This is a genomic window from Acinetobacter wanghuae (assembly GCF_009557235.1).
Taxonomy (GTDB): domain Bacteria; phylum Pseudomonadota; class Gammaproteobacteria; order Pseudomonadales; family Moraxellaceae; genus Acinetobacter; species Acinetobacter wanghuae.
In genome coordinates this window covers 2706912-2764582 of sequence record NZ_CP045650.1, presented here as the reverse complement: position 1 = coordinate 2764582, position 57671 = coordinate 2706912, and the positions used below count along the sequence as shown (strand labels likewise).

At 41.5% G+C, this 57671-nt stretch carries 45 protein-coding genes, 2 tRNA genes and 3 rRNA genes (2 of these 50 cut by a window edge); 32 read left to right on the top strand and 18 right to left on the bottom strand.

Annotation, left to right across the window (positions count from 1 at the left end):
• Together yidC and mnmE are read left to right on the top strand one after the other, a co-directional pair.
• Positions 1–2 carry a 2-nt sliver of a membrane protein insertase YidC gene (gene yidC / locus GFH30_RS13240; RefSeq protein WP_153373305.1) on the top strand. 1765 nt of this gene lie to the left of the window's left edge, so only 2 of the gene's 1767 nt are visible here; its start codon lies beyond the left edge, outside the window; the stop codon is cut by the window's left edge — 2 of its three bases fall inside, at positions 1–2.
• A gap of 94 nt (positions 3–96) precedes the next feature.
• Complete coding sequence (gene mnmE / locus GFH30_RS13235; protein WP_153373303.1) at positions 97–1452, top strand: tRNA uridine-5-carboxymethylaminomethyl(34) synthesis GTPase MnmE; 1356 nt, start codon at positions 97–99, stop codon at positions 1450–1452.
• A 26-nt stretch (positions 1453–1478) separates the two neighbouring features.
• Here the strand turns inward: mnmE and GFH30_RS13230 are convergent, their stop codons facing one another.
• Positions 1479–2675 carry an MFS transporter gene (locus GFH30_RS13230; protein ID WP_435370165.1) on the bottom strand — a complete coding sequence of 399 codons (1197 nt, stop codon included), beginning with the start codon at positions 2673–2675 and terminating at the stop codon, positions 1479–1481.
• Between the two features lie 370 nt (positions 2676–3045).
• On the opposite strand from GFH30_RS13230, the gene GFH30_RS13225 reads away from it, so the two are divergent.
• Positions 3046–3747 (top strand): DsbC family protein, encoded by a 702-nt coding sequence (locus tag GFH30_RS13225; RefSeq protein WP_153373301.1) that lies wholly within the window; start codon positions 3046–3048, stop codon positions 3745–3747.
• 82 nt (positions 3748–3829) lie between these two features.
• Here GFH30_RS13225 and GFH30_RS13220 read toward each other — a convergent pair whose 3' ends face one another.
• From GFH30_RS13220 to GFH30_RS13200, 5 genes are all read right to left on the bottom strand, one after another.
• On the bottom strand, positions 3830–4087 hold the full coding sequence (locus GFH30_RS13220; RefSeq protein WP_153373299.1) for a GlsB/YeaQ/YmgE family stress response membrane protein: 258 nt from the start codon (positions 4085–4087) through the stop codon (positions 3830–3832).
• Between the two features lie 171 nt (positions 4088–4258).
• Complete coding sequence (hpt, locus tag GFH30_RS13215) at positions 4259–4786, bottom strand: hypoxanthine phosphoribosyltransferase (protein ID WP_153373297.1); 528 nt, start codon at positions 4784–4786, stop codon at positions 4259–4261.
• Positions 4787–4998: 212 nt separating this feature from the next.
• Entirely contained in the window at positions 4999–6324 is a 1326-nt protein-coding gene (guaD, locus tag GFH30_RS13210) for a guanine deaminase (protein ID WP_153373295.1), read from the bottom strand.
• A 185-nt stretch (positions 6325–6509) separates the two neighbouring features.
• Positions 6510–7472 carry a TerC family protein gene (locus tag GFH30_RS13205; protein WP_153373293.1) on the bottom strand — a complete coding sequence of 321 codons (963 nt, stop codon included), beginning with the start codon at positions 7470–7472 and terminating at the stop codon, positions 6510–6512.
• A gap of 683 nt (positions 7473–8155) precedes the next feature.
• Positions 8156–9349: a sugar transporter gene (locus GFH30_RS13200; protein WP_153373291.1), complete on the bottom strand. Its 1194-nt coding sequence runs from the start codon at positions 9347–9349 to the stop codon at positions 8156–8158.
• A 166-nt stretch (positions 9350–9515) separates the two neighbouring features.
• On the opposite strand from GFH30_RS13200, the gene GFH30_RS13195 reads away from it, so the two are divergent.
• Both GFH30_RS13195 and GFH30_RS13190 read left to right on the top strand, forming a co-directional pair.
• Positions 9516–9797 carry a GNAT family N-acetyltransferase gene (locus GFH30_RS13195; RefSeq protein WP_153373486.1) on the top strand — a complete coding sequence of 94 codons (282 nt, stop codon included), beginning with the start codon at positions 9516–9518 and terminating at the stop codon, positions 9795–9797.
• Between the two features lie 246 nt (positions 9798–10043).
• Positions 10044–10334 (top strand): GNAT family N-acetyltransferase, encoded by a 291-nt coding sequence (locus GFH30_RS13190; RefSeq protein WP_153373289.1) that lies wholly within the window; start codon positions 10044–10046, stop codon positions 10332–10334.
• Positions 10335–10974: 640 nt separating this feature from the next.
• Here the strand turns inward: GFH30_RS13190 and mpl are convergent.
• Entirely contained in the window at positions 10975–12339 is a 1365-nt protein-coding gene (gene mpl, locus GFH30_RS13185; RefSeq protein ID WP_153373287.1) for a UDP-N-acetylmuramate:L-alanyl-gamma-D-glutamyl-meso-diaminopimelate ligase, read from the bottom strand.
• 230 nt (positions 12340–12569) lie between these two features.
• On the opposite strand from mpl, the gene GFH30_RS13180 reads away from it, so the two are divergent.
• The 4 genes from GFH30_RS13180 to GFH30_RS13165 all read left to right on the top strand — a co-directional run bounded on the left by GFH30_RS13180 (position 12570) and on the right by GFH30_RS13165 (position 16710).
• Positions 12570–12911, top strand: coding sequence for a DMT family protein (locus tag GFH30_RS13180; protein WP_153373285.1), 342 nt, complete (start codon positions 12570–12572; stop codon positions 12909–12911).
• 194 nt (positions 12912–13105) lie between these two features.
• Positions 13106–13618 carry a 5-(carboxyamino)imidazole ribonucleotide mutase gene (purE, locus tag GFH30_RS13175; protein WP_153373283.1) on the top strand — a complete coding sequence of 171 codons (513 nt, stop codon included), beginning with the start codon at positions 13106–13108 and terminating at the stop codon, positions 13616–13618.
• A 28-nt stretch (positions 13619–13646) separates the two neighbouring features.
• The gene (locus GFH30_RS13170) at positions 13647–14768 is read left to right on the top strand and encodes a 5-(carboxyamino)imidazole ribonucleotide synthase (RefSeq protein ID WP_153373282.1); all 1122 of its coding nucleotides are present in this window, start codon (positions 13647–13649) and stop codon (positions 14766–14768) included.
• Between the two features lie 652 nt (positions 14769–15420).
• Entirely contained in the window at positions 15421–16710 is a 1290-nt protein-coding gene (locus GFH30_RS13165; RefSeq protein ID WP_153373280.1) for a lytic murein transglycosylase, read from the top strand.
• A 67-nt stretch (positions 16711–16777) separates the two neighbouring features.
• On the opposite strand, the gene GFH30_RS13160 is transcribed toward GFH30_RS13165, so the two are convergent.
• Positions 16778–17905, bottom strand: coding sequence for an anhydro-N-acetylmuramic acid kinase (locus tag GFH30_RS13160; RefSeq protein ID WP_153373278.1), 1128 nt, complete (start codon positions 17903–17905; stop codon positions 16778–16780).
• Positions 17906–17968: 63 nt separating this feature from the next.
• On the opposite strand from GFH30_RS13160, the gene tyrS reads away from it, so the two are divergent.
• Positions 17969–19201, top strand: a complete 1233-nt coding sequence (tyrS, locus tag GFH30_RS13155; RefSeq protein WP_171501064.1) for a tyrosine--tRNA ligase — start codon at positions 17969–17971, stop codon at positions 19199–19201.
• A gap of 428 nt (positions 19202–19629) precedes the next feature.
• Here tyrS and GFH30_RS13150 read toward each other — a convergent pair whose 3' ends face one another.
• Positions 19630–20259 (bottom strand): YczE/YyaS/YitT family protein, encoded by a 630-nt coding sequence (locus tag GFH30_RS13150; RefSeq protein WP_227551521.1) that lies wholly within the window; start codon positions 20257–20259, stop codon positions 19630–19632.
• A gap of 717 nt (positions 20260–20976) precedes the next feature.
• Between GFH30_RS13150 and GFH30_RS13145 the strand changes: the two genes are divergently transcribed.
• From GFH30_RS13145 to GFH30_RS13105, 9 genes are all read left to right on the top strand, one after another.
• Positions 20977–22505 (top strand): 16S ribosomal RNA (locus tag GFH30_RS13145).
• Positions 22506–22565: 60 nt separating this feature from the next.
• Positions 22566–22642: transfer RNA gene (locus tag GFH30_RS13140), tRNA-Ile, on the top strand.
• A gap of 43 nt (positions 22643–22685) precedes the next feature.
• Positions 22686–22761 (top strand) — tRNA-Ala (locus GFH30_RS13135).
• Positions 22762–23220: 459 nt separating this feature from the next.
• Positions 23221–26115 (top strand): 23S ribosomal RNA (locus GFH30_RS13130).
• 180 nt (positions 26116–26295) lie between these two features.
• Positions 26296–26410: ribosomal RNA gene (gene rrf / locus GFH30_RS13125) — 5S ribosomal RNA — on the top strand.
• Together the 16S, 23S and 5S rRNA genes with 2 tRNA genes alongside form the textbook arrangement of a ribosomal RNA operon.
• 423 nt (positions 26411–26833) lie before the next feature.
• Entirely contained in the window at positions 26834–28183 is a 1350-nt protein-coding gene (locus GFH30_RS13120) for an aromatic acid/H+ symport family MFS transporter (protein WP_153373272.1), read from the top strand.
• Between the two features lie 324 nt (positions 28184–28507).
• Positions 28508–29857: an aromatic acid/H+ symport family MFS transporter gene (locus GFH30_RS13115; RefSeq protein WP_196779984.1), complete on the top strand. Its 1350-nt coding sequence runs from the start codon at positions 28508–28510 to the stop codon at positions 29855–29857.
• An 80-nt stretch (positions 29858–29937) separates the two neighbouring features.
• Positions 29938–30753: a hypothetical protein gene (locus GFH30_RS13110; RefSeq protein ID WP_153373269.1), complete on the top strand. Its 816-nt coding sequence runs from the start codon at positions 29938–29940 to the stop codon at positions 30751–30753.
• Between the two features lie 73 nt (positions 30754–30826).
• Positions 30827–31138 carry an ankyrin repeat domain-containing protein gene (locus tag GFH30_RS13105; RefSeq protein ID WP_153373267.1) on the top strand — a complete coding sequence of 104 codons (312 nt, stop codon included), beginning with the start codon at positions 30827–30829 and terminating at the stop codon, positions 31136–31138.
• A gap of 34 nt (positions 31139–31172) precedes the next feature.
• Here the strand turns inward: GFH30_RS13105 and GFH30_RS13100 are convergent, their stop codons facing one another.
• Positions 31173–31730, bottom strand: coding sequence for a type 1 glutamine amidotransferase domain-containing protein (locus GFH30_RS13100; RefSeq protein ID WP_153373265.1), 558 nt, complete (start codon positions 31728–31730; stop codon positions 31173–31175).
• Between the two features lie 938 nt (positions 31731–32668).
• Between GFH30_RS13100 and GFH30_RS13095 the strand changes: the two genes are divergently transcribed.
• Entirely contained in the window at positions 32669–34159 is a 1491-nt protein-coding gene (locus GFH30_RS13095; protein WP_153373263.1) for a sodium-dependent transporter, read from the top strand.
• Position 34160: 1 nt separating this feature from the next.
• The gene (locus GFH30_RS13090; RefSeq protein ID WP_153373261.1) at positions 34161–34271 is read left to right on the top strand and encodes a methionine/alanine import family NSS transporter small subunit; all 111 of its coding nucleotides are present in this window, start codon (positions 34161–34163) and stop codon (positions 34269–34271) included.
• Between the two features lie 59 nt (positions 34272–34330).
• On the opposite strand, the gene rsmB is transcribed toward GFH30_RS13090, so the two are convergent.
• Positions 34331–35638 (bottom strand): 16S rRNA (cytosine(967)-C(5))-methyltransferase RsmB, encoded by a 1308-nt coding sequence (rsmB, locus tag GFH30_RS13085; RefSeq protein ID WP_153373259.1) that lies wholly within the window; start codon positions 35636–35638, stop codon positions 34331–34333.
• The gene (gene fmt, locus GFH30_RS13080) at positions 35638–36597 is read right to left on the bottom strand and encodes a methionyl-tRNA formyltransferase (RefSeq protein ID WP_153373257.1); all 960 of its coding nucleotides are present in this window, start codon (positions 36595–36597) and stop codon (positions 35638–35640) included. The genes rsmB and fmt overlap by 1 nt, the downstream gene beginning before the upstream one ends.
• Before the next feature lie 662 nt (positions 36598–37259).
• Between fmt and ilvD the strand changes: the two genes are divergently transcribed.
• The 4 genes from ilvD (at position 37260) to GFH30_RS13060 (ending at position 41858) form a co-directional block, all read left to right on the top strand.
• Entirely contained in the window at positions 37260–39089 is a 1830-nt protein-coding gene (ilvD, locus tag GFH30_RS13075; RefSeq protein WP_153373255.1) for a dihydroxy-acid dehydratase, read from the top strand.
• 284 nt (positions 39090–39373) lie between these two features.
• Positions 39374–40660: a hypothetical protein gene (locus GFH30_RS13070; protein WP_153373484.1), complete on the top strand. Its 1287-nt coding sequence runs from the start codon at positions 39374–39376 to the stop codon at positions 40658–40660.
• Positions 40661–40677: 17 nt separating this feature from the next.
• Positions 40678–40965: a chorismate mutase gene (locus GFH30_RS13065; RefSeq protein ID WP_153373253.1), complete on the top strand. Its 288-nt coding sequence runs from the start codon at positions 40678–40680 to the stop codon at positions 40963–40965.
• A gap of 155 nt (positions 40966–41120) precedes the next feature.
• Entirely contained in the window at positions 41121–41858 is a 738-nt protein-coding gene (locus tag GFH30_RS13060; protein ID WP_153373251.1) for a sulfite exporter TauE/SafE family protein, read from the top strand.
• On the opposite strand, the gene GFH30_RS13055 is transcribed toward GFH30_RS13060, so the two are convergent.
• The 4 genes from GFH30_RS13055 to GFH30_RS13040 form a co-directional block, all read right to left on the bottom strand.
• Positions 41855–42760 carry a LysR family transcriptional regulator gene (locus GFH30_RS13055; protein WP_153373249.1) on the bottom strand — a complete coding sequence of 302 codons (906 nt, stop codon included), beginning with the start codon at positions 42758–42760 and terminating at the stop codon, positions 41855–41857. The two genes, GFH30_RS13060 and GFH30_RS13055, sit on opposite strands and share 4 nt — an antisense overlap.
• 93 nt (positions 42761–42853) lie before the next feature.
• Complete coding sequence (locus tag GFH30_RS13050) at positions 42854–44152, bottom strand: solute carrier family 23 protein (RefSeq protein ID WP_153373247.1); 1299 nt, start codon at positions 44150–44152, stop codon at positions 42854–42856.
• A gap of 297 nt (positions 44153–44449) precedes the next feature.
• A complete protein-coding gene (gene ppc, locus GFH30_RS13045) occupies positions 44450–47134 on the bottom strand; it encodes a phosphoenolpyruvate carboxylase (RefSeq protein WP_153373246.1) in 2685 nt (894 codons plus the stop codon).
• Between the two features lie 147 nt (positions 47135–47281).
• On the bottom strand, positions 47282–47905 hold the full coding sequence (locus GFH30_RS13040) for a TetR/AcrR family transcriptional regulator (RefSeq protein WP_153373244.1): 624 nt from the start codon (positions 47903–47905) through the stop codon (positions 47282–47284).
• A 147-nt stretch (positions 47906–48052) separates the two neighbouring features.
• Here GFH30_RS13040 and GFH30_RS13035 point away from each other — a divergent pair, with 147 nt between their 5' ends.
• The 4 genes from GFH30_RS13035 to dnaJ all read left to right on the top strand — a co-directional run bounded on the left by GFH30_RS13035 (position 48053) and on the right by dnaJ (position 54034).
• The gene (locus tag GFH30_RS13035; protein ID WP_153373242.1) at positions 48053–49156 is read left to right on the top strand and encodes an efflux RND transporter periplasmic adaptor subunit; all 1104 of its coding nucleotides are present in this window, start codon (positions 48053–48055) and stop codon (positions 49154–49156) included.
• Between the two features lie 2 nt (positions 49157–49158).
• Positions 49159–52293, top strand: coding sequence for an efflux RND transporter permease subunit (locus tag GFH30_RS13030; RefSeq protein WP_153373240.1), 3135 nt, complete (start codon positions 49159–49161; stop codon positions 52291–52293).
• 134 nt (positions 52294–52427) lie between these two features.
• Positions 52428–52805 carry a hypothetical protein gene (locus GFH30_RS13025; RefSeq protein ID WP_153373238.1) on the top strand — a complete coding sequence of 126 codons (378 nt, stop codon included), beginning with the start codon at positions 52428–52430 and terminating at the stop codon, positions 52803–52805.
• Positions 52806–52909: 104 nt separating this feature from the next.
• Positions 52910–54034, top strand: a complete 1125-nt coding sequence (dnaJ, locus tag GFH30_RS13020) for a molecular chaperone DnaJ (protein WP_153373236.1) — start codon at positions 52910–52912, stop codon at positions 54032–54034.
• 65 nt (positions 54035–54099) lie between these two features.
• On the opposite strand, the gene GFH30_RS13015 is transcribed toward dnaJ, so the two are convergent.
• A complete protein-coding gene (locus GFH30_RS13015; RefSeq protein WP_153373234.1) occupies positions 54100–54567 on the bottom strand; it encodes a DMT family transporter in 468 nt (155 codons plus the stop codon).
• A gap of 12 nt (positions 54568–54579) precedes the next feature.
• A complete protein-coding gene (locus tag GFH30_RS13010) occupies positions 54580–55008 on the bottom strand; it encodes a DMT family transporter (protein WP_153373232.1) in 429 nt (142 codons plus the stop codon).
• 137 nt (positions 55009–55145) lie between these two features.
• Between GFH30_RS13010 and GFH30_RS13005 the strand changes: the two genes are divergently transcribed.
• From GFH30_RS13005 to GFH30_RS12995, 3 genes are all read left to right on the top strand, one after another.
• Positions 55146–56072 (top strand): LysR family transcriptional regulator, encoded by a 927-nt coding sequence (locus tag GFH30_RS13005; protein WP_153373230.1) that lies wholly within the window; start codon positions 55146–55148, stop codon positions 56070–56072.
• A gap of 203 nt (positions 56073–56275) precedes the next feature.
• Positions 56276–57097, top strand: a complete 822-nt coding sequence (gene dapB, locus GFH30_RS13000) for a 4-hydroxy-tetrahydrodipicolinate reductase (protein ID WP_153373228.1) — start codon at positions 56276–56278, stop codon at positions 57095–57097.
• Positions 57098–57153: 56 nt separating this feature from the next.
• Positions 57154–57671, top strand: the 5' portion of a protein-coding gene (locus GFH30_RS12995) for an START domain-containing protein (RefSeq protein ID WP_153373227.1). The gene runs 127 nt beyond the window's last position; the window shows 518 of its 645 coding nt (coding positions 1–518); the start codon lies at positions 57154–57156; its stop codon lies beyond the right edge, outside the window.

Sequence of the window (57671 nt, the reverse complement as noted above, 5' to 3'; positions counted from 1 at the left end):
AAGTCTTGCTGATGAGCTGAATAAATCCGCTTAAGATGGTAATCTTAGGCGGATTTTTCTTTGTCTGTATTTTCTGTTTTTTTCTAGGTGAATTTTATGCAAAACCGAACCACGATTGCTGCAATTGCCACACCACCCGGTCGTGGTGGCGTCGGTGTGATTCGCCTATCCGGTCCAAAATCTTATGCCATTGCGCAAGCACTGACACAACAAGAATTGCCTAAAGCACGCTTCGCGGGTTTCCGTAAGTTTTACTATGCCTCAGGCGAAATTATGGATGAAGGTTTGGTGCTGTGCTTCCCTAATCCGCATTCATTTACGGGCGAAGATGTGGTGGAACTCCAAGGTCATGGTGGACCTGTTATTCAGAATACCTTGCTCGCACGCGTGCTTGAACTCGGTGCGATGGCAGCCAAAGCCGGTGAATTTTCCATGCGTGCATTTGAAAATGGCAAAATGGATTTGGTTCAAGCAGAAGCCATTGCTGATTTGATTGATGCTAGTTCTCAGGCAGCTGCACGTTCTGCCGTGCGTTCATTGCAAGGCGCATTTTCAAGCAAAGTGAATACGGTGCTTGAGCAACTCATCCATTTGCGTTTACATGTGGAAGCCGCGATTGATTTCCCAGAAGAAGAAATCGACTTTTTAGCGGATGGTAAAATCTTAAAATTATTGGATGGTGTGACCACAGCGGTCAGCCAAGTCCAACAATCGGCACGTCAGGGGCAATTGCTACGTGAAGGTTTACAAGTGGTCATTGCAGGTAAACCTAATGCCGGAAAGTCATCTTTACTGAATGCTTTAGCAGGCGTTGAACGCGCTATTGTGACTGATATTGCTGGGACAACGCGTGATGTACTGCATGAAAAAATCAGTTTAAATGGCTTGCCAATGACCCTCACCGATACAGCGGGTTTACGTGAAACCGGTGATGTTGTGGAAAAAGAAGGGATTCGCCGCGCAATCAAGGAAATTGAACAGGCCGATTTGCTGCTCTTGGTGTATGACTTAAGCCAAGGTGATGATCCGCTGCAATTGGCTCAAGAATATTTCGCTGAACACATTGAACCAAAACGCTTAATGTTAATTGGTAATAAATGTGATCTAACGGGAATCGATGCTGCAATAGGTGATTTAAAAGGTTTCCGTCACATTACTGTCTCAGCGAAGCTCGAAACAGGTGTTCAATCGCTCATAGATGCGATTACAGCGCATGCAGGCTTCCAACCTGAAGAAGATACCTTTATTGCGCGCACACGCCATTTGGACGCAATGAAGCGCACACAAATCTATTTGGCGGAAGCACGTGAACAATTAGTCGTCTATAACGCAGGTGAACTGGTCGCTGAGTCATTGCGTCTTGCTCAAAATGCTTTAGGCGAAATTACCGGTGATTTCAGTGCAGATGATTTGCTCGGCAAAATCTTCGGCTCATTCTGTATTGGAAAGTAATTTTTAAACCAGATTAAAAAAAGCCCTTAATCGAGGGCTTTTTTTAATGCATTTGATTTCAGTATGGTTTTAAAGGTTAACCATAAAGCAAAACAGATTGTGGCAATAATCACACAATACAGGATGACACTCAGACTTAAACCATAATGGTCTGCACACCAACCTGCCAATAAAATCGGAATAATTGCACCTAGATAGCCACAAAATAAATAGGTCGAGGTCACAGCAGCACGGTTGGCACTATCTGTCATCACTTGAATTAAACCAAAAGCCCCCATGAGTGCAATACCATGTCCGATCCCAAAAAGTATTGCGCTGATAAAGAATAAGAGACTGATTTTTAAGTACATACACAATGCAAGAACAATGAGACTCATCGACATGCCAAATAATCCCAGACTCAAGCAATGAACAGCTTTGAGATGTCTGGCACACCATTGCGATAGACCTGAAACGATCAAAATAACCGTAATGGATGAGCCTGTAATGAGTGGGCCATGCCAAGGCAAAACTTCACGTGCAAAAGACGGCGATAATGAGGCAAATAAACTAAACGCAGCAAAGGTACAAAAGGCAGTCATGACTACAATGGCAAATGTGGAATTAAATTCTACTTTGGGTCGTTCAAGTTTTGGTGCCATGCTAAAAGGCTGTGCTTTAAATACAGGCGCTTGCATGCGACAGAGTCCGATAAAACACAATACGGCACCGATAGTGACTGGAATATAAGGCATCACTAAAGGATATTTGGAGAATTGACCAATCAATCCTCCGACAAAAGGTCCTAAACCGAAACCAATGACGGTAATAATAGAAATAATTTGTGATGAAGCCGCTTGAAATTTTGTGGGCATGGTGTGCATCAAACCGACCAAAGCAGAAGTCGTAATCAGACCTGATGCAATCCCAATCACAAATCGACCGAGGGATAAACTAATAGCACCTTGTGCGAATATTGATAAAATTAAGCCAAAACAAACAAGTAACATGCCAATTTTTAAGGTTTTCAGAAAACCAATACTGTTACTGGTTCGACCAAAAAACAGTAAAGTGGATAAACAGCCAAACATATAGGCAACAAAGATATAGGTAATCTGACTTGGTGCGAGTTGCCATACTTCTTGATAAATTGGATAGAGTGGACTTGCAAGAGCAGTACCGATCATTCCCATAATGAGCGTGAGGCTGACCATGAGAAAAGGCTGCCATGATTGTTGATTCATATTTTTAACTTATCGCTTTGGATTCAATAAAACTTGAATCATCATTTTTATCTTGAAAATCAAGGTTAAGTGTTAATCATTTTGAGATCAATGTATAATCCATGGAATTGGTTTTTATTTATGTAATGAATTGAATAATAAGATAAAAATAATTTTGAGATTATGTTGGTATCTTTGTCTCGGATATTTATTCCTATCATGCAAATTTGAGGAAAAAAACTGTCTAAAGAAAATATTAAAGTACGATGCATGTTCCACGTGGAACCTAAGTATTCATTTTTATCGTCGCTGAAACATAAAACACGCTTAACTTTGTTGATTTCAAGATTAGAATCAACAGCATCATCCTCTGTATCATGAGTAATCATTAATGTATAAGAAAACCATGCTGTTGGCATGTGCCGCCCTGATGTCATCTTTTGCTTCTGCTAATGTGGAAACTGTAAAAGCCAATCTAATAAAAAATAGTCCAAATTTAAAAATTGAAAATATTCAAACCACCGAGATGCAAGGTATTTACAGCGGCTCTATACAAGGACAAGTGGTTTACTTAAATCAAGATGCTAAACATATCATCGCGGGCTCAATGCTCCGCATTCAAGATCAGCATAATCTAACCCGTGATTTGGTCTTAAAGCAAAATAGTGTGGATTGGAAAAAACTACCGTTCAGTGATGCTTTAAAAACGGTTAAAGGAAACGGAAAACGTCAAATTGCGATCTTTTCTGATCCAAATTGCCCATATTGTAAACAACTTGAGTTAGAGCTAGCGAAGTTAAATGATGTGACCATTTATACCTTTGTATTGCCGTTAAAATCTCAATCTATTGCGCCATCAAAACAATTGTTCTGTGAAAAAAATCCGGCTCAAGCATGGCATGATTTAATTGTGAGCGGTTTGCAACCGAAAACCAGTAAAACATGTGCTAACCCGATTCAACGCAATATCGATTTAGCTAAATCTCTCAATCTAAACGGAACCCCTGCCATTATTTTCTCAAATGGCTTTAAAGTAATGGGTGCCTACCCTGCTGAAGAAATTGAAAAAATGTTTAAAGAATTAGGTCTATAAAAGATGTATTTTTCTTAAATACCTGATATTAAAAAAAGCACCACTTTAGGTGCTTTTTTTAATGAAAAATAAAGTTTTATATTTAAACTGTTTTCTTCTTGGTGACCATGTTATAGATAAACAGAATAATAATGGCACCAATCACAGATGCGATAAATCCAGCTGCTGAACCTTCAGAATATAAACCAAGTGCGCGTCCTGCAAAGGTCGCAACCAATGAACCTGCAATCCCGAGAACGGTCGTCATAATAAAGCCTGCTTTATCATTCCCCGGATGGATTGCACGTGCGATTAAACCTGCAATAAAACCGATAACAATGGCAACAATAATTGACCACATAAACAGACTCCTTATTATCATGAAAATATATTTGGATAATTTCATCTTGAAGGGAAATAGGCTCTTGAAACAGAGGATTACTGCAACGTCGTGTTGTTTTTTTGTTCATTCTGATAGTGAATTTTAGGCATAAAAAAAGTGACATAAAGCCACTTTTTTTATCACATGATCTTAAAGACCAATTTCACCAATAAATGGGATATGACGATATTTTTGATCGTAGTCTAAACCGTAGCCCACGATAAATTTATCTTCTACTTCAAAACCAAGGAATTTCACATCAAGCTCAATTTCACGGCGTGAAGGTTTGCTGACCAACGTACATAATTGAATTGAGTTAGGTTGGCGTGTTTCTAAAATTTCTAATACTTTGCTCAAGGTATTGCCTGAGTCGATAATATCTTCAACCACCAATACATCTTTACCACGGATTTCACCGTCCAAATCTTTTAAGATTCTTACATCACGTGAAGATACTGTACTACCGCCGTAGCTTGAGACAGTCATGAAGTCGAGTTCATGAGGCTTTGTAATGGCACGACATAAGTCAGCCATGAAAATCACTGAACCGCGTAATAAACCGATGAGCACAAGTTCTTTGTCACTATTGGCATAGTGTGCATCGATTTGAGCACCAAGCTCTTTGACTTTAGCATGAATTTCTTCAGCGGAAATCATTACGCTCATTTGAACGGTCATGGGTAGATACCTAAAAAGTAAAAATAGCAAAATAAAAAAGGCGTTGACTTGCAACACCTGTTATATCTGCAATTTTAATACATCCATGGGGTAGATGCACCTATTTTGCTTGCTGTAAATGTAATCATTTTTTAGGTTTTTGCGAATCGCGCTTCAAGCCAAACGTGGCGATCGCCACAATAGCCAATAAAAGCAGTTGTCGACCCTGCCCTTTAGTCACTTGATTTTTTGACATATGCTTTGTGTCCATAAATATAAGTCGCAGCAATATTGCGATCATCACCTAGGGTCATTAAGGCAAAGAATGCATCTTCTATATTTTTAGTTTTGGACTGACGCAGTTGCTGTAACGCGGTTGCATTCAAATCTAAAACAACAAAATCTGCTTCTTTTCCGACATTAAAGTTACCGAGTTTATCATCCAAGCTTAAGGCTTTTGCACCACCGATGGTTGCATGATAAAGCGATTCAAATGCCGAAAGCTTATCACCTTGAAGTTGTTGCACTTTGTAGGCTTCATTCAAAGTTTGTAATTGGTTAAATGACGTCCCTGCCCCGATATCTGTGCCTAAGCCGACTTTTACGCCTGCTTGCCATGCTTTTTTCAATGGGAATAAACCACTGCCCAAGAACAAGTTTGAGGTTGGGCAAAATGCGATGGCAGAATCAGTTTTATGCATACATTGCCATTCGTCTTCTTCTAAATGTACGCAATGTGCAAAGACCGATTTTGAACCTGTTAATCCATAATGGTCATAAACATCGAGGTAGCCTTGACGTTCAGGGAAGAGTTCTTTCACCCATGCAACTTCATTTTTATTTTCACTTAAATGGGTATGCACATAAACATCTGGATATTCAGCTTTCAGCTGCCCTGCTTTTTCGAGTTGTTCAGAAGTTGATGTCGGAGCAAAACGAGGCGTGATGGCATACAGATTACGCCCATTGCCGTGCCATTTTTCAATTAACGTTTTAGATTCACTGTAAGCTGTGTCTGCGGTATCCATTAGCGCTTCAGGTGCATGACGGTCCATCAAGACTTTACCGGCAATCAGACGCATATTTTGCGCGGTGGCTGCTTCAAATAACGCATTCACCGATTCAGGATGCACCGTACAAAACACGAGTGCAGTTGTAGTACCATTTTTTAGTAATTCTTGGATAAAGAACTGTGCGATTTTCGCTGAATAGTCTGGGTCTTTAAATTGGATTTCGGTGGGGAATGTATAGGTGTTGAGCCATTCTAAAAGCTGTTCACCATAAGCGCCGACCATTTCGGTTTGTGGGAAATGAATGTGTGTATCGATGAAACCGGGAATAATGAGTTGTTCTGGATAATGCTCAACCTGGGTGTTTGGAGAAAGTTGATATTGCCCTTCTTGCCATGTCCCAAACCACTGAATTTTACCATTTTGTGTGATGAGTAAACCATCTTCTACATAGCGCACTTGGGCGTGAATATCACGCGCTTGGGCAACCGTATTTTGAATATCGAGGAAGCGACCGCGGACTGCCGTCGTTGCAACTAAAGAAGACATTTTTAACCCTTTACTTTGTCATTTTTTCAATTGATTGTACCTGAAGTTCTGTGATGAAAACCTGCTGTATTGATTTTAAATAGAGCCTTTTTTATCAAAATTTGCTGCCATGCATTTATATAGTATGGTTATTCCAAAGCTAAAAAAGCCCTCCGAACGGAAGGCTTTTGATTGAATAAGAATGTTTATAGTGTTGTTTCGTGATGCTTTTTACTATGTCGAATTGATAAAAATGCGGTGATGGCAAGCACAAGCACAATAAAGCTTAAGGAAATCCAAATTGGCATATGGAACACATCGAGCATCAACATTTTGAAGCCAATGAACAATAAAATAATACCGAGACCATAAGGTAAATAATGCATTTTCGATGCAGCACCAGAAAGCAAGAAGAACATTGCGCGCAAACCTAAAATTGCCATCAAATTTGCGGTTAACACAATGAAGGGATCGGTGGTGACCGCGAAAATGGCAGGAATGGAATCGACCGCAAAAATCACATCCGATGCTTCAACCAAAATCAGAACCAAGAACAACGGCGTGACCCAAAGTAAGCCATCTTTACGAACGAAGAATTTGTCATCTTCCATGGTAGGTGTAATGCGCATACGCTTACGTAGCCATTTTAAAATTGCCATATCTTCGATATTGGGATCGTCTTCTTGTCCTTTGAGGAATTTGAAACCGGTATAGACCAAGAATGCTCCAAAGATATACAGCACCCAAGAAAACTCTTGAACGAACCACGCACCAATAAAAATAAAAATGGTACGTAAAACAATGGCGCCCAGTACACCGTAGAGCAGCAATTTACGTTGTAAAGCGGGTGGAATCGCAAATGCAGCAAAGATCATCAGCCAAACAAAGACGTTATCAATCGCTAAGGATTTTTCTAAGAGATAACCTGCAAAGTATTCCATGACTTTTGCATTGGCAATCGTGACACCTGCAGTTTGTTGCAAGTAAAGCCATAAACCACCACCAAATAAAGTTGCAACGCTCACCCAAGCGATGCTCCAATACGCTGCGGTTTTAAGTTTGATTTCCTGACCTTGTTTTTGTTTAAAGCCTAAAAAGTCGATCACAAGCATCACAAGTACGATGCCAAAAAATGCCAGATACAGCCAAAGCGTACCAATTGTTTCCATGTGAATCCTCCACATCTAACAATTGGCCATAAAAAAACCTCGACCAGTTGCTAGATGAAAAAACATCTATAACAACATGATCAAGGTCTTGCCTACATTTGTCAGTTATATGTGATAACACTGCAAATGCTCAGATACCGACTTCAAAAGAAGTGTAATGACGATATTCTGACACGTTTAGAACAATGTTCTTAAACGTTTGGAGGAGGCTACTCCCCTTGTTCAAATTCATTTGATTTGGATTAAATCCAAAATTCGATGCTAAGAGTCGCATAGAATTGAAGAAAATTCAATCACCGATTGCTTTTTCTAAACGGGTCATTAAATCTATCCTTCATTAGAGAAACAATGAGAAGGACACTAATAATGAGTAAAATGCATATTAAAATAATTGTAAAGTCCATTCAAAAAACTCAAAATACTATTATGTTATTAATTGTATCTTATAGTATTATTTTTGTAACTAATGTTTTTGGTTTTAAAGTAATCAATTTCACATAAAATATGGCTATTTATTGCTCTATAATATGAACTGTTCAGCTAGGCCAAGAGATATTAAGTTTGAAAGGCCAAAGTCAAACTTAATATCTATCAAAGACTAACGTGAAGTTTTAATGCCCTTATATTTTTAAAGTTTTTATGAGTAGGTCTAATTCTTTGAGTATGGTCTGATACATACTCACTTACCTTATCGCTTGTGATAAAAAGTCATGACGATTGACTAAATATAAAGTCAAGATAAATCCAACGCATGCGATGCTTGCGCCGACCCAACCAATCCCATTTAGACCGATATTTGCTGCAACGACACCTCCTAAAAGCGCACCTCCGCCAATGCCGACATTGTATAAGCCTGAGAAAATTGCCATTGCTACATCGGTTGCATCGGCAGCTAAATTTAAACATTTGGCTTGTAAGGCTAAACTAAAGCCAATAATGCTTACACCCCATAGAATACTTAAGCCATTTAAACCAAGCACATGATGAGAAAGTGGCAATAACAGCGCCATTGAAATGGCTAGTCCGCAAGTAAATAATGGAATGGTTAAACGTGGGAATTGCGGAGCAAATTTACCGAATAAATACGAGCCGATAAAACCTGCGCCACCATAAATCAGTAATAGTGTCGTGGTTTGTGAAGAACTAAATTCAGCGACAGTTAAGGTAAAGGGTTCAATATAACTATAAGCGGTAAATTGCGCACTGATCACAATCACTGTTAATGCAAAAATGAGCATTAGGCTCGGACGTTTAATTAAGCTTTTTAAGCTGCTGATCGAACCAGAATTTACGCTTGGCAGTAAAGGTAATGTTTTGGCCAAAATTAAGCAGACCACTGTAGCAACTACAGCAATGAGGGCGAAGCTATTACGCCAACCATATGCCTCACCAATCATACGACCAAATGGGATACCCAAGACCATTGCCATAGCGGTACCCGTAGAGAGCAATCCGAGTGCTTGGAACTCTTTGCCTTTAGGTGCAACACGAATCGCTAAAGATGCGGTAATGGACCAAAATAAAGCATGCGCGATCGCAATGCCGATACGACTGACAACCAAGACACTAAAGCTCCAAGCGAAATAAGACAGCACATGGCTCACAATAAACACGCCAAATAAAACCGTCAGTAAAAAACGCCGTTCAATGTTCTTGGTGAGCAGCATCATTGGTAACGATAATAGCGCGACCACCCACGCATAAATCGTCAGCATGAGTCCGACTTGGGTGGGTGACATGGTAAAACTACGACCAATATCACTCAGTAAGGCAACAGGAATAAATTCAGTGGTATTAAAAATAAAAGCAGCACAGGCCAAGGCAATGACACAAATCCATTGACGGGTTGTGTTGGGCTTGGTGTTAGATTGGGGCATAACAAATCAATACAGAAAAACGTGGCGGTATTTTATACGCCATTCTGCTAGATTCACATCTTTAAGCTCGGAAGATGGTTTATTTGTTTATACAAAACCAACAGTGTAAAAAATCAAAATATGCAAATCTTCAGAGATGACTGACAACATGACAGCAGATACAACTATGCAGATTTCACATCAGGAAAATGGTAGCAAAGGCGAATGGTATGTAGAACCGAATGAGCAGCGTTTGGCTGAAATGAGTTATTCATGGGCAGGAGATGATAAGTTTATTATTGATCATACCTGGGTGGATGATAGTTTACGTGGTCAACACGTGGGACGTTATTTACTAGATGAAGCAGTCAAATTTGCACGTGAAAAAGGTGTCAAAATTATTCCACTCTGCCCTTTTGCAAAATCTGTCTTTGATAAAGATCCTGAGATTCGAGATGTGTTGCATTAATCTTTAAATGCTTGACGCTTACGGTTTTTAAATAAGGTAATTCCCCAAAGGATAGCCAATAAAATTAACAAGCTTATCAGTGCAATATAAATATCCATGCGCTTTCTTTTATTCAGAACTCGATCTTAATATACGAATAAAGCGATATGGCAGCCTATCCCTAAGAATGGGTATTTTGAATATAAAAGTGTAAACAGTAGCGATGAGGTTTTAACTTTTTGCTTCAATGAATAAGGAATAAGATATATGCAGATTGAACATCAAAATACCAAACATGGTGGTGTGTTTTATATTGAGCGCGATCAGGCGCGTATTGCTGAAATCACCTATCAACAACGTGATGCACAGACCATGATTGCTGATCATACTTGGGTTGATCCGCTGTTGCGTGGGAAAGGTTTGGCGCGGCAGTTACTTGATGCCTTGGTTAGCTTTGCTCGAGAAAAACATCTTAAAATTATTCCACAGTGTTCATATGTCGATGTGATATTTAGACGTGATCCGAGCTTAGCAGATGTAGATGCATCAATTCTTTAAGCGTTTTCTTTGAGTATATTTACTATAAATTTTGAAAAAATTGCATTTGATCTGTTGCAAGATATTGGCTTGGAAAAATTTATATATACAACGCCCTATGATCAGTCCAAGCAAGGTCCAAATCATATCTTCATAAGGTTTTAAGAAAGTAATAACGGCTAAAATCAGTAAGCTACTTGTTTGATAAAATGCGCGATGTTGCACAAATGTTGAAAGTGACCAACTCACAAATAATGAGCTAAGTAACAAATTGATGCCGATACACAGGGCGGACAAATTCAAGCTAATGAGTAGTAGGAAAAAGCTGCATAGAACCACCAACGTTATGATCAGATCTTTGAGCAAATGTTCACCCCTTGATTTATTACTTTTATAAAGCTTTATTGTGACAAAACACTCATCGCTTTTAGCAAGATTCGCTGAGGTTTGCCCTTATTTTTAGACAGCTGAATTTAATATCTTATTTGTATTTTTTACTATTCAACAAAAGTTGCATACGTTTTGATCTTTCATCTATAACAACATAGTCCTTACCCAATGACATTGGCAAAAAAACTTAAAATACATCGCTTTCTTTTTTAAATATGATATTTCAAAAATAAAAAAAGCCCGCTTCGCGGGCTCTTTTCTTATATATAAATTAGGCTTTTAACGCTGTAATCAGCTTTTGATGTAAACCACCAAAACCGCCATTCGACATAATCACGACAGCATCGCCCTCGCCTGCTTCATCAACAACTGTTTGAATGATCTCATCCAAGGTACGCGCAACGACGGCTTTATTTGGAGATGCATCAATCACGGGTTGTAAGTCCCAATCTAGACCTTCAGGTTGATACCAAATCACTTCATCGGCTAAACGTGCTGAATGTGCTAAGCCATCTTTGTGGCTGCCCATACGCATGGTGTTTGAGCGTGGCTCAATAATCGCCCACAGTTTGCGCTCACCTAAACGCTTACGTGCGCCTTCAAGCGTGGTATCAATCGCAGTTGGGTGGTGAGCAAAGTCATCGTAAACTTCGATGCCACGTACAGTATCAAGCAATTCCATACGGCGTTTCACACCACCAAAGTTTGACAAGGCTTGGCATGCTGTTTCAATGGAAACCCCTACATGTTCTGCGGCTGCAATCGTCGCTAAGGCATTGGCAACACTGTGCTGCCCTGTCATATTCCAACGAACTTCACCTTTAACCACGCCATGTTGCAGCACTTTAAAATGTGAACCATCTTCAGAGAGCTGCTCGGCATACAGTTCAGATTTTTCATTGGCATCTAAAGATGTACGAACCACAGGTGTCCAACAACCCTGTTCTAAGACTTCATCAATATTGGTTTCAGTAATTGGGGCAATAATGCGACCTTCGGATGGAATCGTACGCACCAAATGATGGAACTGTTTTTGAATCGCAGCCAAGTCATCAAAAATATCGGCATGGTCAAATTCAAGGTTATTTAAAATCGCGGTTTTGGGGTGGTAATGCACAAACTTCGAGCGTTTGTCGAAGAACGCAGAATCATATTCATCAGCTTCAACGCAGAAAAATTTCCCACCACCTAGACGTGCACTTTCACTAAAACCAAGCGGTACACCACCAATCAAGAAGCCCGGTTCAAGCCCTGCTTGATCCAATACCCAAGCCAGCATCGTAGTCGTTGTGGTTTTACCGTGTGTACCGGCAACGCCTAACACGTGTTTGCCTTGCAATACATGGTCAGCAAGGAACTGTGGTCCTGAAATATACGGCAGACCTTCGTTCAGCATGTATTCTACCGCATCAATCCCACGTTTCATGGCATTACCGACAATCACTAAATCGGGATGCGGCTGTAAATGACTACGGTCATAGCCTTGCATTAGTGTGATACCTGCACTTTCCAATTGGGTCGACATCGGTGGATAAACGTTCTGATCAGAACCTGTCACCTTATGTCCGAGGTCGCGTGCCAATAATGCCAACGAGCCCATAAAGGTGCCACAAATGCCCAAGATATGCAGATGCATCGACTTCACTCCATTTTGCTGACACATCACTTTGTTTTTGTGCTGTTGTCATGATTTATTCGATTTACAGGCAACGATAGCAAGGCTTAAAGCGAAAAGATAGCATCAGCGTGATGGAAAATTCTCAGTATTGTTTGGCATTGATCTGTTTAAAAAATTGATGGGGTATTCACTGTTTAAGTTAAAAGCAACGTAAAATAGATTTTCATTTTAAAAGATAGATGATTTTCATGGCGTGGCCGCTTTTATTATTAATCTGTGCCAATTGTTTTATGACGTTGGCTTGGTACGGACATTTAAAGTTTTTACCGCATGATGCCCCGATTTGGCAGGCAGTTTTATTCAGTTGGTTTATTGCACTATTTGAATATAGTCTGATGATTCCTGCGACACGTTTACTGGCTCAAAATGGGTGGGCAGTCGGAGAAATGAAGATCACCCAAGAAGTGGTGACGCTGCTCGTCTTCGTTCCATTTATGATTTTCCTGTTTAAACAACCGTTTAAATTAGACTATGTATGGGCGGCACTGTGCCTATGTGGATGTGTGTATTTTGTCTTCCGAAGTCAGTAATAGCAGTGTTCAGACATTAGTCGGCTATTTTTCAGCAATATTTTAAAAAACGTAGAAAAAAACAATAAAAATCGAGCCTTGCTTTGACCGTTAAATTTTAAGAAGTTGAATTTTCAGTCTATAATATCGGCTCTTATTAAAGCTTGGCGCTAGTCGGGATTTATCTCTCTTAACTAATCTCTGGAAACATTGCAATGAATGCGGCCGCTTCACAAGACACTCCTCTCGTTGGAATTATCATGGGTTCTCAGTCAGACTGGGCAACGCTCGAACACACTGCCAATATGCTTAAGCAACTTGGTGTCCCATTTGAAGCGGAAGTGGTTTCTGCACATCGTACTCCAGATCGTTTATTTGAATATGCCGAAACAGCACGTGAGCGTGGGATTCAAGTGATTATTGCCGGTGCTGGTGGTGCTGCGCATTTACCGGGCATGTGTGCCGCGAAGACTGATCTTCCTGTTTTGGGTGTGCCTGTGAAATCATCGATTTTAAACGGTGTTGATTCATTGCTTTCAATCGTACAAATGCCTGCTGGTATTGCAGTCGGTACACTCGCAATCGGTCCTGCAGGTGCGACTAATGCTGCAATTATGGCAGCACAAATTTTAGGTTTGACACGCCCTAGCATCGCCAAAAATGTCGCAGATTTCCGTGCAGCACAAACTGAGAAAGTGGCAAGCAAAAACATTCCGGGTCAAGCCTAAGTCAACGCTTAAATAAGGAAAGATTCTCATGGATAAAACCATTGGTATTTTTGGTGGTGGTCAGCTTGGTCGTATGATGGCGCAAGCTGCATTGCCTTTAAACATTCAATGTACCTTTTTTGAAGCAAGTACTGACTGCCCTTCAGCTGCCTTAGGTCAAGTCATTTCGACCAAAGCTGAAAATGGTCTGCAAGATTTTATCAATAGCGCAGAAGTATTTTCACTTGAGTTTGAAAATACCCCACTTGCTGATGTTGATGTATTAACCAAAAACAAAGACCTGCATCCACCACGTCAGGCACTCGCGATTGCCCAACATCGCTTGTCTGAAAAAGCCTTATTTGATGAACTTGATATTCCAGTTGCGCCGTATAAAGCCGTGACTTCAATTGAAAGCTTACAAAGCGTCGTCGCTGAACTCGGTCTACCGATCGTGTTAAAAACCTCACGTGGTGGTTACGATGGTAAAGGTCAGTTTGTACTGCGTACAGCCGATCAAATTGGGCAAGCATGGGCGGAACTTGGTCCTGCCGGTGAACTGATTGCAGAAAGTTTTGTGACTTTCTCGCGTGAAGTGTCGATTATTGCGGTGCGTGGTCAAAATGGTGATGTGAAAACTTGGCCATTGGCTGAAAACCATCATCATAATGGCATCTTGTCGCACTCGATTGTACCTGCACCGAACAGTGCAGATTTACAGCCTGTGGCGCAAGATTACATCACTCGCCTGCTCAATCATTTGAACTATGTCGGTGTGTTAACGCTTGAGCTGTTTGTGACAGACAAAGGCTTATATGCCAATGAGATGGCGCCACGCGTACATAACTCAGGACATTGGTCGATTGAAGGCGCAGTATGCTCGCAGTTTGAAAATCATATTCGTGCCGTTGCAGGTTTACCCCTAGGTTCGACTGACATCATTCGTCCAACGGTTCTGGTGAATATTATTGGTCAGCATCCAAAGACTGAAGATGTATTGGCTTTAGAAGGCGCACATCTGCATCTTTATAATAAGTCAGAGCGTGAAGGTCGTAAAATTGGTCATATCACTTTAATGCCGAATGACAGTGCAGAACTCACCACTTTATGTCGTCAATTGGCGAAAATTTTACCGAATCCATTGGCATTGAGCGAAGATATGAGCATCTAAGCGTTAACTTGCTGATAAAAAAAGCGATCACTCCAGTGGTCGCTTTTTTATTTGCTTTGATTCAGGCATGATTGCGCCTCTTGAAAATATGACATCCATTTATCGGATCACGATATATTTCAATAGTCTAAAAAATATACAATCAATAATAAATAAAAAATGCCCAGTCAGACCTTTTTTGTTCCAAGAGAAATACTTTGAATTTAAAAGAATGTGACGGTTTTGAATTCAAAATAATAAATTTAAAAAATACGTTTTGAATTTAAAGTCTGAGACATGCAAGTTATGAATTTAAATTCAAATCACTACTATGAATTCAAAGTTTTAAATTTAAAATAATTGGATCGCGCTTTATTTTTTATACACAGCTTAAGATTTTGATAAATATCCAATTAAAAAAATAGTATCAAAGTTACTCACAGGTAGTATTTTGAATTCATAACTATTAGCGCCAATTTTTAATTTTAAATTCAAAAGATATCGCGGTTTTTAAATTTAAAAAATACTGTGGATAAGGTTTTGAATTCAAAACAACAAAATGAATTTAAAAATACAGGAATTATGAATTTAAAGTTACGTTTGCATGCTTTCATTTTTAATTTGAGCTGTTAAGGTAAATCTATAATTCGAAATCTAAGTATGAAAGGGTCTTATGCAACGGCTTGCACTTTTTGTTGGTTGTGTGGTTTTGGCAGCTTCACAGGCACATGCTGAATTAATTATGAATGGGCAGCGAGTAGCACCTGCTGACTTATCAACTCGTGGTGTCTCTTATTCACCAACTTCTAATACGTTTCAAAATTGCTTGGCGAACTTAAAATCTCAAGCCATCTCGAAAGGTGTGAGTGCTGCAACGTATGATCGTTATACGCAAAATTTAACGCCTGATTATTCAGTTATAGAGAAACTCAACTATCAACCTGAGTTTTCGACACCTATTTGGGACTATTTATCTGGTCTCGTTGACGAAGAGCGTGTGCAATTGGGGCGCCAAAAATTACAACAGCATCGAAGCGTCTTAGATCGTGTTGCAGCGCGTTATGGCGTACCTGCAGAAACAGTCGTTGCAGTTTGGGGAGTAGAAAGTAATTTTGGAGATATCGCAGGAAAATATCCTTTATTGCAGTCACTCGGGACGTTGAGTTGTGAAGGGCGTCGACAAGGCTATTTCGGTGGTGAATTTTTCACGACGTTAAAATTATTACAACGTGGCGATGTCAGTGAAGATCAATTAAAAGGTTCATGGGCAGGCGCTTTCGGTCATACGCAGTTTATGCCTTCGACTTATGATGAGCTCGCAGTTGACTTTGATGGTGACGGTCGACGTGATTTAGTGAGCAGTATTCCAGATGCATTGGCTTCGACCGCCAATTTTTTGAATAAGCGCGGTTGGCAAAATGGTCAGCCATGGGGATTTGAAGTCAAAATTCCTGAAAATATGTCAATTTCAGGAGAAAGTCGTAAAAATAAAAAGGCTTTAAATACTTGGATGAGTCGTGGAGTGGTGCGGGCTGATGGTTCGCCACTTATTCAAGGTAGTTTGTCTGAATATTCACAAGCGGGACTTATGGCACCTGCCGGTGCAAGCGGTCCTGTCTTCCTCGTGTTTAAAAACTTCGATGCGATTTATAGTTATAACGCTGCTGAAAGTTATGCTTTAGCGATTGCACATTTATCCGATCGTTTACAAGGACAGGGTGGCTTCAAACAAACTTGGCCAACAGCTGATGCCGGTACTTCGCGTGCAGAGCGTCGTGAAATTCAACAGTTTTTATTAAACCGCGGCTATGATATTGGTGAGGTCGATGGTCTGATTGGTGATAAATCTCGTCAAGCTATTCGTCAAGAGCAAAGTCGTTTGGGCTTAAGTCTAACAGGGCGTGCAGGACAGCAAATTTTAAAAGCTTTTCGGGATGAAAATGCCAAGAAAATTTTAAGATAACGGCTTATTTAAAAAGGTCTGCGTTTGCAGACCTTTTTTATGACTATATATAGGTACTTTTTGAAACTTAAACTGAAGTAATGGTACCCAATACCCGATAACCTGAAGCACCGGTTACAGCAGGTAAATTACCACTCAGTTGATTCATAAAGCGCATAGCCAACCAAGCAAAAGCAGTACCTTCAACCCATGTCGGACTTAAACCTAAATCTGCTGTGGTTTGTACGCTCCAATTGTGTTTGCGTAAACGCCAGCGTAATTGTTCAAGTAGGTTTGAATTATAGGCACCACCTCCACAAACGTAGACTTCACCTGTTTCCATACCTGAACGATAAATTGCTTTTTTAATCGCACGCGTGGTGAGTTTCATTAAAGTGGCCTGCACATTTTCAGGCGTGTCTTCTAATTCATCATATTGTAGATCATTACGCCAATCTAAAATTTGTTCATCAAGCCATTCAAGATTGAAATCTTCACGTCCTGTGCTTTTTGGGGGTTCTTTCGAGAAAAATTCATGTTCTTGTAAACGGTCAAGTAAGCTGCGAATTGGGGTTCCATAAGCTGCCCAATTGCCATTTTCATCATAAGGCTGGCCGGTATAACGTTCGCACCATGCATCCATCAAAATGTTGGCAGGTCCAGTATCAAAGCCATAGACATCTTCAGGCTTTCCGGCAGGCAACAAACTTACATTGGCGATACCGCCTAAATTTAAAATGACGCGGTGAATTGATTCGTGTTGGAAAATATCTTGGTGAAAAGCAGGCACTAAAGGCGCACCTTGTCCGCCAGCGGCTAAATCACGACGACGGAAATCTGAAATCACTGGAATGTTCGTAATTTCTGTAATGATATTTGGATCGCCAATTTGTAAGGTAAACGCATGTTCTGGACGGTGGCGAATGGTTTGTCCATGTGAACCAATGGCTTTAATTTGATTGCGATCAAGATTATTTTTTTCAATCAGCGCATTAATACCATGCCCAATCATTTTAGCTAAAGCAACATCGGCTTTGCCCATGCGATCAATTTCGTTGTCATCTGGCAAAGTCAGCGCCATGAGTTCATCACGAAGGTCAGGATCGAATGGAAGAGTAAGGGTGGCATGAAGTTGTAGAGGATCAAAAGAAGCAGCAACGATGTCGACACCATCCATGCTTGTGCCGGTCATTACCCCAATATAGATCGCTGTCATGGTTATTCTTAAGCCTGCAATGTGCTGAAAAAGTGTTAGTATATCGCACAAATTGTATAACTGATCTATTTGGATTTTGTGATGTCAAATTTCCTGCCGGCTGAAGAACAACTTGCCCTCATTCAACGAGGCACCCACGAAATTATTTCTGAAGAAGATCTTCTGAAAAAATTAAAGCTGAATCGTCCATTAAAAATTAAAGCGGGTTTTGATCCTACAGCCCCTGATTTGCACTTAGGTCATACAGTTTTAATTAATAAATTAAAAGTTTTCCAAGATTTAGGTCATGAAGTTTACTTCTTGATTGGCGACTATACTGCCATGATTGGTGACCCAACAGGTAAAAGTGCGACACGTCCACCATTGTCACGTGAACAAGTGTTAGCGAATGCAAAAACATATCAAGAACAAGTGTTTAAAATTCTTGACCCAAATAAAACCAAGGTTGTCTTCAACTCTGAATGGTTTGCAGAGAAATCTGCTGCTGATTTAATTCAATTGGCATCGCAACAAACAGTTGCACGTATGCTTGAACGTGATGATTTTACCAAGCGTTATAACAATCAACAGCCGATCGCAATTCACGAATTCTTGTATCCATTGGTTCAGGGTTATGACTCTGTTGCGCTTGAAGCCGATGTTGAAATGGGCGGTACAGACCAAACTTTCAACTTGTTGATGGGGCGTACACTGCAAGGTCGTTATGATCAAGAGCCGCAAGTGTGTATTACAGTGCCAATTCTTGAAGGTTTGGATGGCGTCAATAAGATGTCTAAATCTTTGGGTAACTATATTGGTGTGTTTGATGCACCAGGTGCAATGTATCAAAAAGTACTTTCAATGCCAGATTCATTGATTGAACGTTACTTCGAGCTTTTAAGCTTTAAGTCACTTGAAGACATTGAAGTCTTATTAAAAGAAATTGAAGATGGTCGTAACCCACAAGAAGTGAAAAAGATTCTTGCACTTGAATTGGTTGAGCGTTTCCACGGGGCGGAAGCTGCGGCTCATGCGCATAAAGGTGCAGGTAATATCATTACAGAAGGTGAACTTCCTGAAGGTACGCCTGAAGTGACGATTTCATTGTCTGAGTTTGGTGGTGAGATTTTCATTACGTCAATTCTACGTGAAGCAGGTTTGACTAAGAATTCAGCGCAAGCAAAAGATGCTTTGGGTCGTGGTGCTGTAAAAGTAGACTGGAATGCGGTTGATACCAGTTTTTCTGTGAAAGATAAAGTGACTTTGATTGTTCAGGCAAGTAAAAAAGCCATCGCAAAAGTGACCTTTGTTGACTAAGTGTTGTTATAAGTTATTGAATTAAAAGCAGGCTTCGGTCTGCTTTTTTTTATGAAAAGCTATATTACTATTTTGAATAAGCAAATTCAAAAAAACCTTATAAAAACAACGATTAATTTTTCCCAAATGCCTTGCGTTTATAAAATATTGTGTATAAGATTTATTCATCTAGAGAATTCGCGTTAAGCACATCTAGAGGGTAAACGTGGTACATAATAATGAACTCCACAATTTAAAAGTCTCTTCCCCAAGAGACTCTTTTTAAAGATTTAAATCGAATAACTATAATAATGATATGTTGGATCGGGTAAAGATTCATTCTAAGGAGGAGATTTTGGGAGAGATCTCTTCCTTTTTTATTTCCTAAATTTCTAGCTTGTTTTTCTCGAACAATATCTTTCTTTTACATATCATTTGAATGATCACCATTAAAAATGAAAACGTTTGAATTTTTCTAATAGAAATTTCACCATTGTGCCGACCAATAATGCACTGATGATCGTGCCCTCACGAACACCCACGATTTCGCTGAGCATCCAGGCACTTATAATTACAGCAATGAAGACCAAGATCAGATCGCCATATGTTTTACATTTGCCAAAACTGATCTTGAAGCGTTGTGACACAGCTGCATATAGTCCCTCGCCAGCTAAAAATACTAAATTGGCTTGAATCACAAAACACACGCCAAATGCGGTGAATAAGCAGCTCAGTAAGCACATTGCAATTTGCAGTGAGTAGATTTGAATCTGCCACGCTTGTGTCAGCCACATGAGCGCATCAATCATCAATCCAAAAATAAGCCCAACAGGAAGTTGTAACCACTGATGCCATTGAAAGTTTTTTTGTAATAAAAGCATTTGTAGAAGAATCATCACAATATGCATGAGGATCGTCAGCATCCCGACACTCATATTAAAGATAAAGCTTAAGGTATAGGGTAAAGATGAAATGGGAGATGTGCCCAAAGCAGAGTGAATGGAGAGCACCACCCCAAAAGCCATAAGAAATAACCCAATCACTAAAATAATGACTCTTGCTATATATGATGTTGGCATTTTGCTGACATTAGGTATAAAGCGGATAGTCTAAGTAAATACGAGCAATGTGGATATACACAAAAAAGCCATCTAAATATAAAAAGCTTGTGAGATTGTCGAGATTCACGAGATCTATCCATTAATTGCGCATAACAAAGCTAAGTTATATGTATAGAAAGAAATTCGAGTGAGTTAAAAATGGTTTATTAGCCAAAAAAGTGGGCGAGAAGGGTGGAATAGAAGATATAAGTTAAAAAATCCTATAGATTAAGACTTAAAACCTTTAAATGAAGCTCATTGTTGATCAATAAGAAAATGGTTTTTCATCAGTGAATACGATATTTTTTAATAAAAATGTGCAAAAAATAGGTAAAAAAGCAGTTTTTTTATGGTTTTTGTAGAAAAAAGATACATACGTGAAAAATATAGTGAATTAGGGGTTGCAATGATTCTGAAATCCTCTAGAATGCACCCATACCGACGAGATAGACGGAAACGAACGAAGCACGAAGTGCTGAGTTGTTAAGTTTATCGAAGTCCAGCTCTTAATACTGACGAAGTATTAAGAAGATCATTAAGAGATTATGAAGAACAACTTGTGTGGATTTTTACTGATTGATTGATCGAAATTATTTTCATTGATTGATGGTAGAAATTACTCGAAGTTTATTTGAGAAATATTTGTCAGAAAATTGATGAGCCAAGATTGGTAGCCTTTAAGCTACTACTGATTTTAAACTGAAGAGTTTGATCATGGCTCAGATTGAACGCTGGCGGCAGGCTTAACACATGCAAGTCGAGCGGATGAAAGTAGCTTGCTACTGGATTCAGCGGCGGACGGGTGAGTAATACTTAGGAATCTGCCCATTAATGGGGGACAACAGTTGGAAACGACTGCTAATACCGCATACGCCCTACGGGGGAAAGCAGGGATCTTCGGACCTTGCGTTAATGGATGAGCCTAAGTCAGATTAGCTAGTTGGTGGGGTAAAGGCCTACCAAGGCGACGATCTGTAGCGGGTCTGAGAGTGATCCCCACACTGGGACTGAGACACGGCCCAGACTCCTACGGAGGCAGCAGTGGGGAATATTGGACAATGGGGGGAACCCTGATCCAGCCATGCCGCGTGTGTGAAGAAGGCCTTTTGGTTGTAAAGCACTTTAAGCGAGGAGGAGGCGCCCTAGACTAATACTCTAGGTGCGTGGTTACTCGCAGAATAAGCACCGGCTAACTCTGTGCCGCAGCCGCGGTAATACAGAGGGTGCGAGCGTTAATCGGATTTACTGGGCGTAAAGCGTGCGTAGGTGGCCAATTAAGTCAAATGTGAAATCCCTGAGCTTAACTTAGGAATTGCATTCGATACTGGTTGGCTAGAGTATGGGAGAGGATGGTAGAATTCCAGGTGTAGCGGTGAAATGCGTAGAGATCTGGAGGAATACCGATGGCGAAGGCAGCCATCTGGCCTAATACTGACACTGAGGCACGAAAGCATGGGGAGCAAACAGGATTAGATACCCTGGTAGTCCATGCCGTAAACGATGTCTACTAGCCGTTGGGGTCTTTGAGACTTTAGTGGCGCAGCTAACGCGATAAGTAGACCGCCTGGGGAGTACGGTCGCAAGACTAAAACTCAAATGAATTGACGGGGGCCCGCACAAGCGGTGGAGCATGTGGTTTAATTCGATGCAACGCGAAGAACCTTACCTGGTCTTGACATAGTAAGAACTTTCCAGAGATGGATTGGTGCCTTCGGGAGCTTACATACAGGTGCTGCATGGCTGTCGTCAGCTCGTGTCGTGAGATGTTGGGTTAAGTCCCGCAACGAGCGCAACCCTTTTCCTTATTTGCCAGCGGGTTAAGCCGGGAACTTTAAGGATACTGCCAGTGACAAACTGGAGGAAGGCGGGGACGACGTCAAGTCATCATGGCCCTTACGACCAGGGCTACACACGTGCTACAATGGTCGGTACAAAGGGTTGCTACCTAGCGATAGGATGCTAATCTCAAAAAGCCGATCGTAGTCCGGATTGGAGTCTGCAACTCGACTCCATGAAGTCGGAATCGCTAGTAATCGCGGATCAGAATGCCGCGGTGAATACGTTCCCGGGCCTTGTACACACCGCCCGTCACACCATGGGAGTTTGTTGCACCAGAAGTAGCTAGCCTAACTTAATTGAGGGCGGTTACCACGGTGTGGCCGACGACTGGGGTGAAGTCGTAACAAGGTAGCCGTAGGGGAACCTGCGGCTGGATCACCTCCTTAACGAAAGATTGACGATTGGTAAGAATCCACAACAAGTTGTTCTTCATACGATGTACCTGAGGGTCTGTAGCTCAGTTGGTTAGAGCACACGCTTGATAAGCGTGGGGTCACAAGTTCAAGTCTTGTCAGACCCACCATCTGCAAAACAGAAATCAGATACATTGATCTAAATGATAAGCTGGGGACTTAGCTTAGTTGGTAGAGCGCCTGCTTTGCACGCAGGAGGTCAACGGTTCGACTCCGTTAGTCTCCACCAAATTTCAAGACAAGAAAAGCATGCTTTTCCTTGAAATTTAGGCAAGAAGCTACGCTTCGCGCAGTATGTGATCATACGGTGCTGAGGTTGATTAGTCCTTGAGCTGTCAAGTGTTTAGATTCTAGAGATTAACAAGTATAAGCGTTATGATACGCGCACTTGGTAATCTCTGTGATTTATCACAGTTGCTACGATCCGATGAGGACGTAGACAATCATTAACAGAATATATTTGAGTTGAAATAAATTGTTTAAGGCTCAGAGCTAATTAAACAACAACTTACAAAGCGTAAGCTAAGTGAGTGGTTGAATAAGAAGTGATGAGAAACTAGCGATTAACTGAATCAAGCGTTTTGGTATATGATTTTGATTGAAGCTGTACAGTGATTAGATTCACAGTACTTCGAACTGTATGTTGAAGGTGCTCCTTGTAGGTACCGTCGACTGTTTGGGGTTGTATAGTCAAGTAATTAAGTGCATGTGGTGGATGCCTTGGCAGTCAGAGGCGATGAAAGACGTAATAGCCTGCGAAAAGCTCCGGGGAGGCGGCAAATATCCTGTGATCCGGAGATGTCTGAATGGGGAAACCCACTTACCATAAGGTAGGTATTGCATGATGAATACATAGTCATGCAAGGCGAACGAGGGGAAGTGAAACATCTCAGTACCCTTAGGAAAAGAAATCAATTGAGATTCCCTTAGTAGCGGCGAGCGAACGGGGATCAGCCCATTAAGTTACATAAGCTTTAGTGGAACGCTCTGGGAAGTGCGAACGTAGAGGGTGATATTCCCGTACACGAAAGGGCTTATGTAATGATGACGAGTAGGGCGAGGCACGTGAAACCTTGTCTGAATATGGGGGGACCATCCTCCAAGGCTAAATACTCCTGACTGACCGATAGTGAACCAGTACCGTGAGGGAAAGGCGAAAAGAACCCCTGTGAGGGGAGTGAAATAGATCCTGAAACCGCATGCATACAAGCAGTGGGAGCCGGCATTGTGTCCGGTGACTGCGTACCTTTTGTATAATGGGTCAGCGACTTACATTCAGTAGCAAGGTTAACCGAATAGGGGAGCCGTAGAGAAATCGAGTCTTAATAGGGCGTTTAGTTGCTGGGTGTAGACCCGAAACCGGGTGATCTATCCATGAGCAGGTTGAAGGTTGGGTAACACTAACTGGAGGACCGAACCCACTGTCGTTGAAAAGCCAGGGGATGACTTGTGGATAGGGGTGAAAGGCTAATCAAACTCGGTGATAGCTGGTTCTCCCCGAAAGCTATTTAGGTAGCGCCTCGGACGAATACCATTGGGGGTAGAGCACTGTTTCGGCTAGGGGGTCATCCCGACTTACCAAACCGATGCAAACTCCGAATACCAATGAGTACTATCCGGGAGACAGACTGCGGGTGCTAACGTCCGTAGTCAAGAGGAAAACAATCCAGACCGCCAGCTAAGGCCCCAAAATTATAGTTAAGTGGGAAACGATGTGGGAAGGCATAGACAGCTAGGAGGTTGGCTTAGAAGCAGCCACCCTTTAAAGAAAGCGTAATAGCTCACTAGTCGAGTCGGCCTGCGCGGAAGATGTAACGGGGCTAAAACTATATGCCGAAGCTGCGGATTTGCAATTTATTGCAAGTGGTAGGGGAGCGTTCTGTAAGCCGATGAAGGTGGATTGAGAAGTCTGCTGGAGGTATCAGAAGTGCGAATGCTGACGTGAGTAACGACAAAACGAGTGAAAAACTCGTTCGCTGAAAGACCAAGGGTTCCAGTCCAACGTTAATCGGGGCTGGGTGAGTCGACCCCTAAGGCGAGGCCGAGAGGCGTAGTCGATGGGAAATTGGTTAATATTCCAATACTTCTGTGTAATGCGATGAGAGGACGGAGAAGGTTAAGTCAGCCTGGCGTTGGTTGTCCAGGTGAAAGACAGTAGGCATGCATCTTAGGCAAATCCGGGGTGCTCTATGCTGAGAGTTGATAGCAAGCTGTACTTGTACAGCGAAGTGGCTGATACCATACTTCCAGGAAAAGTCTCTAAGCTTCAGTTACACAGGAATCGTACCCGAAACCGACACAGGTGGTCAGGTCGAGTAGACCAAAGCGCTTGAGAGAACTCTGCTGAAGGAACTAGGCAAAATGGTACCGTAACTTCGGGAGAAGGTACGCTGTCGACGGTGACGGAATTTACTTCCTGAGCGGTTGACAGCCACAGAAACCAGGCCCCTGCAACTGTTTATTAAAAACATAGCACTCTGCAAACACGAAAGTGGACGTATAGGGTGTGATGCCTGCCCGGTGCTGGAAGGTTAATTGATGTGGTTAGCGCAAGCGAAGCTATTGATCGAAGCCCCAGTAAACGGCGGCCGTAACTATAACGGTCCTAAGGTAGCGAAATTCCTTGTCGGGTAAGTTCCGACCTGCACGAATGGCATAATGATGGGGGCGCTGTCTCCAGCAGAGACTCAGTGAAATCGAATTCGCCGTGAAGATGCGGTGTACCCGCGGCTAGACGGAAAGACCCCGTGAACCTTTACTGCAGCTTGACATTGAACTTTGATCTTACTTGTGTAGGATAGGTGGGAGGCTTTGAAGTCGTGACGCTAGTTGCGATGGAGCCAATCTTGAAATACCACCCTGGTAATATTGAGGTTCTAACTCTGCTCCATAATCTGGAGCGAGGACCATGTCTGGTGGGTAGTTTGACTGGGGCGGTCTCCTCCTAAAGAGTAACGGAGGAGTACGAAGGTGCGCTCAGCGTGGTCGGAAATCACGCGTAGAGTATAAAGGCAAAAGCGCGCTTAACTGCGAGACCCACAAGTCGAGCAGGTACGAAAGTAGGTCTTAGTGATCCGGTGGTTCTGTATGGAAGGGCCATCGCTCAACGGATAAAAGGTACTGGGGATAACAGGCTGATACCGCCCAAGAGTTCATATCGACGGCGGTGTTTGGCACCTCGATGTCGGCTCATCTCATCCTGGGGCTGAAGCAGGTCCCAAGGGTATGGCTGTTCGCCATTTAAAGAGGTACGCGAGCTGGGTTTAGAACGTCGTGAGACAGTTCGGTCCCTATCTACCGTGGGCGTTGGAAATTTGAGAGGATCTGCTCCTAGTACGAGAGGACCAGAGTGGACGAACCTCTGGTGTACCGGTTGTGACGCCAGTCGCATCGCCGGGTAGCTATGTTCGGAAGGGATAACCGCTGAAAGCATCTAAGCGGGAAGCCTACCTCAAGATAAGATTTCCCAAGGACTTTATGTCCTCTAAAGAGCCGTTGAAGACTACGACGTTGATAGGTTGGATGTGGAAGTGCAGTGATGTATGAAGCTGACCAATACTAATTGCTCGTGAGGCTTGACTATACAACACCCAAACAGTTGGTGTTGTAGTCGAAATCACTACAAAACAACTTGATTTAGTTTGAAAGCTAAGTAAAATTAAGCAACACATCGATACTCAAATATCTCTGTTAATAACTCTTTTGACCAAAGCTAGGCATGCGAAAGCAACTAAGACCATAGCGAGTAATCATAAACAGTTGTGCTGGCGACAATAGCAAGAGTGAACCACCTGATCCCTTCCCGAACTCAGAAGTGAAACCTCTTAGCGCTGATGGTAGTGTGGGATTACCCATGTGAGAGTAAGTCATCGCCAGCTCATTAATTCAAAAACCCCCTCAATCAAATGATTGAGGGGGTTTTTCTATGCAGGAAAGAAAGTTTTTTATAATCAGCAAAGTAATAAACAAAAAATTATGAGCGTCATTTAAAGGGTTTTTTCGATTTTATCTCAATTTATAAAAAGATATTCTGTAAAAATAGTAAATAAATTGCTTTAAATCGAATATTAAATAAACGTATTTTTTGCTTTATATCATCTTCAAAAATATAGAGATTATTTTCATTTAGTATTTAAATATATCTTTCAAATACAATTACCTATAAAGCATATATTTCCTACTTTTTTATTCTTTGGTCTTATTGAGTGCTTATTTGTATCACATTATATTGTTTAGCAATTTAAAAAATAGCTTAACAATGAGTGTTAAGTGTGGACAAGTACTCATGGGAGATGAGAACGATGAAAACGGAACATATGGATGTAAATTCTATCGTAGACCATGCGAAATTGACCCCATTTCACATGAATGTTGTCGCTTGGTGTTTACTGATTATTTTATTCGATGGTTATGATTTAGCCATTAATGGTGTCACTTTACCACTATTGATGAATGACTGGGGCTTATCGGCAGTTCAAGCCGGTATGCTCGCGAGCACTGCACTTGCAGGTATGATGTTTGGTGCAATGATTTTTGGCTCTCTTGCGGACAAAATTGGTCGTAAGAAAGTGATTATGATCTGTATTGTACTGTTTAGTGGACTCACATTTGCGGGTGGTTTTGCTTCAAATCCGACTGAATTTGGTATTTTACGCTTCTTGGCTGGTTTAGGGATTGGCGGTGTTATGCCAAACCTTGTGGCTTTAACTTCTGAATATGCACCTAAAAAATTGCGCAGTACATTGGTAACGACTATGTTTAGTGGTTATGCGGTGGGTGGCGTAATGGCTGCACTGCTAGGTTCATGGTTTACGCCGAATTTTGGATGGCAGATCATGTTCTTTATTGCTGGCATTCCATTATTTTTATTGCCTTTGATTTGGAAATTTTTACCTGAATCACTGTCTTTTATGGTGAAACAAAACAAACAAGCTGAAGCACGTAAAATTGTGAAACGTTTAGCGCCCAATGTAAAAGTAACGGATGCAACGACGTTCACGCTGCCTGAGGAAAATGTGCCTGAAGCTGCCAATGTGGTCAGTCTATTCCGTCGTGGTCGTGCAATGAATACGATTTTATTTTGGATCGCGTTCTTTAGCTGTCTATTGACGATGTATGCGCTGAGCAGTTGGTTGCCGAAATTGATGATGGCGGCAGGTTATTCAATGGATAACAGTTTAATGTTTATGATGGTCATGAACATTGGTGCAGTGATCGGCATTGTTGGTGGTGGTATTTTAGCGGATCGTTTCCACTTAAAGCCTGTTTTGATGTTCCTTGGAATTATGGGGGCGATTGTGATGAGCTTAATGGGCTTCCAATCTAACCAATTCCTACTCTATGTTTTAGTGTTCTTGGCAGGCGCGGCTTCGATCGGTTCGCAAATGCTTTTATATAGTTATGTGGCTCAGTTCTACCCACTTGCGGTACGTTCGACAGGCATTGGTTGGTCGTCTGCAATTGGTCGTATGGGCGCGATTGTCGGTCCAATCTTAATTGGTGGCTTGCTTGGTATGAACCTTCCTGCGCACTTTAACTTTATGGCGGTCGGTTTACCTGTACTGATTACGGCTATTGCGGTCGCTTTAATTATGCATGATAACGAATCTGATCAAGTTAGCTCATCGGATGTTGTCTCTGCTAAAGCATAAAGTGATGTTAATTTAGAAAAAGCCTCCGAAAAGGGGGCTTTTTTTTTGGCTATTATTTGCTGGATTTAGCTTTTAAAAACAAGGCAAATATAACTATTTTGAAAATAATAACACTTTAAAAATGACAAATATTTTGATTAAAAACTGAACGCATCGGTCTAGTTATTTGGGTGTTTTTTCGACTTTCGTCGCGTGTTTACTCAGTTTTCACTATGGTCAACTGTGATTTCGATGCGTCATGACGATCTCCATCATTCAAATAATAACATCCTGATTGTCATCGATCGCAATTCAAATAATCACAATACTCACAGGAGGTGGGACGTGGTCATAAATAGAATTAATGTGAATGATGTTATTGATACAGCGAAATTCACGCCATTTCATTTTAAAGTTGTTTTTTGGTGTTTGATCATTATTTTATTTGATGGTTATGATCTTGCGATTAATGGGGTAGCTTTACCCTTACTGATGCAGCAATGGTCTTTAAGCGCAGTTCAAGCAGGTATGTTGGCAAGTACAGCACTTGCGGGCATGATGTTTGGCGCGATGTTATTCGGTACGCTTGCCGATAAAATTGGGCGCAAAAATGTTATTTTGATCTGTGTTTTTATTTTCAGTGGTTTTACCTTTTTAGGTGGCTTTGCTTCAAATCCGACCGAGTTTGGTATTTTACGTTTTATTGCGGGCTTAGGGATTGGTGGTGTAATGCCAAACCTTGTGGCTTTAACTTCGGAATATGCCCCACAACGTTTACGCAGTACTTTGGTCACGACCATGTTTAGTGGTTATGCTGTCGGTGGTGTGATGGCAGCATTGTTTGGTGCGTGGTTTACGCCAAACTTTGGTTGGGAAATCATGTTCTTTATTGCAGGTATCCCATTATTACTTTTACCGTTGATTTGGATGTTCTTGCCTGAGTCTTTAACCTTCTTGGTGAAAGAAAAGAAAGATGATCAAGCTGGAAAAATTTTACAGCGTCTTAATTCAACCCTTTTAGTTAATGAACATACTCAATTTGAACTGAGTGAAGTTAAAGTGTCTGAGCCTGCATTTGTCAGTAGCTTGTTTAAACAAGGTCGCGCTGGCAGTACGTTGTTATTTTGGTTAGCATTCTTTATGTGTTTATTAACACTGTATGCGCTTGGCAGTTGGTTACCAAAATTGATGATGGCTGCGGGTTATTCGCTTGGCAATAGCTTGATGTTCTTACTTGCAATGAATATCGGTGCGGTCATTGGTACGGTGGGTGGTGGTATTTTGGCAGATAAATTCCACTTAAAACCGGTCATTATTACGCTATGTTTAGCAGGTGCAGTTGCACTGTCTTTGCTTGGCTTTAAGTCACCACAGCCTGTCATTTACTTATTGGTGGCTGTTGCTGGTGCTGCTGCAATTGGCGGTCAAATTCTTTTGTATAGTTATGTGGCACAGTATTATCCATTGACTGTCCGTTCGACAGGAATTGGTTGGGCATCTGCAGTTGGGCGTAGTGGTGCAATTGTGGGTCCTATTTTAATTGGCGCTTTATTGGGTATGGATTTGCCACATCAAATTAACTTTATGGCGGTGGGTTTCCCTGTCATTATTGTGGCGATAGCGGTGGCTTTGATTTCTCGTAAGTCCAAGCCTGAAGCTTTAGAAGCAATAAAGCCTGTTGCGATTAAAGCTTAGAAGTTTTGATTAAAAAAAAGCCTCTGTAAGGGGGCTTTTTAATGTATATATGAAGATAATAAACGTTAAAATTAGAAACTATGAGCTTATTAGAAACTTTAGGCTTGAACATATTTTCAAGCTTTCTTTATGACAGATTAAAAAAATTTAAAGATCTTAAAAATAAATCAGAAGCTAAAAAAATTTCGGAACGTTTACGACTTGTTTTGAAATTGATGAATGATGCAAGAGATGAAAAGTTTACTATTGCCGAATTTAGTAGAATTCTTGGATTGCATAAAGTAAGTGATTTAGAGAAATATTTCTTAGCTGAAGAGGAGCCGACTTTCGATTTCTTAAATCTTTTCTGTAATCAATTTGCTATTAATATTGAGTGGTTAGTTGAAGGTAAAGATCAACCTTTTAAATATGACGAAGATCATTACATACATTTGTTTGATGATTGTTTGAAAAAAATAGAGAACCTAAATCCAAAGGTGGTTTATTTCGTAAGAGCAGATTCTATTAGTGGTGAGACATGTCTGGTATTGAAAACAGATGAATATAAAACCATAGTTCTTAATACTTATGTTCATTTTAGTGCTATTAATGGACATGGTGGAATGTGTCAATTGATTGATTTGAGAAAATTAATCATGTCTCTAATTTTAGAAAAAAATATGATCACCAAAAGTTTAATAGTATCAAAAGATATATTTTTTGATTTATTCAATGGAAAAATTCATCCTTCATTAGCTTTACAGAAAAGAAAAGGATCATTTCAGTATTGGCATGATGATTTTACAGATATTTATAATCAGAGATGTGGCTACGAACGCCACAAAGAATATGATCAAAATTTCCAAGATGCTTTTAATCTTGTTAAAAGTGCTATTGAAAAACAGAGTAAAAATTAGTTATTACAGATTTGATATCAATTAATAAAGTACTTATGTTTTAATATTTTGAGAATTTAAGGATATTTTAGAAATGCAATTTAACTCTATCTCCCCAATTCCTGAAGACGATGACGAACTTCACCTGCCCGAACTTGTGTATTGGGCATCTCTAGGTGAAGTCGCAGAAGTCGAAAAAGCCCTAGCCAATGGTATAGATGTAAATCAAACCGATGACGAAGGCTATAGCGCACTACAAGCTGCCGCTGAAAACGGCAATTTAGATGTCGTCAAACTGCTCGTAGCGAAAGGTGCAGATGTAGCTTATAAAGGCGAATACACTGCACTGCAACTGGCAGAAATGGCAGAACAAGATGACATCGTGGCTTATTTAAAAAGTCTGTAAAGAAAAAGCCAGAAACCCCATAACGGGGTTTTTGTTATTCAGGGCTTGTATCCGCTTCTAATTCTTTGAGTATGGCTGCATTAAAAGCAGGAATATCATCAGGATTACGCGATGTAATCAGTGGCCAATCGCCTGTATTACAACGATGGACTTCTTCATCGACCCATTTACCGCCTGCATTCTCTAAATCTAAACGAATACTTTGATATGAAGTCAGATTTTTATCTTTGATTCGCTCTGCATTAATCAAAACCCAAGGAGCATGGCAAATTGCGGCAATCGGCTTTTGATTGTCGGTAAAAGACTGAATAATGTTGATAGCATCTTCATTCAAACGCAAAGTGTCGGCATTAACCGTACCGCCCGGAATGACCAATAAATCATAATCCTCGGCTTGAACATGAGACAGGGTGGTATCTGGGGTATAACGCGTAGACGGCTTACTGTCACTTTCCATCGTTTGTACATCTTCGATATTTTCAGCAGCATGAATTACTTCAATACCCTTCGATTTTAAAAACTCTAAAGGCTTAATCAATTCATCGCGTTCGATCCCGACATTCGAGGTAATAAATAATACTTTTTTGACCATGATCTGAACTCTTAAAAAGAATAAGAGTCTCAGCTTAACAACAAGTCTAAATTTGGAATGTTGGCTTTTTGGTCAGGAACTGTAAGTCTATAAAATGAAGATTGAAACGAAAAAAAGCCCCGACATCCTATCGGGGCTTTTTCGTATTTCGTGTCTTAGATACAACTCCTGTCATATCTCACGTCCTGGTGTTGGCAATTCTTATTGTTTTTATGTCAGGAGCATCCTGCTCTCTATGTTTATAAATTAATCCCTTTTTAAAGGGCAGGATAGAGGCAGAAAACTGCGATTGATGTACGCTTAAGCTTACAAAATTTTGATTCATCTTATTCAGGTTGAGTCATAAGGCTTAAGCAGCTGATAAATAAAAGCTTAAATATTACTCACTTTATTTTAGTTAAAAATAGCGCGAGAAAACCTATTCATTTTATTTTTAACTGTGGCTGAGCAAGACAAAAATGATCATATAGCCAGCTTTTGATAGTACAAAAAGCCGTTTATGTTAAGCAAGTAAATGATATTACAAAGGAGCACTTCTCAAATCAGCAAGTAAAGAAGAAATAGTGCTGTCTCATAAAGAAATTCTTAAAAAACAATATATTCCAAAAAGTTAACAAATTCATAACCAGTCTAATTTAACTCAAATATGTAGCATATTTGAGCATTCGCACTTGATGCATTATAAAAATTGAATATTTCAAATAGAAATTACAGAAAAAATTTCTAAAACTCAGTATTGTGGATTCATATACAAGAATGCTGCGATGACAAATTTTAAGCAAGTGGGTTATTTCAGCGTTCTGTTTGCATATTAGGCACTGGAGCTCAAAAGGCGCAGCACTAATTCAAACACCCAAAATTATTTTATTGCTTCTTTTTTTGCTCGCGACATAACCAGAATAAGCGGCACATAAAGATGCCTAAAGTTTAGGTGTTCTATGACAGAAATTCGTGAAAACTGGTCTGCACGATCAGGTTTTATTATCGCAGCGATTGGCTCAGCAGTTGGCTTGGGCAATATTTGGCGCTTTCCCTATGTTGCCTACGAAAATGGCGGCGGGGCATTTTTAATTCCCTATTTAATCGCCATTTTTGCGGCGGGTTTACCATTGCTGTTTTTAGACTATGCAGTGGGGCATAAATTCCGTAAAGCACCACCGACAGCGTATAAAAAGTTGATGAACAGCGAATCGCTCGGTTGGTGGCAAGTGATGGTGACCTTAGTGATCGGGATCTACTATGCCAGCGTATTATCGTGGGCAGGTAGCTACATGTTCTACTCGGTTGGTCAGCAATGGGGTACAGACACACAAAGCTTCTTCTTCTCGACCTACTTGCAAAATGGCGAAGGACTACAGTTTGGTTTCGTACCGACCTTGTTCATTGGTTTGGTTGTGGTATGGGCAGTCGTGATGTTCATCCTTTACGGTGGTGTACGCCGTGGGGTAGAGCTTGCTAATAAAATCTTTATGCCATTGTTGGTGGTTTTATTCTCGATATTGGTGATTCAAGCCGTACGTTTACCGGGCGCTGTGGATGGTTTAAATGCCTTCTTTACACCGAACTGGGAAGCCATGAGCAACTATAAAGTATGGTTGGCAGCCTTCGGTCACATCTTCTTCTCACTCTCGGTGGGCTTCGGGATCATGTTGACTTACGCATCGTATTTGAAGCGTAAAACCAATATGACAGGGGCTGGGGTTGTGGTTGCATTGGCAAACTCATCTTTTGAAATTTTAGCCGGTATTGGTGTATTCGCAGCGCTTGGCTTTATGGCGCATAGCGCAGGTGCATCGGTTGAAGATGTCGTTTCAGGCGGTATTGGTCTAGCCTTCATTGCGTTCCCGAAAATTATTTCGAGCATGGGGGCGGGTGGTGATTTATTTGGTTTCTTATTCTTCGCATCGTTAACGGTTGCAGGTATTACCTCAATGGTGAGTATTTTGCAGGTACCGATTGCAGCCTTCCAAGACAAATTAGGTTGGTCATTAAAGAAATCAGTAACCATCGTTGCTGGTAGTTCAGCCGTAGTGTCGACCTTGTTATTCTCGAGCCACAGTGCAATTACCTTTGTTGACATTATCGATTACTTTGCTAATAACATTGGTATTGTGGGCGGTGGTTTGTTATCGATCATCTTGGTGTCTTGGTTCCGTCGTCCATTGTTAAAACAACTCAAAGACCACGTAAACCAATATGCAAGTTTGAAGCTTGGTCGTAGCTGGGACTTCTTATTGACCGTGGTAACACCATTGTCATTAATTGTGGCTTTAGGTTTAACCATTAAATCCATTGTGAGCGATGGTTATGGTGATTACTCAGCCAGCATTTTGTGGTTAGTGGGCGGTGGTACGTTGGCATTCTTTGTTTTGGGTGCAGTAATCTTCAGCATGATGAAAGACAAAACCCCATCAGAACAGGAGAAATAAAATGAACTCACAAGCATTAATCATGTTAATTCTGTCGACAACGTTACTTTGGGGTGGCTTGGTACTTGCCATCATCCACTTGGGCAAAAATCCAGAAGAAGTTGAAGATTAATCACATTGAATTGATCATAAAAAAGGAACCCGAGGGTTCCTTTTTTAGTGCTTCATGTTTTAAGCAATCTTTTGGATACGGCAATAGTAGAAACCATCGCCACGACCGAGTTGTGGGAACAATTGACGACCGTGAATTTGCTCTACGCCCCAATCAGCTTCAATTTTAATTTCTTGAGCATCTGCATGATGGGCAAAGAATTCAACCATCTGCTGTTCATTTTCAGCTTTTAGAATTGAACAGGTGATGTAAAGCAATGTGCCGCCGACTTTGAGTTGCTGCCACATGTTTTCCAAAATTTGTTTTTGTAAAATGACGGTTTTAGCAATATCTGTCGATTGACGTAATAAACGAATATCTGGATGACGACGTAATACACCTACCGCACTACAAGGTGCATCAAGCACGATACAGTCAGCAAGTTCAGGTGCAGTCCATGTCGCAGCATCAGCAGTTTTGATTTCAACATGAGAACCATCCAACACTAAACGTTCTAAGTTTTCACTCACACGTTTTAAGCGTTTTTCATCTTGATCAAGCGCGATCAGTTTTTTCACATCATAAGTTTCTAAGATGTGTGCGGTTTTACCACCCGGTGCTGCACACGCATCGACAACAAACTGACCATCTAGATTTGGCAGTAAAGTTGCACAAAGTTGCGCATGTTCATCTTGCACTGAGAAGCCACCGGCTTCAAAGCCCGGAAGACTAGGGACATGTAAACTTTCATCCATGACAATACCGACTTCAGAAATTTCACAACGATGTGCATCGATGCCTTCATCTTCTAAGATGTCGAGGTATTCATCACGGCTCACTTGGCGTGTATTCACACGTAAAGTCAAAGGTGCAACTTGTTTGAGTTCATAGCTGAGTTCAGCTAATTGCTCGCCCCAATCTTTTTTCAAGCGTTTTGCCAACCAGCTTGGTAAGTTCGATGCATTTTCCAGTACATCGTAGAACTGTTCAGTTTCACGCGTCGCACGACGTAAAATCGCATTGACCACACCGCTTAAACTTTCCATGCCCAATTGTTTACTGGCTTCTACTGTTTCTGAAATAGCAGCATGCGCAGCAACACGTGTGCAGAGCAGTTGGTATAGACCGACATATAGACACGTTTCTACGACTGCATTTTCAAGAGGAACAGACAGTAAAGGTAATGTTACTTGTTTTAAAGCATGCCATTGGCGTAAGCAGCCCAGTACAAGTTCATGATACAAAGCACGATCTTTATCAGACACAATGTTCATGTGTTGTGCCAATACAGACTGTAGTGATTGACCATTTTGGACAGCCAATAACGTCTTCACCACCTGAGCACGTAAATTAAGGTCTCGGGTAGAGGCGTTGGGAGATTGCTTCATTATAAAATTTGTCCAATAGTCAATTTTTGGGTTTGTAGAATTTGTACAGGGTTGAGCGGTTTTGCGCCTGGCCATTGTAAGGCAGTCAAGATAATTACGCTGCCATTGCCACACGCGACATGCACGCCGTTTTTATCAATGGCAAGAATTTCACCGACTTTCGCATGAGGTGCTGTTTGTTCAGATACAGCAGAGTGCCACACACGTAAGTTATTTTGTTCATCAAGTTTGATAAACGCGACCGGCCAAGGATTAAAGGCACGAATATTACGGTCAATTTGAATTGCATCGACTGACCAATCAATGGCAGCTTCAGCTTTAGATAGTTTATGCGCATACACGGTCAAAGCTTCATCTTGAACTTCACGTGTCGCTAAATAATGTTGTAGGGTTTCTTCGCTCTCTAAGACAGTCGCAATTGCACTTGCACCTTGTTCTGCGAGTTTATCATGCAAGCTTGCAGAGGTATCTGTGGCACTAATTGGGCAGATGGTTTTCAGCATCATATCGCCAGTATCAAGACCAGCTGCCATTTTCATAATGGTCACGCCTGTGTCTTGATCACCTGTGGCAATGGCACGTTGAATGGGTGCAGCACCACGCCAACGTGGCAGCAAAGAACCATGAATATTGAGGCAACCATATTTAGGTGTATCTAACACCACTTGTGGCAAGATTAAACCGTAGGCAGCCACAACCATCACATCGGCATTTAAGGCTTTCAGTTCAGCTTGTGCTGCAAGACCTTCTTCTGTCGAAGATTTGAAATGCAAGGGTTGATACACCGGAATGTTATGCTCAAGTGCTAACACTTTTACCGCAGAGGCAGTTAATTTTTGTCCACGACCTGCTTTACGATCGGGTTGGGTGTAGACCGCAACAATCTCGTGTTTGGTGTTAATGAGCGCAGCCAATGCAATAGCTGCAAATTCTGGTGTGCCTGCAAATACAATTCTCAAACTTGGTTGCCTTCTTGTTACATTTAAATTCAACTTGCGATTATATCAAAAGCCACACATTAAAGTTTTCTTTGCGAGTTAAAATCGTAACTGGAATATTCGCTAGAAAGATGGTGAATCAAGCTGCTTATAATGTGATTTCAGGATTTTAAATGCAGCAGCCTAAATTTGGTCATATCTTGATGAAAACCAAATGCATGCAAAGCTATATTCTATTTGAATTGATAAGAGTGATAGATGTCATTCTTAACGCTGACTGATTTGATAGGCATTAAATCTGTTTAGGAGTTCACATCATGCGCTGAGCAAAGTGAAGCTAGAACAATATTTAAAAATGTTTTAGATCATTTTTTTAGGGAAAATATAGTTTTTATAATAAGTTTAAGTTATGCAAATTGTAAAAAATATTCATATAAGTTTTGTATTTAATCTTTAGGCTTAGCGGTATAGTAGTTTTATATAGAGATGAATCGTGCAAGCCTAGAAAAATCAGCAAATCGCATATTCTGATTGAATGACATGATTTTAAGCCATGCCTCAAAACCAATGCTTCACTTATGATATGTTTAAATAATAACTGATTTCACGCTCTCGATCAGTACGATTTCGCCAGAGTGAATGACGACATTCGACTCAAGCACAAACTTTGTTGGAATAACACAATGCCTGACTATCGTTCAAAAACATCGACACACGGAAGAAATATGGCGGGTGCGCGTGGCTTATGGCGCGCAACTGGTATGAAAGATGACGACTTCGGAAAACCGATTATTGCGGTGGTAAACTCATTTACGCAATTTGTGCCAGGTCATGTGCATCTGAAAGACCTCGGTCAATTGGTCGCACGTCAAATTGAAGCGTCAGGCGGTGTGGCAAAAGAATTTAATACCATTGCTGTGGATGACGGTATTGCGATGGGTCATGATGGCATGCTGTATTCATTGCCTTCACGTGACTTAATTGCAGACTCCGTTGAATACATGGTCAATGCCCATTGTGCAGATGCCATGGTCTGCATTTCAAACTGTGACAAAATCACCCCCGGGATGTTGATGGCAGCAATGCGTCTGAATATTCCAGTGGTCTTTGTGTCTGGCGGTCCAATGGAAGCGGGTAAAGTTAAAATCCGTGGTAATGAACATGCCATTGACCTTGTCGATGCCATGGTTGTGGCAGCCGATGATAGCTTCACCGATGAAGAAGTGGCGGCTTACGAGCGCTCTGCATGTCCAACCTGTGGTTCATGTTCAGGTATGTTCACCGCGAACTCAATGAACTGCTTAACAGAAGCATTAGGTCTGTCGTTACCGGGGAATGGTTCAACCCTTGCAACGCATGCGAATCGTAAAAAGTTATTCGAGCGCGCAGGTCAGCTGATTGTTGAAATCACCAAGCGTCATTATGAACAAAACGATTACAGCTTGTTGCCACGTTCGATCGCGACTAAAGCTGCATTTGAAAATGCGATGACGCTTGATATTTCAATGGGGGGTTCAACCAACACTGTTCTTCACTTGTTGGCAGCAGCACATGAAGCGGAAGTTGACTTTACCATGACGGACATTGACCGTTTGTCACGTAAAGTACCTGTACTCTGTAAAGTTGCACCGGCAAAACAAGACGTGCATATGGAAGATGTACACCGTGCTGGTGGCATCATGTCGATTCTTGGCGAATTAGACCGTGCAGGTTTATTGGATACATCTGTACCAACGGTTCACGAAGCAACGCTCAAAGATGCGCTAGATAAATGGGACATCATCCGTACTGAAGATCAAGACGTTTATACCTTCTTTAAATCAGCGCCGGGCGGCGTACCCACACAAACGGCATTCTCACAAGATCGTTACTACTCACGTCTTGATGGCGACCGTGAAAATGGTGTGATTCGTAATGTTGCCAATGCCTTTTCACAAGATGGTGGTTTGGCTGTGCTGTACGGTAATATCGCACTCGATGGTTGTATCGTAAAAACAGCAGGGGTGGATGATTCAATTCTGAAGTTCAACGGTACAGCACGTGTCTTTGAAAGCCAAGACAGTGCAGTAGAAGCAATTTTGGGTGGCAAAATTACCGCAGGCGATGTGGTTGTTATTCGCTACGAAGGTCCACGCGGTGGTCCGGGTATGCAAGAAATGCTTTACCCAACCAGTTACTTAAAATCGAAAGGTTTAGGCAAAGATTGTGCCTTACTCACCGATGGTCGTTTCTCTGGCGGTTCATCAGGTCTATCCATTGGTCACGTGTCTCCAGAAGCGGCTGAAGGCGGTGCGATTGGTCTGGTTGAAGATGGCGACCGTATCGAAATTGATATTCCAAACCGTACCATTCACTTAGCAGTAGATGATGCTGTGATGGCTGCACGTCGTGAAGCACAGGAAGCCAAAGGTTGGCATCCTGCGGAAGAGCGTCCGCGTAAAGTCTCTAAAGCCTTGAAAGCCTATGCAATGCATACCACAAGCGCTTCAAAAGGTGCGGTACGCGAACTTTAAGCCGAAATTTTTTTGATAAAAAGTCCCCAATCGGGGGCTTTTTTATTTGGCACTGTTTTGCATAAATATCCAAAATAGAATGAGATACAATAATCATGTGCTTGAATTATGATTGACTGATAGGGTTGTATAATCTGACTGTTAAATATTGATCATTTTGTTTCGAATTGATATAAGTTTTTGCAGATAAAGTGGATAATGTCATCCACTATCACATTTTAAAAAATGGCAACAAGACAGATATTAATACTGTCAATGCACCATTTATGATCGAGGCTAAACTCATGTCCCTGCTGCGCCGTTGGTTTGATCCACTCCGATCGAGTTGGTTTTATCAAAAGCCGACCCGTCAAACGGTGTTATCAATTGAGGATGGTTTGAGTATCCATTTGCGCCTCGATGATGTGTATAGTTATTTGGCAGTACAACTTCTGCCGCAGCTTGAAGAGATTTTAAGTCCAGAATTAAAACCGCTCAAAGTTATTATTTCGAGTGCACCAGCACCAGCACCGAATAATATGTCCTTTGACGAATGGCAGCAATATTGCCTCAACGATGCCAAAATTTTATCTAAACAGCACCGTTTTAGTTTCCATGAAACCCCACAATTACCGAGCGAAGAAGCCTTAAAACAAGCCGAAACTATTCTAAAAAATACCCCATTACGCGGACAGGATTTCTTATATTTACTCGAAGATGTATTCCATATGTTGTGGCAGCAGCAAACGGGTAAATTAAGAACCTTACATTCAATGGCAAGCCAACGGCATCAGGCGCAACATTTTCCTGAACGTGTGTTTGATGAAACCCCAATCTTAGCCAGTTATTTTAAATTTGGTGGACGTCAGTATCACGCCGTTGATGATTTATTGCGTCTCACGCGCCGTCTAAAACAACAAAAATTACTCACGGGCAATCCGATCTTTTTAATTAATCATATTGAATGGCGTGAACATTTAATCAGTGATGCCGAAGAGCTCAATGAAATCCAAGGATTAGATCCTGAATTGGATTTATATATCGCACTCGAAGACCCGATTTCGTGGTTATTGTTGGCTTATATTAAAGAAGAACTTGCTGATTTTTATAATATTCATATGAATGTTTATCCATTGTCTTATCGCGGACGAGATGGATTTGATTGGGGTTTAGCGACGCGCTTATCAAAACGAACGGGTGTCAAATTCACGCCGTTTTGTCGTCCAACCGCGCAGGCGATTGAGCCGATGGCACAACTGTTTTATAGCTGCCCTGAAGAAGAGCGCATAGAGGCGATGTATCGCATACAAGAAGCGGTATGGACAAAAGGGCGTGATCTGTCTTATGCACCGCATTTTAAAGCCTTACAGCAAGAATTAGGCATTACAGAACTCCTGTACACGGATATACAAGCAAAGCTACAAGAAAATGATATGCTGTGTGAGATGAAATCACAGCCAAACTTCCCCGTGATTGAGCTGCGTATTGATGATCAGATTTTTGTATTCAATAGCTTATATCGCGTTTGGATGATTGAAAGTATTTTCAGTAATGTGTTAGAAGAAAAGTATAAGAGTGATAATTTAAACTGAAAGTGAACTGAATAAACATGAACAAAATTAAAGCTGAATCATTACAACATGCTCGCCAACAGATTGATGCCATTGATACAGCCCTTGTCGAGCTGATTGCAGCACGCCAATTTTACGTAGACCAAACCACACGTTTTAAAAAAACCGAAACCGATTTGCAATCACCTGACCGTATGGAACAGGTCATTGAAAACGTGCGTGCCCACGCGCAGCTCAATAGTGTGGATGCAGATGCAGTTGAACATTTATATCGTGAAATGTTTAAGTATTTTATTCAACGCGAACTCAAAGAATTCCGTCCATAATCTGTTGGGTTGATCAAACAACGTATCTAATGAATCGTCTAAAGATGCTTTCAATGAGAGCCTCAATATTTGCTTGAGGCTTGATCCTTAAAACCCTGATTTTGCTCAATCAGCAATTTATATAGCATGTGCCTAAATAGATTTGGGAACAACACATGGTCGCTTTTGTCATCGCCGTTTTTACAATCGCAGGTATGATTAAAGGTACGATTGGTTTAGGTTTGCCTGCGGTTTCAATGGGGCTACTCAGCATGGCAATGAGTCCTTTTCAAGCCGCGACACTGTTAATTATTCCCTCAATGGTGACCAATTTTTGGCAACTGTTTGCCGAAGGTCATGTGCTGCGTTTGATGACACGTTTCTGGCCATTGTTGCTTGGTATTGTGGTCGGTTCTGTTTGGAGTATCTTTCCGACCTTAGGGCATTCCGAGTTCCATAGTGAAGCCTTATTGGGCGGCATGTTGGCATTGTATGGACTATATGGGTTATGTGCCAAAAAAATGCCCAATCTCAGTCAGCATCAAGCTTGGTTGTCACCGATTGTGGGTTATTTGGGTGGTGCATTAACGGTGGCAACAGGTGTTGTCGTCATACCAGTTGTACCCTATTTGCAGACCTTGCATTTAAAGCGTGATGAACTGGTACAAGCACTTGGTTTAGCCTTTACAACCTCGACCTTATGTCTTGCCATTTTCCTGCATCAAAACCCTGTGGCAGATCTGCCGATCGACTACACCATGTCTGCCATTGCACTTATTCCTGCCTTAATTGGAATGGGCATAGGTAAAAAAATTCGTTATCGCATTCCAGAACAAAAATTTCGTACCGTCTTTTTTATTGGTTTGATTGCATTAGGTAGCTATATGATCGCGCATCAAATGGGCTGGTTTTAATGCAGGGCTTTTTGTGCATCATTGGAGAGTAAAAACTGACTAAAGTGTTGATAGGCAGTACTTAACTCATCAAAGTTTTTTGCTGCAAGTAAGAGTTTTCGATTTGCCCAATCGCCTCTTAATTCAATTTGTTGAAAGGCATAGAGCTGTGCTAAACGCTGTGCAGCTCGTTTTGGCATGATGGCAATACCAACCCCATTGGCCACCACCTGAGCAATGGCAGCAAAATTTGGCAATCTTAACCGATACTGGATGTCGCAATGCAGTAACTTGGCTTGCGTTTCAATGGACTGCTGCAATGAGTGATAATGCATTAAACCGACAAAAGGATAATTCAGACAATCTGCTAATTTTAAAGATTGAATGCGACTTAAATCATGTTGTAGCGGGCAGATGAGTACTAAAGGATCATCTGAAAATTCTAAAGTTTGTAATTGTGGCGCAGGGAAAAAGCTCGAAATTAAACCCAGTTTGGCAGTTCCGTTATCTAAAGCAGTGACAATATCATTGGTCTCTGCTTCTTTTAAATCAATTTGAATATTGGGATTGTTGACTAAATATTTCGGTAGTAAAAGCGGTAAATATTCACTTTGCGCAGATGAATTACACCATAAGCAAATATTAGAATTGAGTCCTTCGCTAAAAGGGGACATCGCGCGAAGTAGATGTTGTCCTTGTTGCAAAATCGCTTGCGCATGTTCGGCAAAGACTTGTCCGGCAAAGGTCAGTTTGACCCCGCCAGCATGACGAGTAAATAGACTGACTTGAAAGTATTGTTCAAGTTTTTTAATGCGTTCACTGGCGGCTTGTAACGAGATATGAGAACGCTCGGCACCTTTGGTGAAACTGCCGCTGTCCATAATATTTAAAAATAAATTTAAATCAAAAAAGTCTAAACGCATCTGCGTCAGCCGAATGAAAACAAGTGCTCTATCTTAAACAATAATACCGATATAAAAAAAGCAGCCATTCGGCTGCTTTTGATCTTTTATAGATTATGCTTTTTTATCGGCTAAACCAAAGAACCAATTTAAAAGTAATGCAGCGAAGGTTGCAGTCCCAATCCCACCCAAATTAAAGCTACCGAAACTAAGTGCAAAGTCACCTGTACCTAAAATAACCGTCACAGCTGCGACCATGAGGTTTTTGTTTTGTGAGAAATCGACTTTGTTTTCAATCCAAATTTTTGCACCGGCAATAGTAATCAAACCAAAGACGACAATTGAAGCACCGGCTAAAATTGCCGTTGGAATAGTATGAATAATTGCACCAAACTTTGGTGATAAACCAAGACAAACAGCAAAGACACCAGCAACCGCAAATACGATGGTGGAGTAGACGCGTGTCACCGCCATCACCCCAATGTTTTCACCATAGGTGGTCATACCCGGTGCACCAACGCCACCAGCGATTGTTGTAGCAATACCATCGGCAACAAAGGCTTTACCAATATGTGGATCGAGGTTTTCACCGGTCATCGCACCGACTGCTTTAATATGACCTAAGTTTTCGGCAACCAAAATCAGTGCGATTGGTGCAATAATGAGAATTGCATTGATGTCAAATACAGGCGCATGGAAGTTTGGAACACCAAACCATGTGGCTTGTTGAATAGGCGTAAAGTTAATCGGTGTGCCGTAACCCATCAAATTGCTGAGAACGAAATAGATCAAATACGCAGACAGTAAGCCGACCAATAACAATAAACGTTGCAGCAAACCACGCGTAAAGACTGCGATTGAGCCCATACACATCACAGTAACCAAGGACATCCACATATTAAATGTATTGCCCATGACGCCTTTTACAGTTACAGGTGCAAGGTTTAAACCAATAATCATGACGACGGCACCCGTCACCACAGGTGGCATAAGTTTCTCAATCCAACGTGTACCGGTTGCCATGACCAAGAAGCCGACTAAGGCATACAAGATGCCACAGGCAATGATCCCACCAGCTGCAATCGCAATATTGGGATTGAGTGAACCTGCACCAGCAAACCCTGTTGCGGCAATCACCACACCAATAAAGGCAAAACTCGAACCTAAATAACTTGGAACGCGACCACCTGTAATAATGAAAAACAGAATGGTACAAATCCCTGACATCAAAATGGCAAGATTTGGATCAAAGCCCATTAAGAAGGGCGCAAGTACGGTCGCCCCAAACATTGCAAAAGCATGTTGTACACCCAAAATCACAGTCTGTGCGGGTGGTAAGTACTCTGCGGTACCTACAGGTTGTGCATCAATATTGCCCTGATAAGGACGCCACTTAGGAAACCAGCTGGTCATAAAGTGAGCACTCAAATGATAAATTGTGCACATCATACTCCTGTTTTTAATAAGATTTAATGATTCATGCAAAAAAAATGTTCAAATTAATTATATGACTTTATTTGTTTTTTTACCGTATGGTAAAAGTTTTAAAATACTTAAAACAATGCTAAATCATGGGATTAACAGAGTGATTGATGTGGTTAATTTTTCATAAATATTTCTTATGTGAGTTATTTGCAAAACAAAAGCATCGAAATGATTGGCTAAAAAAAAAGCACATGAGCTCATGTGCTTTTTTTTGAATGATTTTTCTTAGCCTGTATTACGTAAACCTGCGGCAATTCCGGCAATACTCACCATCAGTGCATGATCCACAGGCGTATGTTCTGCATGTTGTTCAAGTAAGTAAGCTCGACGACGTTTCATTAGCTCCGCTTGTAGCAAATGAAGCGGCAACAAATAGGGTTTACGTACTTTCATTGATTGATCAAGTACGCCGTTGCTGCTGAGCAATTTAGACTCACCTTTTAAGGTTAACAGCGTTTGAACAGCATCATGCAAACGTTGACGCAATTCTTCACCCAATACTTTTAAGTCTTCATCTTGCGTCAGGTGAGATTCATAATATAGCGCGACATGACGATCGGCTTTGGACAGTACCATTTCCAACATATCAATCAAGGTTTGGAAATATGGCCATTCTGCAAGCATGTCATCCAACGTTGCACGTTGTCCTTGATCGAGTACTTGATTGAGTGCTGCGCCTGTTCCAAGCCACGCGGGAAGCATTAAACGAATTTGTGTCCATGCAAATACCCAAGGAATGGCGCGGAGTGATTCAATACCGCCACTGACTTTACGTTTAGCAGGGCGCGAACCAAGTGGCAACATTTGTAATTCAAGTTCAGGGGTTACAGTTCGTAAGTATTTTACAAAATGTGGATTATCTCGTACGGTTTGACGATACACCTGAACCGATAAATCTGTCATTTGATGCATTAAATCACGCCATTCCTGTTTTGGATTTGGCGGTGGCAATAATGTTGCTTCTAAAGTTGCAGCAGTATAAATCTCAAGATTTTGTAGCGCGATTTCTTCTAAACCAAATTTAAAGCGGATCATTTCACCTTGTTCTGTGACACGAATTGCACCTGAAATTGAGCCGGGTGGTTGTGAGAACAAAGCTTGCTGCGTTGGTGCGCCACCACGGCTGATTGAACCGCCACGACCATGGAACAGGGTAAGTTGTATCCCATGCGTTTTGGCAATCGCGGTGAGTTCTTCTTGGGCACGATATTGCGCCCAGTTGGCAGACATAAAGCCAGCATCTTTAGCAGAGTCTGAATAGCCAATCATGACTTCATGTTTGCCCTGAATATGCTGTTTATACCAATGCATATTAAATAAGGTCGACATGGTACTCGCAGCACTATCCAAATCTTTTAAAGTTTCAAAAAGTGGCACGACACGCAGCGGATATTTGATGCCTGCTTCTTTTTGTAAAAGTAGAACAGCAAGCACATCACTTGGATGTTCAGCCATTGAAATGATATAGGCACCTAAAGATTCACTTGGTTGCTCGGCCAAGATCCGCATGGTGGCAAAGACTTCTTGGACATCAGGATGTTCAATCAAACTGCCCGCAGGTTCATTTAGGTGTTTAGGCAATAATGGACGTTTACTTTGTAATTCTTGCAATAAGAAGTTTTGACGTGCTTGTTCTGTCCATGTTTCAAAATTACCTAAACCTAAATATTCAGTTATAGCTGAAATGGCTTGGCGATGACGTGTCGATTCTTGCCGAATATCGAGTTTAAGCAGTTCAATCCCGAAGCTATTGACCCGATAAATAAAATCAAGCAAGCGACCATTGGCAATTTCAGGCAAGTTGCATTCAATTAATGAACGATAGCAAGTCAGTAAAGGCTGCAATAGCTCATCTTTGGTTTTAATGACGAGGCGATCATCGCTGTCTCGACCTGCCAATTTTTCAGTCAACCAATGACGGGTCGCTTTTAGACGTTCACGCGTATCACGTAAATATTCACGATACGGTTCCGAATGATCTTTGCCTAATGCCTGTTTGATTTCATCACTACAGTTTTGTAAGGACAGTTCCCAACGTAAGTCTTCAATATCACGCAGATATAAATCAGCGGCTTTCCAACGCGATAGCCACAACACTTCTTGGGTAATATGATGTTTGACATTGGGGTTACCATCACGGTCACCGCCCATCCATGATGCAAAACGAACAGGTGCGACATCTAAAGGCAGTGCTTGACCACATTGATCTTGGACCATGCCGTTGAGTTCACGAATGAACTTCGGAATGGCATTCCACAAGGTTTGCTCAATGGTGGTAAAGCCCCATTTTGCTTCATCTACAGGGGTTGGACGATGTTGGCGAATTTCATCAGTTTGCCATGCAGAAGTAATCAGTTGTTTCAGTTCAGCCAGTACTTCTTGGCGTTCACGTGGGGTAAGTTTTTGTTGATCGCATTTCGATAGGCAATTGTTAATGCCATCATATTTTTGAATAAGAGTACGACGACTCACTTCCGTTGGATGTGCCGTCAACACCAACTCAATTTTCAGTTCACAAATTTGTTTAAACAGTCGATCTGAGGAAATATCTTTGGCTTTGAATTTTTCAAATAATGGAATCAGGGGATTCGGCGATTCACTGCCTTCATCAAATTCACTTTGACGACGACGACGTACCACATGATATTGCTCAGCAATATTGGCAAAGTTCAGGAAATGGGTGAACGCGCGAGTTAAAGGCAGAATTTCTTGATCTTCTAAGCTTAAAAAGAGCTGTTCGAGTTGTTTTTCAGCTTCAACTTGCCCATCGCGCGCGCCTTTGGCTAAAGCACGAATCTGTTCAACCTGATTAAACAAATCTTGCCCCGCATGTAACTTTAAAGTTTCACCGAGCAAGTTACCCAGTAAACGTACGTCTTCGCGTAGTGGCGCATCAATTTGTTGAATCATTGTTATTCCCTCTGGTGGATCTTGTTTTGACTATACCGCGACTGTGTGACATTCCAAGTCTTTTACAGACAAAAGTCGGACACGCATTGACGATAAAATAGCAATTCCTTTGCCACAAAGACGAAATTTGCCTAAAAATAAAACCGATTAAGTTCTATTCACGTATTTCAATAAAAAAATCTCGATGGCTGATTCAATAATCTGCTGTTGCTCTTGTGGGGTTGGGGGCGCGATTAAACCCAAGAGAATTTTTTGATGACGCGTACCAAACAATAAAGATGTAATCAGTTCAGTTTGCCGTTGCGGATCTGCGGATTGGATAAATTGATGTTGCTGCGCGTTTTGAAAAAACTGATTCCACATCGCGTCTAATTTGACATGAGATGCATTATAAAATTGTTCTGCCAATGGGCTTTGCTGAGATGCGAGTTCCATCAAGAGTAAATCGAGTTTAATTGCTTCAGGCAAATTCACGATATTCATAGACAAAGCACAAGCTTCATATAAAGACGCACGAAAATCACTTTGACCATTCAAAACAATGGGCATGGCCTGAATAATGCTTTCACATGTATTTTCAACAGCATAGGTAAATAACGTGGCTTTATCTTGAAAGTGATTATAAATGGTCAGTTTAGTGACACCAGCTGCTTTGGCAATTTGGTTCATGCTCGAACCATGATAGCCATGCATCAAAAATAAGTGTTTTGCCGCATCAAGAATGCTTTGTTTTTTTTCTAAGTCTTTGGGACGACCGACATTTACTTGCACAATTTTTTCCAAAAATAATCAATATGGTCATTGCTTTGACCGCGCTGTTGTAATTAATGTACCCATGAGTATATTAATTAAAAAATAATCAATTCAATATACCGTAAATACAGCCTACACCAAAAAATAATGAGATAAGAGCAACATATGAGCACGATTCATCAGGCATTGACCAGCATGATTATTGTTTGCAGTGTGACCTTGTGGGGATGCAGCAAGGATAAAGCCTCAGCCGAACAGGAAGTTCCATTTGTGATGGTGAGTAAACCTTTAAGCTCACATACAGAACAAAAAAGTTATGCTGGTGATGTTCAAGCACGGCAAAAAACCGTTTTATCTTTTCGTGTGACAGGACAAATTACCCAACGTTTTGTCGATGTCGGTGACCAAGTTAAAGTCGGGCAAGTGCTTGCGACCTTAGATGTGAAAGATGCTCAATTGCAGATGAATGCCAGTAGTGCGCAACTCGAAAGTGCACGTTCAGCAGCAAAAATCGCAGAAGATGAGATGAATCGTTTTAAGCAATTATTACCATTGAATGCAGTAAGTCGCTCTCAATATGATGCTGTAGAAAATCAATATAAAGCTGCAATGGCGACCTTAAAACAAGCACAATCGAATTATGAAGTCAGCCGTAATCAAACGGGTTATAACCAACTCATTGCCAATAAAAATGGTGTCATTACTGCACGCAATATTGAAGTCGGGCAGGTGGTTGCTGCAGGTCAAGCGGCATATGAAGTTGCAATTTCGGGTGAACGTGAAGTCGTCATTGGTGTACCTGAACAAGCCATTGCCGATATTAAAGTTGGGCAAGCGGCATGGATTACGCTTTGGTCAAAGCCTGAGGATAAATTTGCAGGTTATGTTCGTGAAATTTCACCGGCTGCGGATCAATCTCGCACCTTTAGTGTCAAAGTGGCATTACGTGAAGGGCAGAGCATGATTCAATTGGGGCAAAGTGCGCGGGTTTTCTTTGTCACCACAGATAACAACATGTTGAGTGTGCCACTTTCTAGCGTATCTGCCCAAGATAAAACTGCTTATGTCATGGTGGTTAAGCCTGATCAGACTGTGCGTAAAGTACCAGTGACTTTAGGGGCCTATGGACGTGATCGTGTGCCGGTGTTAAGTGGTTTAAATGCCAATGATTATGTCGTGATTAGCGGTGTGCATTTATTGCGTGATCAACAGAAAATTCGTCCGATCGATCGGGACAATCGTGATGTGAAAATTCAGGCAGGAGGTTAAATATGAACTTTAACCTGTCTGAATGGGCGCTGAAAAATAAAGGGCTTGTGCTTTATTTTATGATTTTGCTCGGCATTGTCGGTGTATTTTCTTATTCCAAATTGGCCCAAAGTGAAGATCCACCCTTTACTTTTAAAGTGATGGTGATTCAAAGCTATTGGCCGGGAGCAAGTGCCAAAGAGGTTTCGCTACAAGTTACCGATCGTATTGAAAAAGAATTGATGACCACGGGTCAGTATGAACGCATCATGGCGTATTCGCGTCCGGGTGAATCTATGGTGACCTTTATTGCCAAAGATTCTTTGCGCTCTAAAGATGTTGCCGATGTTTGGTATACCGTCCGTAAGAAGGTCAATGATATTCGGCATGAGTTACCGCAAGGGGTGCAAGGACCTTTCTTTAACGATGAATTTGGCGACACCTTTGGCAATATCTATGTCTTAAAAGACAATGATTTTGACTATGCCACCTTAAAAGAATATGCCGACCGATTACAGCTACAATTACAACGTGTCAAAGACGTGGCAAAAGTTGATCTGATCGGTTTACAAGATCAAAAAATTTGGATTGAAATTTCAAACACCAAAGCCAGTCAACTTGGCGTACCAATTACAGTCATTCAGCAAGCCTTACAGCAACAAAATGCCATGAGCGATGCAGGCTACTTTGAAACAGCATCTGATCGTATTCAAGTTCGGGTCAGTGGTGCGTTAAACAATGTTGAAGAACTGCAAAAAATGCCCCTGAACGTGAATGGTAAAACCATTCAATTGGGGGATGTGGCTGAAGTCTATCGTGGCTTTACCGATCCGGCCCAACCGCGTATGCGTTTTATGGGAGAGAATGGTATCGGGATTGCCGTTTCCATGCGTAAAAATGGCGACATTATTGCGCTCGGTAAAAATTTAGAACATGAATTTTCGACCTTACAAAAATCTTTGCCATTGGGTATGGAACTGCAAAAAGTTTCCGACCAACCTGTTGCCGTCAAACGTTCGATTAATGAATTTATGAAGGTGCTTGCAGAAGCGGTGATTATTGTTTTATTGGTCAGCTTCTTCTCACTGGGTTTTCGTACAGGTTTGGTCGTCGCATTTTCAATTCCATTGGTCTTAGCGATGACCTTTGCCGGCATGAATCTGTTTGATGTCGGACTGCATAAAATTTCCTTAGGCGCGCTGATTTTAGCGCTTGGACTGTTGGTCGATGATGCGATTATTGCCATTGAAATGATGGCCATTAAAATGGAAGAAGGCTTTAGTCGATTACAAGCGGCAGGGCATGCATGGCGAACCACTGCTTTTCCGATGTTGACCGGAACCTTGATTACCGCAGCAGGTTTTTTACCGATTGCGACAGCGGCTTCAAGTACAGGTGAATATACACGTTCCATTTTCCAAGTGGTCACCATTGCTTTACTGGTCTCTTGGATTGCAGCAGTCATCTTTGTACCGTATTTGGGTGACAAGTTATTACCTGATTTTAATCAAGATCATATTGAGAAAGCCAAATGGTACCAACGGCTTTGGGCACGTTTACGCAAGCAACCTGAACCATCACCGATTGTGCATCACGCAGGTGAACATCACGACCCATACCAAACCCGTTTTTACCAAGGTTTTCGCCATTGGGTCGATGTCTGTGTTACCTACCGTAAAACCGTGATTGCAGCGACAGTCGGTATATTTGTCCTCTCAATTCTGATGTTTAAATTGGTGCCACAGCAATTTTTCCCACCTTCGAATCGGGCAGAAATTCTAGTCGATTTAAAGTTGGAAGAGGGTGCATCGCTCAAAGCCACCGAAGCTGCGGTGAAAAAAGTTGAAGCCTTCTTATCGACGCAAGAAGGCATTGATAATTATGTGGCTTATGTGGGTACAGGTTCACCGCGTTTCTATTTACCGCTCGATCAACAATTACCACAAAACAGTTTTGCGCAGTTCGTGGTACTGGCATCCTCGCTCGATGATCGTAATGAGATTCGCGAAAATTTAAGTAATAAAATTCGACTGCTGTTGCCTGAAGTGCGTACCCGTGTGTCTTTACTCGAAAATGGTCCACCTGTGGGATATCCGCTGCAATTCCGTGTCTCAGGTGAAGATCTGAATTTAGTTCGTGAATGGGCACACAAAGTGTCCGCAAAAGTGATGGATAACCCGAATACCACCAATGTACATTTGGATTGGGGTGAGCCAAGCAAAGTGATTAAACTCGATATTGACCAAGATCGTGCCCGCTTATTAGGTGTGACGAGTCGTGATTTAGCCAATTTCCTAAATAGCTCGATTGCGGGTGCTGCGATTGATCAATATCGCGAAAAGCGTGAGCTGATTGAAATCCGTTTACGCGGTGATCAGGCAGAACGGGTAGATGTAGGATCACTCAGCAGCTTAGCAGTACCGACATCACAAGGGACGTCTGTATCTCTCGCGCAAATTGCCAAAATTGAATACAGCTTTGAAGAAGGTTTAATTTGGCATCGTAATCGTTTGCCGACGATTACCGTTCGTGCGGATATTCGGAGCGACTTGCAACCGGCAACTATTGTGAATCAATTAACGGATGAACTAGATCAATTACGTGCGCAATTACCAAGTGGCTATTTGCTTGAGGTGGGCGGTACGGTTGAAGAATCCGCACGAGGACAAAATTCAGTCAATGCTGGAATGCCATTATTTTTGGCTGTCGTCATGACTTTGCTGATGATTCAGCTTAAAAGTATCTCGCGCGCATTTATTGTGTTTTTAACTGCGCCACTTGGCATTATTGGTGTGGTCTTATTCTTGTTATTGTTCAATAAACCCTTCGGCTTTGTGGCAATGCTCGGGACGATTGCACTCTCTGGCATGATCATGCGTAATTCACTCATTTTAATTGATCAGATTGAGCAAGATATTTTGGCAGGGGAAAATACGTGGGATGCCATTTTGAATGCCACGATGCGCCGTTGCCGTCCAATTGTACTGACCGCTTTGGCTGCGGTACTTGCCATGATTCCACTGTCACGCAGTATTTTCTTCGGTCCAATGGCGGTCGCGATTATGGGTGGATTGATTATTGCGACACTATTAACGTTATTTTTCCTACCTGCATTGTATGCGCAGTGGTTTAAAGTGAAAAAAAACGCCAATCCGTGATAAAACTGTCATAATATCAGGTGCGAAATATTGAAAAATTCAATATAGTAGTGCCTGATATATTTACAATTTTAAAAACACGAAGTTGCTATGTTGGAATAGTCTCCACATCAGACAACGAGGTTGATACGGACATGACTAAAGACACCCTAACCAAAATGCGACGTTCTGTAGCAGTGGCTTATGTCTTTATGTTTTTAGCACTTTTTACTTTATTAAGTGGTGTATTTGCCTACTGGTTTGCGCGTAAAGTCACGCAAGTTGACTATGCAGAAGTGTGGTTACAAGCCCAAGCCTTATGGATTATGCGTAACATCGTGATTTATAGCATGTTGGCTATTTTTGCAGCACTCTGGTTTATTCCGCTCTTTTTCCTCGCATGGGACAGCCAACTTTGGGTGAAAGCATGCACCGTCATTGGTGTCATTTTTAGCTGTGTGGCCTTCATATTTTTACTGAATGCGTGGATCAAAGGCATTCAAAAATTCTTCCAAAATAAAGCGGTCTTTTAAAAGATCAAATTTTTTTCAAAGTTCCCCTTGTAAAACTTGGTTTGACCCCAATTTCAGACCACAGTTGAATATTAAATAAAATTCCGTGAGGAGCATCGCCAGACATGGCTAAACGTGATTATTATGAGGTTTTGGGTGTCGCTAAAACCGCTAGTGATGATGAAATTAAAAAAGCCTACCGTAAGTTGGCGATGAAATATCATCCAGATCGAAACCCAGACAACCCAGAAGCCGAAGATAAATTTAAAGAAGCCGCAGAAGCCTATGAAGTGCTTTCTGATGGTGAAAAACGCAGCATGTACGACCGTATGGGCCATCAAGCCTTTGAAGGCGGTATGGGCGGCGGAGGCGGTGGCTTCGGTGGTGGTTTCAATGCAGAAGATATCTTCAGCCAGTTTGGTGATATTTTCGGTGGTGCATTCGGTGGTGGCGGTGGTCGTCAGCAACAACGTGCGCGCCGTGGGTCTGACTTACGTTATGTGATGGAACTCACCCTTGAAGAAGCCGTAAAGGGTGTGAAAAAAACCATTACCTTTACTGCACCTGTACCATGTGAACCATGTGGTGGTAAGGGCTCAGAAAAACCAAATGATGTTGAAACGTGTAAGACCTGTCATGGTGCGGGTCAAGTACGCATGCAACAAGGTTTCTTCTCTGTTCAGCAAACCTGTAGCACCTGTCGTGGTCAAGGTAAAATCATTAAGAACCCATGTAAATCATGTCATGGCTCTGGTGTTTCTGACCGTCAACAAACCTTGGAAGTGACTATTCCTGCAGGCGTAGACAATGGCGATCGCGTACGTTTAACTGGTAAAGGTGAAGCGATTCGTGATGGTCAATCAGGTGATTTATACGTTGAAGTTCAAGTGCGTGAGCATGAGATTTTCCAACGTGATGGCGCTGATTTGTATATGGATGTTCCTGTATCGATTGCGGATGCAGCTTTAGGTAAAGAAATTGAGATCCCGACTTTAGAAGGTCGTGTGAGCTTGAAAGTACCTGAAGGCACACAGACAGGTAAATTATTCCGCTTACGTGGTAAGGGCGTAAAACCTGTACGTACCAGTATGCAGGGTGATTTACTTTGCCGTATTGTGGTGGAGACACCTGTACATTTGTCTGCACGCCAACGTGAACTTTTAAAAGAACTTCAAGCATCATTTGAAGGGGAAGAAGGCGGTAAGTCTTCTCCAAAGAAAAAATCATTCTTTGATCGTCTATTTGACTGATTTTAGCGATGTAAAAAAAGGACGCATAAGCGTCCTTTTTTATTGCTCAAATGATTTGTGCAAGTCTAATGCGGTTCAGATTCTGTATGCGCTTGAACATTACTTTTATAGATAAAGAAGAGCGCAATAGCGAGCAGTATCAGCGCAGCAAGTCTTGAACTATCTAGAGGGATGACCGCATTTTGAAACCATCCAAAGTGATCAATTAGAAGACTCATTAAGAGTTGTCCGCTAATGACAGCCACAGTAGTTGCTGCAGCTCCGAGTCTTGGCATCGCAAATACAATCACCAGCATATATGCCACACCAAAAAAAGCCCCTGTTAATTGCCATCTTGGTGCAGTAAAGAGATTAAGTGCATGAACAGGTTCAAAAAAGAAAGCGATTAAGAAACTGATCATTGCACCCACCACAAAAGTTAACCATGCACTTTCTAACACACCAACTTCTGAGCCTAAGCGTCCATTAATAGAGGATTGTGCGCACAATGCTGCACCCGCCAATATAACCACGAATAACATGATGTAAATCATTGGAAATCCTCTTTATTGAATAAGCCAAAGTGCAGCTAAAACAGCGATAAGTGCAGCAATGCGATACTGATCTACACGTCGTTTACGACTACCCAATAAGCCCCAATGATCAATCACCAGACTTGTGGCAATTTGACCCAATAAGATGCCGACCATCGTCAAACCGACGCCGATATGAGGTGTAGCTATAGTTAAAGCAATGACATAGATTGGGCCTAATATGCCCCCTGTCAGTTGCCAGCGTGGTTGTTTGAACATGAGACCAAGCCGGGGACGTCCAAAAATAAGACCAAAGGTCAGTAAAAGTGAACCGACAGCAAAAATGCCTAAAGTCGCCCACATATGCCCGATTTCTTCACCGAGTGGTCCAAGCAGACCCGCCTCAACAGACAGCCCCATACCGGCGAGCACAACGAATGGAAAGATCCATAACTGCTTCATAGATGATTTGATTTGGAAAATTAAGTCGCGATTGTAGGTAATTGTTTAAAAAGCCACAATTGAGCCATTAATCAAAACATAATTGTGATATTGGCAACAATGCAGCTTTTAATATTCATAAAGGGAAACAAATCAGTATGCAGCTTAATGCATTACGTTATTTTGCAATGGTCGCAACCACAGGCAGTTTTGCGGCAACAGCGAAGCACTTTCAAGTGCCTCCTTCGTCCGTGTCTAGATTCATATCAGCACTTGAACAAGAACTCGGACAGCAACTTTTTTATCGCAATACACGCTCCGTGCGACTGACAGAGGTTGGTGAGAAATATTATGTTCAAATTCGAGATGTTCTCGATACGCTTGATATTGCCAATGAACAGGTCACAGGTAAAGCGTCTAGTGTCAAAGGATTAGTCCGTGTAAATACAGCGGTTGCACTGGGTCGGCTGCACATTTCTGGCATGATCAATAAACTGCAAGAGAAATATCCTGATCTGTCAGTGGAATTGATCCTCACAGATAGCTTTATAGATCCTGTACAAGAGGGAGTAGACATTGTCATACGTATTGGCGCGTTGCAGAATTCCGCTTTAATTTCAAGAAAAGTTTGTGATCAGCAATATGTGTTATGTGCCAGTCCTGAATATCTTAAAAAATATGGCAGACCTGAAACGCCACAAGATCTACAAAAACATATATGTCTGGTCTATAAGGGACTCTCAGGGAATCAACGTTGGTATTTCCGTCAGGGCTCAGATGACAAGCCTATTGTATTAGAGCCGCAAGGTGCACTGAGGAGTAATCATGCAGAAGTCTTGGTTAGTGCTGCCTTAGAAGGACGCGGTATTGTATTGTTTCCGACGTGGATCTTTGACAAGCACAGCTTTAAACAGAAAAAGCTGATGCCACTACTGCCCAATTGGACAGCGACCGTCGATCCTCATGCTGCAGCCATTCATTTGGTCTCGCCAGAAAATAGAATTCGTTCACAAAAAGTGAGAACCGTGATTGATTTTATCTTGAATGAAATTGGAGAAACCCCGTATTGGGATAACATCTTTTAATATTTTCAAACAAGTAGATGAAGTGTGATATCAGACATTGCTCTAAACCTGTTTAGACATGAAATGCTTGAGATGGACGACATATCAAAATCGCTCATGACACTCTTAAAATCTTTTCATTGATTTTTCTCTGATCAATCTTAGCGTTATACAGCAGTTTTGCTATAGTAGAAGCCATTTTGAACTCAACGCAGGACACGTTTATGTCAGCAACACCACGCATTGGTATTTTAGGTGCAGGCGGCCGTATGGGTCGTATTCTTATTCAAGCTGTACAAGAAGCAGGTTACCAACTTGCCGCAGCAGTAGAACGCCCTGAAAGCACCCTGTTAGGTGCAGATGCAGGCGAGCTAGCGGGTGTTGGCAGCTTAGGCGTAAAGGTTGTGGGCAGTTTAGAAGAAGTCGTGAAAGAGTGCGATGTTGTGATTGATTTCACCGCACCTGCGGCAACCGTACATCATTTAAAAGTGTGCCGTGAACATGGCGTTGCGATTGTGATTGGTACAACAGGTCTGAATGACGAACAAAAAGCGTATTTAGAAGACTGTGCCAAAGTAAGTCCTGTTGTCTATGCCGCAAACTATTCAGTTGGCGTAAACGTATCCATTAAACTATTAGAGCTTGCATCTAAAGTCTTTGGCGATACTGTTGATATTGAAGTGATTGAAGCACATCACCGTCATAAAGTGGATGCACCATCAGGTACAGCTTTAATGTGGGGCGAAGCAATTGCTGATGCATTGGGTCGTGACTTAAAAGAAGATGCTGTGTACTGCCGTGAAGGTCATACAGGTCCACGTGAGCGTAAGAGCATCGGTTTCCAAACCATCCGTGGTGGCGATATTGTCGGTGAACATACCGCGATGTTTATTGCCGATGGCGAACGTGTTGAAATCACACATAAAGCGACGAATCGTATGAACTTTGCGTCAGGTGCGGTACGTGCTGCAGCTTGGGTGGTTGGGCGTGATGCGCGTAAATATGACATGAAAGATGTCTTGGGTTTTAACGATATTCAAGTTTAAACTTTCAGTAAAATCCGCTATAACAATAGTTAAAACTAAAATAAGACGACAATGGAATGAAAAAAGTCATATTTATGGTTTGTGCTGTGGCGCTTTCTGCCACAGTGCATGCTTACTCGATTGATAAGGCAAAACTTAGTCTCAATAAAAACAATATTAAGGTATGGACCTTTCAAAATGAAAAGAATCCCGTCTTTTTATACAAAGCTGAAACCACCTATAACCATCCTTTAGAGCATGCCGTATCGCTCATTTTAGATATTGATAATGCAGTGAAATGGGTGCCGTATATGGGCAGTGTTAAAGTGCTTTCCCGTGATGATAAAAAGGGTGATTTCACTTTATATATGGTGCTTGATTTTCCATTTCCCTTAAAAGACCGTGATTTGGTCGTGCAAGGTAAAATGATTAAAGAAGCCAATGGTCAAGTGACCATTAAGAATAAAGCCATTAAAAATGGCTATCCACTGAATCCAAAGTATGTGCGACTAACCCATTATGAAGGGGATTGGAACTTCCAAAAATTAGCACCCAATAAAGTCAAAGTCTCGACCTACGGTTATGCCAATCCCGA

Excerpts from the sequence above, each read along its gene's own strand:
- GFH30_RS13005 (WP_153373230.1), top strand. The coding sequence starts at position 55,146 with ATGCAGCTTAATGCATTACGTTATTTTGCAATGGTCGCAACCACAGGC.
- GFH30_RS13220 (WP_153373299.1), bottom strand. The coding sequence starts at position 4,087 with ATGTGGTCAATTATTGTTGCCATTGTTATCGGTTTTATTGCAGGTTTA.
- GFH30_RS13030 (WP_153373240.1), top strand. The coding sequence starts at position 49,159 with ATGAACTTTAACCTGTCTGAATGGGCGCTGAAAAATAAAGGGCTTGTG.
- mpl (WP_153373287.1), bottom strand. The coding sequence starts at position 12,339 with ATGCATCTGCATATCTTGGGCATTTGTGGCACCTTTATGGGCTCGTTG.
- GFH30_RS13230 (WP_435370165.1), bottom strand. The coding sequence starts at position 2,675 with ATGAATCAACAATCATGGCAGCCTTTTCTCATGGTCAGCCTCACGCTC.
- GFH30_RS13180 (WP_153373285.1), top strand. The coding sequence starts at position 12,570 with ATGGCGTGGCCGCTTTTATTATTAATCTGTGCCAATTGTTTTATGACG.
- hpt (WP_153373297.1), bottom strand. The coding sequence starts at position 4,786 with ATGACCGTTCAAATGAGCGTAATGATTTCCGCTGAAGAAATTCATGCT.
- GFH30_RS13065 (WP_153373253.1), top strand. The coding sequence starts at position 40,678 with ATGAACAAAATTAAAGCTGAATCATTACAACATGCTCGCCAACAGATT.
- ppc (WP_153373246.1), bottom strand. The coding sequence starts at position 47,134 with ATGATTCAACAAATTGATGCGCCACTACGCGAAGACGTACGTTTACTG.
- GFH30_RS13090 (WP_153373261.1), top strand. The coding sequence starts at position 34,161 with ATGAACTCACAAGCATTAATCATGTTAATTCTGTCGACAACGTTACTT.
- GFH30_RS13195 (WP_153373486.1), top strand. The coding sequence starts at position 9,516 with ATGCAGATTTCACATCAGGAAAATGGTAGCAAAGGCGAATGGTATGTA.
- GFH30_RS13110 (WP_153373269.1), top strand. The coding sequence starts at position 29,938 with ATGAGCTTATTAGAAACTTTAGGCTTGAACATATTTTCAAGCTTTCTT.
- guaD (WP_153373295.1), bottom strand. The coding sequence starts at position 6,324 with ATGTCTTCTTTAGTTGCAACGACGGCAGTCCGCGGTCGCTTCCTCGAT.
- GFH30_RS13200 (WP_153373291.1), bottom strand. The coding sequence starts at position 9,349 with ATGCCCCAATCTAACACCAAGCCCAACACAACCCGTCAATGGATTTGT.
- GFH30_RS13050 (WP_153373247.1), bottom strand. The coding sequence starts at position 44,152 with ATGACCAGCTGGTTTCCTAAGTGGCGTCCTTATCAGGGCAATATTGAT.
- GFH30_RS13190 (WP_153373289.1), top strand. The coding sequence starts at position 10,044 with ATGCAGATTGAACATCAAAATACCAAACATGGTGGTGTGTTTTATATT.
- GFH30_RS13165 (WP_153373280.1), top strand. The coding sequence starts at position 15,421 with ATGCAACGGCTTGCACTTTTTGTTGGTTGTGTGGTTTTGGCAGCTTCA.
- dnaJ (WP_153373236.1), top strand. The coding sequence starts at position 52,910 with ATGGCTAAACGTGATTATTATGAGGTTTTGGGTGTCGCTAAAACCGCT.
- ilvD (WP_153373255.1), top strand. The coding sequence starts at position 37,260 with ATGCCTGACTATCGTTCAAAAACATCGACACACGGAAGAAATATGGCG.
- GFH30_RS13160 (WP_153373278.1), bottom strand. The coding sequence starts at position 17,905 with ATGACAGCGATCTATATTGGGGTAATGACCGGCACAAGCATGGATGGT.
- GFH30_RS13120 (WP_153373272.1), top strand. The coding sequence starts at position 26,834 with ATGAAAACGGAACATATGGATGTAAATTCTATCGTAGACCATGCGAAA.
- GFH30_RS13035 (WP_153373242.1), top strand. The coding sequence starts at position 48,053 with ATGAGCACGATTCATCAGGCATTGACCAGCATGATTATTGTTTGCAGT.
- rsmB (WP_153373259.1), bottom strand. The coding sequence starts at position 35,638 with ATGAAGCAATCTCCCAACGCCTCTACCCGAGACCTTAATTTACGTGCT.
- GFH30_RS13015 (WP_153373234.1), bottom strand. The coding sequence starts at position 54,567 with ATGATTTACATCATGTTATTCGTGGTTATATTGGCGGGTGCAGCATTG.
- GFH30_RS13070 (WP_153373484.1), top strand. The coding sequence starts at position 39,374 with ATGTCCCTGCTGCGCCGTTGGTTTGATCCACTCCGATCGAGTTGGTTT.
- GFH30_RS13095 (WP_153373263.1), top strand. The coding sequence starts at position 32,669 with ATGACAGAAATTCGTGAAAACTGGTCTGCACGATCAGGTTTTATTATC.
- GFH30_RS13100 (WP_153373265.1), bottom strand. The coding sequence starts at position 31,730 with ATGGTCAAAAAAGTATTATTTATTACCTCGAATGTCGGGATCGAACGC.
- mnmE (WP_153373303.1), top strand. The coding sequence starts at position 97 with ATGCAAAACCGAACCACGATTGCTGCAATTGCCACACCACCCGGTCGT.
- GFH30_RS13055 (WP_153373249.1), bottom strand. The coding sequence starts at position 42,760 with ATGCGTTTAGACTTTTTTGATTTAAATTTATTTTTAAATATTATGGAC.
- dapB (WP_153373228.1), top strand. The coding sequence starts at position 56,276 with ATGTCAGCAACACCACGCATTGGTATTTTAGGTGCAGGCGGCCGTATG.
- GFH30_RS13010 (WP_153373232.1), bottom strand. The coding sequence starts at position 55,008 with ATGAAGCAGTTATGGATCTTTCCATTCGTTGTGCTCGCCGGTATGGGG.
- GFH30_RS13025 (WP_153373238.1), top strand. The coding sequence starts at position 52,428 with ATGACTAAAGACACCCTAACCAAAATGCGACGTTCTGTAGCAGTGGCT.
- GFH30_RS13170 (WP_153373282.1), top strand. The coding sequence starts at position 13,647 with ATGGATAAAACCATTGGTATTTTTGGTGGTGGTCAGCTTGGTCGTATG.
- GFH30_RS13225 (WP_153373301.1), top strand. The coding sequence starts at position 3,046 with ATGTATAAGAAAACCATGCTGTTGGCATGTGCCGCCCTGATGTCATCT.
- GFH30_RS13150 (WP_227551521.1), bottom strand. The coding sequence starts at position 20,259 with ATGCCAACATCATATATAGCAAGAGTCATTATTTTAGTGATTGGGTTA.
- purE (WP_153373283.1), top strand. The coding sequence starts at position 13,106 with ATGAATGCGGCCGCTTCACAAGACACTCCTCTCGTTGGAATTATCATG.
- GFH30_RS13205 (WP_153373293.1), bottom strand. The coding sequence starts at position 7,472 with ATGGAAACAATTGGTACGCTTTGGCTGTATCTGGCATTTTTTGGCATC.
- GFH30_RS13060 (WP_153373251.1), top strand. The coding sequence starts at position 41,121 with ATGGTCGCTTTTGTCATCGCCGTTTTTACAATCGCAGGTATGATTAAA.
- GFH30_RS13105 (WP_153373267.1), top strand. The coding sequence starts at position 30,827 with ATGCAATTTAACTCTATCTCCCCAATTCCTGAAGACGATGACGAACTT.